General features: G+C 68.5%; 55 protein-coding genes (2 of these 55 cut by a window edge). 38 read left to right on the forward strand and 17 right to left on the reverse strand.

The genetic code is table 11. The features are described from left to right. From BN977_RS26270 to nrdF, 3 genes are all read left to right on the forward strand, one after another. Positions 1-365 carry the 3' portion of a TetR/AcrR family transcriptional regulator gene (locus BN977_RS26270; RefSeq protein WP_024451098.1) on the forward strand. Its footprint begins 391 nt before the window's first position, so 365 of the gene's 756 nt are visible here — the last part of the coding sequence; its start codon lies beyond the left edge, outside the window; its stop codon occupies positions 363-365. A gap of 80 nt (positions 366-445) precedes the next feature. Then, positions 446-1,918 (forward strand): flavin-containing monooxygenase, encoded by a 1,473-nt coding sequence (locus tag BN977_RS26275; RefSeq protein WP_036402678.1) that lies wholly within the window; start codon positions 446-448, stop codon positions 1,916-1,918. Between the two features lie 103 nt (positions 1,919-2,021). After that, complete coding sequence (nrdF, locus tag BN977_RS26280; RefSeq protein WP_036402680.1) at positions 2,022-2,996, forward strand: class 1b ribonucleoside-diphosphate reductase subunit beta; 975 nt, start codon at positions 2,022-2,024, stop codon at positions 2,994-2,996. 24 nt (positions 2,997-3,020) lie between these two features. On the opposite strand, the gene BN977_RS26285 is transcribed toward nrdF, so the two are convergent. Further along, a complete protein-coding gene (locus BN977_RS26285) occupies positions 3,021-3,911 on the reverse strand; it encodes a LysR family transcriptional regulator (protein ID WP_036402682.1) in 891 nt (296 codons plus the stop codon). Between the two features lie 102 nt (positions 3,912-4,013). On the opposite strand from BN977_RS26285, the gene BN977_RS26290 reads away from it, so the two are divergent. Continuing rightward, the gene (locus BN977_RS26290; RefSeq protein WP_036402684.1) at positions 4,014-4,754 is read left to right on the forward strand and encodes an SDR family oxidoreductase; all 741 of its coding nucleotides are present in this window, start codon (positions 4,014-4,016) and stop codon (positions 4,752-4,754) included. A gap of 32 nt (positions 4,755-4,786) precedes the next feature. Here the strand turns inward: BN977_RS26290 and BN977_RS32980 are convergent, their stop codons facing one another. From BN977_RS32980 to BN977_RS26305, 3 genes are all read right to left on the reverse strand, one after another. Further along, complete coding sequence (locus BN977_RS32980; protein WP_036402686.1) at positions 4,787-5,080, reverse strand: hypothetical protein; 294 nt, start codon at positions 5,078-5,080, stop codon at positions 4,787-4,789. A 69-nt stretch (positions 5,081-5,149) separates the two neighbouring features. Further along, positions 5,150-5,782 (reverse strand): SOUL family heme-binding protein, encoded by a 633-nt coding sequence (locus tag BN977_RS26300; RefSeq protein ID WP_036402688.1) that lies wholly within the window; start codon positions 5,780-5,782, stop codon positions 5,150-5,152. Positions 5,783-5,862: 80 nt separating this feature from the next. Further along, the gene (locus tag BN977_RS26305; protein ID WP_036402691.1) at positions 5,863-6,927 is read right to left on the reverse strand and encodes a DNA topoisomerase IB; all 1,065 of its coding nucleotides are present in this window, start codon (positions 6,925-6,927) and stop codon (positions 5,863-5,865) included. Between the two features lie 135 nt (positions 6,928-7,062). Between BN977_RS26305 and BN977_RS32715 the strand changes: the two genes are divergently transcribed. Both BN977_RS32715 and BN977_RS32720 read left to right on the forward strand, forming a co-directional pair. Next, a complete protein-coding gene (locus BN977_RS32715; RefSeq protein WP_131590218.1) occupies positions 7,063-7,275 on the forward strand; it encodes a hypothetical protein in 213 nt (70 codons plus the stop codon). Between the two features lie 68 nt (positions 7,276-7,343). Next, positions 7,344-7,523, forward strand: coding sequence for a hypothetical protein (locus BN977_RS32720; RefSeq protein WP_131590220.1), 180 nt, complete (start codon positions 7,344-7,346; stop codon positions 7,521-7,523). On the opposite strand, the gene BN977_RS26310 is transcribed toward BN977_RS32720, so the two are convergent. After that, complete coding sequence (locus tag BN977_RS26310) at positions 7,504-8,994, reverse strand: sensor histidine kinase (protein ID WP_234709670.1); 1,491 nt, start codon at positions 8,992-8,994, stop codon at positions 7,504-7,506. The genes BN977_RS32720 and BN977_RS26310 overlap by 20 nt on opposite strands. Before the next feature lie 85 nt (positions 8,995-9,079). Here BN977_RS26310 and BN977_RS26315 point away from each other — a divergent pair, with 85 nt between their 5' ends. Then, positions 9,080-9,436, forward strand: a complete 357-nt coding sequence (locus BN977_RS26315; protein WP_036402696.1) for a response regulator — start codon at positions 9,080-9,082, stop codon at positions 9,434-9,436. A 2-nt stretch (positions 9,437-9,438) separates the two neighbouring features. Here the strand turns inward: BN977_RS26315 and BN977_RS26320 are convergent, their stop codons facing one another. Further along, on the reverse strand, positions 9,439-10,083 hold the full coding sequence (locus BN977_RS26320; RefSeq protein WP_407661219.1) for a response regulator: 645 nt from the start codon (positions 10,081-10,083) through the stop codon (positions 9,439-9,441). A gap of 225 nt (positions 10,084-10,308) precedes the next feature. Here BN977_RS26320 and BN977_RS26325 point away from each other — a divergent pair, with 225 nt between their 5' ends. The 5 genes from BN977_RS26325 to BN977_RS26345 all read left to right on the forward strand — a co-directional run bounded on the left by BN977_RS26325 (position 10,309) and on the right by BN977_RS26345 (position 15,534). After that, positions 10,309-11,367, forward strand: a complete 1,059-nt coding sequence (locus BN977_RS26325; protein WP_036402699.1) for a cupin domain-containing protein — start codon at positions 10,309-10,311, stop codon at positions 11,365-11,367. Positions 11,368-11,426: 59 nt separating this feature from the next. Continuing rightward, complete coding sequence (locus BN977_RS26330) at positions 11,427-13,640, forward strand: xanthine dehydrogenase family protein molybdopterin-binding subunit (RefSeq protein WP_036402701.1); 2,214 nt, start codon at positions 11,427-11,429, stop codon at positions 13,638-13,640. Next, positions 13,637-14,155, forward strand: a complete 519-nt coding sequence (locus tag BN977_RS26335; RefSeq protein WP_036402703.1) for a (2Fe-2S)-binding protein — start codon at positions 13,637-13,639, stop codon at positions 14,153-14,155. The genes BN977_RS26330 and BN977_RS26335 overlap by 4 nt, the downstream gene beginning before the upstream one ends. Then, positions 14,152-15,141: an FAD binding domain-containing protein gene (locus BN977_RS26340; RefSeq protein ID WP_036402706.1), complete on the forward strand. Its 990-nt coding sequence runs from the start codon at positions 14,152-14,154 to the stop codon at positions 15,139-15,141. The genes BN977_RS26335 and BN977_RS26340 overlap by 4 nt, the downstream gene beginning before the upstream one ends. A 63-nt stretch (positions 15,142-15,204) precedes the next feature. Next, positions 15,205-15,534, forward strand: a complete 330-nt coding sequence (locus BN977_RS26345; protein ID WP_024451086.1) for a DUF3349 domain-containing protein — start codon at positions 15,205-15,207, stop codon at positions 15,532-15,534. Between the two features lie 58 nt (positions 15,535-15,592). Here the strand turns inward: BN977_RS26345 and BN977_RS26350 are convergent, their stop codons facing one another. From BN977_RS26350 to BN977_RS26360, 3 genes are all read right to left on the reverse strand, one after another. After that, positions 15,593-16,642, reverse strand: coding sequence for an NAD(P)-dependent alcohol dehydrogenase (locus tag BN977_RS26350; RefSeq protein WP_036402709.1), 1,050 nt, complete (start codon positions 16,640-16,642; stop codon positions 15,593-15,595). Between the two features lie 166 nt (positions 16,643-16,808). Further along, positions 16,809-17,081 (reverse strand): YciI family protein, encoded by a 273-nt coding sequence (locus BN977_RS26355; protein ID WP_036402711.1) that lies wholly within the window; start codon positions 17,079-17,081, stop codon positions 16,809-16,811. Positions 17,082-17,090: 9 nt separating this feature from the next. After that, entirely contained in the window at positions 17,091-17,798 is a 708-nt protein-coding gene (locus BN977_RS26360) for a TetR/AcrR family transcriptional regulator (RefSeq protein WP_036402713.1), read from the reverse strand. Positions 17,799-17,986: 188 nt separating this feature from the next. Here BN977_RS26360 and BN977_RS26365 point away from each other — a divergent pair, with 188 nt between their 5' ends. Genes BN977_RS26365 through BN977_RS26415 form a run of 11 tightly spaced genes read left to right on the forward strand, consistent with a single transcriptional unit; the run spans position 17,987 to position 29,563 of the window. Beyond that, the gene (locus BN977_RS26365; RefSeq protein ID WP_036402716.1) at positions 17,987-19,960 is read left to right on the forward strand and encodes a dipeptide ABC transporter ATP-binding protein; all 1,974 of its coding nucleotides are present in this window, start codon (positions 17,987-17,989) and stop codon (positions 19,958-19,960) included. Continuing rightward, positions 19,960-20,841 carry an ABC transporter permease gene (locus BN977_RS26370; RefSeq protein WP_024451081.1) on the forward strand — a complete coding sequence of 294 codons (882 nt, stop codon included), beginning with the start codon at positions 19,960-19,962 and terminating at the stop codon, positions 20,839-20,841. The genes BN977_RS26365 and BN977_RS26370 overlap by 1 nt, the downstream gene beginning before the upstream one ends. Before the next feature lie 2 nt (positions 20,842-20,843). Further along, positions 20,844-21,848, forward strand: a complete 1,005-nt coding sequence (locus BN977_RS26375) for an ABC transporter permease (RefSeq protein ID WP_036402718.1) — start codon at positions 20,844-20,846, stop codon at positions 21,846-21,848. Then, on the forward strand, positions 21,849-22,490 hold the full coding sequence (locus BN977_RS26380) for a cysteine hydrolase family protein (RefSeq protein WP_024451079.1): 642 nt from the start codon (positions 21,849-21,851) through the stop codon (positions 22,488-22,490). It begins immediately after the preceding gene. Continuing rightward, on the forward strand, positions 22,487-24,067 hold the full coding sequence (locus BN977_RS26385; RefSeq protein ID WP_036402720.1) for an ABC transporter substrate-binding protein: 1,581 nt from the start codon (positions 22,487-22,489) through the stop codon (positions 24,065-24,067). Before BN977_RS26380 ends, BN977_RS26385 begins: the two co-directional genes overlap by 4 nt. Beyond that, entirely contained in the window at positions 24,067-24,903 is an 837-nt protein-coding gene (locus BN977_RS26390; RefSeq protein ID WP_024451077.1) for an N-acyl homoserine lactonase family protein, read from the forward strand. The genes BN977_RS26385 and BN977_RS26390 overlap by 1 nt, the downstream gene beginning before the upstream one ends. Continuing rightward, positions 24,903-26,201, forward strand: coding sequence for an allantoinase AllB (gene allB, locus BN977_RS26395; protein ID WP_036402722.1), 1,299 nt, complete (start codon positions 24,903-24,905; stop codon positions 26,199-26,201). Before BN977_RS26390 ends, allB begins: the two co-directional genes overlap by 1 nt. Next, positions 26,198-27,010 (forward strand): aspartate/glutamate racemase family protein, encoded by an 813-nt coding sequence (locus BN977_RS26400; protein ID WP_084172685.1) that lies wholly within the window; start codon positions 26,198-26,200, stop codon positions 27,008-27,010. The genes allB and BN977_RS26400 overlap by 4 nt, the downstream gene beginning before the upstream one ends. Then, positions 27,007-28,017: an allantoicase gene (alc, locus tag BN977_RS26405; RefSeq protein ID WP_051561920.1), complete on the forward strand. Its 1,011-nt coding sequence runs from the start codon at positions 27,007-27,009 to the stop codon at positions 28,015-28,017. The genes BN977_RS26400 and alc overlap by 4 nt, the downstream gene beginning before the upstream one ends. Continuing rightward, positions 28,014-28,535, forward strand: coding sequence for a hypothetical protein (locus BN977_RS26410; RefSeq protein ID WP_036402728.1), 522 nt, complete (start codon positions 28,014-28,016; stop codon positions 28,533-28,535). Before alc ends, BN977_RS26410 begins: the two co-directional genes overlap by 4 nt. Next, complete coding sequence (locus tag BN977_RS26415; protein WP_036402731.1) at positions 28,532-29,563, forward strand: isopenicillin N synthase family dioxygenase; 1,032 nt, start codon at positions 28,532-28,534, stop codon at positions 29,561-29,563. Before BN977_RS26410 ends, BN977_RS26415 begins: the two co-directional genes overlap by 4 nt. Here BN977_RS26415 and BN977_RS26420 read toward each other — a convergent pair. Continuing rightward, a complete protein-coding gene (locus tag BN977_RS26420) occupies positions 29,560-30,633 on the reverse strand; it encodes an iron-siderophore ABC transporter substrate-binding protein (protein ID WP_084172686.1) in 1,074 nt (357 codons plus the stop codon). The genes BN977_RS26415 and BN977_RS26420 overlap by 4 nt on opposite strands. Before the next feature lie 136 nt (positions 30,634-30,769). On the opposite strand from BN977_RS26420, the gene ctaD reads away from it, so the two are divergent. The 3 genes from ctaD to BN977_RS26435 are packed head-to-tail and all read left to right on the forward strand — an operon-like array spanning position 30,770 to position 34,105. Continuing rightward, a complete protein-coding gene (gene ctaD / locus BN977_RS26425; RefSeq protein WP_036404501.1) occupies positions 30,770-32,515 on the forward strand; it encodes an aa3-type cytochrome oxidase subunit I in 1,746 nt (581 codons plus the stop codon). An 11-nt stretch (positions 32,516-32,526) separates the two neighbouring features. Then, entirely contained in the window at positions 32,527-33,759 is a 1,233-nt protein-coding gene (gene serB / locus BN977_RS26430; RefSeq protein WP_024450508.1) for a phosphoserine phosphatase SerB, read from the forward strand. A gap of 37 nt (positions 33,760-33,796) precedes the next feature. Next, positions 33,797-34,105 (forward strand): hypothetical protein, encoded by a 309-nt coding sequence (locus BN977_RS26435; RefSeq protein ID WP_024450507.1) that lies wholly within the window; start codon positions 33,797-33,799, stop codon positions 34,103-34,105. Positions 34,106-34,163: 58 nt separating this feature from the next. Here BN977_RS26435 and yczR read toward each other — a convergent pair whose 3' ends face one another. Continuing rightward, a complete protein-coding gene (gene yczR / locus BN977_RS26440) occupies positions 34,164-35,606 on the reverse strand; it encodes a MocR-like transcription factor YczR (RefSeq protein ID WP_036402735.1) in 1,443 nt (480 codons plus the stop codon). 206 nt (positions 35,607-35,812) lie between these two features. On the opposite strand from yczR, the gene yczE reads away from it, so the two are divergent. From yczE to BN977_RS26475, 7 genes are all read left to right on the forward strand, one after another. Beyond that, positions 35,813-36,499 carry a membrane protein YczE gene (yczE, locus tag BN977_RS26445; RefSeq protein WP_036402738.1) on the forward strand — a complete coding sequence of 229 codons (687 nt, stop codon included), beginning with the start codon at positions 35,813-35,815 and terminating at the stop codon, positions 36,497-36,499. Continuing rightward, on the forward strand, positions 36,460-37,299 hold the full coding sequence (locus tag BN977_RS26450; protein WP_024450504.1) for an ABC transporter ATP-binding protein: 840 nt from the start codon (positions 36,460-36,462) through the stop codon (positions 37,297-37,299). Before yczE ends, BN977_RS26450 begins: the two co-directional genes overlap by 40 nt. Positions 37,300-37,360: 61 nt before the next feature. Continuing rightward, the gene (locus BN977_RS26455) at positions 37,361-38,224 is read left to right on the forward strand and encodes an NUDIX hydrolase (protein ID WP_109790291.1); all 864 of its coding nucleotides are present in this window, start codon (positions 37,361-37,363) and stop codon (positions 38,222-38,224) included. Position 38,225: 1 nt separating this feature from the next. Then, the gene (locus BN977_RS26460; RefSeq protein ID WP_036402743.1) at positions 38,226-38,918 is read left to right on the forward strand and encodes an enoyl-CoA hydratase; all 693 of its coding nucleotides are present in this window, start codon (positions 38,226-38,228) and stop codon (positions 38,916-38,918) included. A 9-nt stretch (positions 38,919-38,927) separates the two neighbouring features. After that, positions 38,928-39,902 carry a class I SAM-dependent methyltransferase gene (locus BN977_RS26465; RefSeq protein ID WP_024450501.1) on the forward strand — a complete coding sequence of 325 codons (975 nt, stop codon included), beginning with the start codon at positions 38,928-38,930 and terminating at the stop codon, positions 39,900-39,902. Continuing rightward, positions 39,860-41,056 carry a THUMP-like domain-containing protein gene (locus BN977_RS26470; RefSeq protein WP_084172771.1) on the forward strand — a complete coding sequence of 399 codons (1,197 nt, stop codon included), beginning with the start codon at positions 39,860-39,862 and terminating at the stop codon, positions 41,054-41,056. The genes BN977_RS26465 and BN977_RS26470 overlap by 43 nt, the downstream gene beginning before the upstream one ends. A gap of 62 nt (positions 41,057-41,118) precedes the next feature. Beyond that, positions 41,119-41,805: an esterase gene (locus tag BN977_RS26475; RefSeq protein WP_024450499.1), complete on the forward strand. Its 687-nt coding sequence runs from the start codon at positions 41,119-41,121 to the stop codon at positions 41,803-41,805. Position 41,806: 1 nt separating this feature from the next. Here BN977_RS26475 and BN977_RS26480 read toward each other — a convergent pair whose 3' ends face one another. Beyond that, positions 41,807-43,123 carry a BamB-related PQQ repeat family beta-propellar protein gene (locus tag BN977_RS26480; protein WP_051561921.1) on the reverse strand — a complete coding sequence of 439 codons (1,317 nt, stop codon included), beginning with the start codon at positions 43,121-43,123 and terminating at the stop codon, positions 41,807-41,809. A gap of 47 nt (positions 43,124-43,170) precedes the next feature. On the opposite strand from BN977_RS26480, the gene BN977_RS26485 reads away from it, so the two are divergent. Next, positions 43,171-43,908 carry an acyltransferase gene (locus tag BN977_RS26485; RefSeq protein ID WP_036402745.1) on the forward strand — a complete coding sequence of 246 codons (738 nt, stop codon included), beginning with the start codon at positions 43,171-43,173 and terminating at the stop codon, positions 43,906-43,908. Here BN977_RS26485 and BN977_RS26490 read toward each other — a convergent pair. Next, positions 43,905-44,666: an ArsR/SmtB family transcription factor gene (locus BN977_RS26490; protein ID WP_036402748.1), complete on the reverse strand. Its 762-nt coding sequence runs from the start codon at positions 44,664-44,666 to the stop codon at positions 43,905-43,907. The two genes, BN977_RS26485 and BN977_RS26490, sit on opposite strands and share 4 nt — an antisense overlap. Next, complete coding sequence (locus BN977_RS26495; RefSeq protein WP_036402751.1) at positions 44,659-45,987, reverse strand: MFS transporter; 1,329 nt, start codon at positions 45,985-45,987, stop codon at positions 44,659-44,661. The genes BN977_RS26490 and BN977_RS26495 overlap by 8 nt, the downstream gene beginning before the upstream one ends. A gap of 480 nt (positions 45,988-46,467) precedes the next feature. On the opposite strand from BN977_RS26495, the gene BN977_RS31600 reads away from it, so the two are divergent. Then, positions 46,468-49,440, forward strand: coding sequence for an Eco57I restriction-modification methylase domain-containing protein (locus tag BN977_RS31600; protein ID WP_051561923.1), 2,973 nt, complete (start codon positions 46,468-46,470; stop codon positions 49,438-49,440). Between the two features lie 474 nt (positions 49,441-49,914). Here the strand turns inward: BN977_RS31600 and BN977_RS26505 are convergent, their stop codons facing one another. The 3 genes from BN977_RS26505 to BN977_RS26515 form a co-directional block, all read right to left on the reverse strand. Continuing rightward, on the reverse strand, positions 49,915-51,156 hold the full coding sequence (locus BN977_RS26505) for a glycosyltransferase family 4 protein (RefSeq protein ID WP_036402754.1): 1,242 nt from the start codon (positions 51,154-51,156) through the stop codon (positions 49,915-49,917). Between the two features lie 103 nt (positions 51,157-51,259). After that, the gene (locus tag BN977_RS26510; RefSeq protein WP_036402757.1) at positions 51,260-52,801 is read right to left on the reverse strand and encodes a 1,4-alpha-glucan branching protein domain-containing protein; all 1,542 of its coding nucleotides are present in this window, start codon (positions 52,799-52,801) and stop codon (positions 51,260-51,262) included. After that, positions 52,798-53,589 (reverse strand): class I SAM-dependent methyltransferase, encoded by a 792-nt coding sequence (locus BN977_RS26515; protein ID WP_036402759.1) that lies wholly within the window; start codon positions 53,587-53,589, stop codon positions 52,798-52,800. Before BN977_RS26515 ends, BN977_RS26510 begins: the two co-directional genes overlap by 4 nt. A 195-nt stretch (positions 53,590-53,784) precedes the next feature. Between BN977_RS26515 and BN977_RS26520 the strand changes: the two genes are divergently transcribed. The 3 genes from BN977_RS26520 to BN977_RS26530 form a co-directional block, all read left to right on the forward strand. After that, entirely contained in the window at positions 53,785-54,576 is a 792-nt protein-coding gene (locus tag BN977_RS26520; protein ID WP_024450491.1) for an electron transfer flavoprotein subunit beta/FixA family protein, read from the forward strand. A gap of 38 nt (positions 54,577-54,614) precedes the next feature. Next, complete coding sequence (locus BN977_RS26525) at positions 54,615-55,571, forward strand: electron transfer flavoprotein subunit alpha/FixB family protein (protein WP_036402762.1); 957 nt, start codon at positions 54,615-54,617, stop codon at positions 55,569-55,571. 107 nt (positions 55,572-55,678) lie between these two features. Next, positions 55,679-55,971: the 5' portion of an SDR family oxidoreductase gene (locus BN977_RS26530; RefSeq protein ID WP_036402765.1), read on the forward strand. Its footprint extends 430 nt past the window's final position; 293 of the gene's 723 nt are visible here — the first part of the coding sequence; the start codon lies at positions 55,679-55,681; its stop codon lies beyond the right edge, outside the window.

Raw genomic sequence — 55,971 nt, forward strand, 5'->3', positions numbered from 1 at the left:
TACTGCAGGGCCGGTTCGCCGACCAGTCGGCGGCGGCGATGACCACGGTCAATCGTGGTCGCGACATCACCCTGGCGATCGCCGACATGGTCAGCAGCGAGCTCAAGGACATGGACCTGGACCCCGCGGTCTTCGAATTGGCCGCGTTCGCGCTGTTCGGCACCGCCGCCTCGGCCACCGACTGGTGGCTCGGTGGCAGCGAGGACGGTGCCCGCCGGATGCCGATGGACCAGTTCGTCGCCCATATGACCACGATCATGATGGGTGCGGTGAACGGCACCGGCGAGTTGATGGGTGTGGCGATCGATCCGGATCAGCCGGTCAGCAAGGCGGTCAAGCGCCAACAGGTGGACCTGGGCGCCTGAGCTGCGGCTGTTGCCTTCGGGGGCGCACAGTCTGGATACTGGATATCCGGTACCGCCGTTCCCGGGAAAGGCCGTGAGCTATGTCCGCCGTCGTCACCCGCGCGTTGATCATCGGGTCCGGGTTCTCCGGCCTCGGGATGGGCATCGCGCTGAAGAAGCAGGGCTTCACCGACCGGGATTTCCTGATCCTGGAGAAGGCCGACGAGATCGGCGGCACCTGGCGGGACAACACCTACCCGGGCTGCGCGTGCGACATCCCGTCGCACATGTACTCCTTCTCCTTCGAGCCGAAGCCGGACTGGAGCCACATGTGGTCGTTCCAGCCGGAGATCTTCGACTACCTCAAGCACGTCACCGACAAGTACGGCCTGCGCCGCAACATCCGGTTCAACACCTTCGTCGACCGCGCGCACTGGGATGACCAGGATTCCCGCTGGCATGTGTTCGACAAATCCGGACAGGAGTTCGTCGCGCAGTTCCTGATCTCCGGGGCCGGCGGACTGCACATCCCGTCGATTCCCGATATCGAGGGCGCCGACACGTTCACCGGGGCGATGTTCCACTCGGCCCAGTGGGACCACGACGTAGACATCACCGGCAAGCGTGTGGCCGTGATCGGCACCGGAGCCAGCGCCATCCAGATCGTCCCGGCGATCATCGACCAGGTGGCCGGGCTCGACCTCTACCAGCGCACCCCGGCCTGGGTGATGCCGCGGCCGAACAACGCCTTCCCGCAATGGATGCGGCGGCTGTTCACCTACGTTCCGGGCGCCCGGGCGCTGATGCGCGCGGCCATCTACTGGATCCACGAGGGGGTCGGGTTCGCCATGACCCAGCAGCCGCGGCTGCTCAAGATCGGTGAACTGTTGGGCCGCTGGAACATCAACCGCAGCATCAAAGATCCCGAGCTGCGCCGCAAGCTCACCCCGAGCTACACCGCCGGCTGCAAGCGAATCCTGAACTCCGACACCTACTACGGCGCCATCGCGAACCCCAAGACGCAGGTGATCACCGAGGGGATCGCCAAGGTCACCCCGACCGGCATCGTCACCGGCGACGGCGCCGAGCATCCGGTCGACGTGATCGTGTGGGCCACCGGCTTCCACGTCACCGACTCCTACACCTACGTCGACATCAAGGGTGCCGGCGGTGAGGACCTGGTGGACCGCTGGACGCGGGAGGGCATCGCCGCCCACCGCGGTATCGCCGTGGCGGGTATGCCCAACCTGTTCTTCCTGCTCGGCCCCAACACGGCGCTGGGACACAACTCGGTGGTCTTCATGATCGAGTCGCAGATCCGCTACGTCGCGCAGGCCATCGCCGCCGCCGACGCCGCGGGCGCCAAGGCGCTGGCCCCGACGCGGCAGGCCCAGGACGAATTCAACGCGCAGCTGCAGCACGATCTGGCGGGCACGGTGTTCAGCACCGGAGGTTGCCACAGCTGGTACATGGACGCCCACGGTGTCAACCGGACCCTGTGGAGCGGTATGACCTGGCAGTACTGGCTGTCCACCCGGCATTTCCAGCCGGCCGAGTACGAGTTCACGGCCTGACCGACGCGACACGAAAACACAACTTGTGGGGCTCCGGCGTGTTGTCGGCCCCCAGTTGTAGTGTCGTGGCAGCCACTCACCACGCACCGAATTGGGGTTCCAGATGTCCGACGGAATTAAGCTGATCGACCGCGTCTCGGCCATCAACTGGAACCGCGTCCAGGACGAGAAGGACGCCGAGGTCTGGGACCGGCTGACCGGCAATTTCTGGTTGCCGGAGAAGGTACCGGTGTCCAACGACATCCCGTCCTGGGGCACCCTGACCGACGCCGAGAAGCAGCTCACCATGCGGGTGTTCACCGGCCTGACCCTGCTGGACACCATCCAGGGCACCGTCGGCGCCGTCAGCCTGATCCCCGATGCGCTGACCCCGCACGAGGAAGCCGTCTACACCAACATCGCGTTCATGGAGTCGGTGCACGCCAAGAGCTACAGCAACATCTTCTCCACGTTGTGCTCCACGGCCGAGATCGACGAGGCGTTCCGCTGGTCGGAGGAGAACCCGAACCTGCAGCGCAAGGCGCAGATCGTGATGGACTTCTACCGCGGTGACGACCCGCTCAAGCGCAAGGTGGCCTCCACCCTGCTGGAGAGCTTCCTGTTCTACTCCGGCTTCTACCTGCCGATGTACTGGTCGTCGCGGGCCAAGCTGACCAACACCGCCGACATGATCCGGCTGATCATCCGCGACGAGGCCGTGCACGGCTACTACATCGGCTACAAGTTCCAGCGCGGGCTGGCCCTGGTGGACGAGGCCAAGCGCCAGGAGCTCAAGGACTACACCTACGAACTGCTCTTCGAGCTGTACGACAACGAGACCGAGTACACCCAGGACCTCTACGACGCCGTCGGCCTGACCGAGGACGTCAAGAAATTCCTGCGCTACAACGCCAACAAGGCCCTGATGAACCTGGGTTATGAGGCGCTGTTCCCCAAGGACGAGACCGACGTGAACCCGGCGATCCTGTCCGCGCTGAGCCCCAACGCCGACGAGAACCACGACTTCTTCTCCGGCTCGGGCTCCAGCTATGTGATCGGCAAGGCCGTCAACACCGAGGACGAGGACTGGGACTTCTAGTCTTCCTACTCCGGGCGGTGGTCGTCAGCCGACGAGTAATGCCATTGCTGTGGAAATGAACTCGGAAACCAGCGGGTTCGTTTCACCGATCCGTGAGGCGACCACGACGCTGCTGGCGGGGAAGCCGTCCAGTGGCACCGTGGCAAGGTCCGGGCGCACCGAACTGCGGCGATCGCCGACCGGAAGAACCGCAACCGCCTGCCCACTTGCGACAAGTTCCAATCTGTCCTCGAAGCGTTCGACCACCGGGCCGGCGGGCATCGGCTCCGGACTCGTCGGCTGCCTGGATCCCGCCGGGAAGATCGCGCGCGTTCCGCCGTGTGAGCAGATGACCGATTGGCCTTGGGCGAAGTCGTCCAGGGATACCGATGTGCGCTGGGCCAGCGGGTGATCGGCGGCCATGACCAGCATGCGAGGCTCGTCGTACAGCGCAGTGACGCGGACGTTGTCGGTCGGGATGAACAGCGGCGCCCTGGCGACGAGCACATCGACATGTCCGTCGGTGACGAGCCCTTCTTCGTGGCATTCCAAAAAGCGGGTGACGATGTCCGCGTCGGGGTGCCGACGGCGTAATTCGCGGACGGCCGGTGTGACGACGAGGTCTTCGACGTATCCGATGATGACCTTGCCCCCGGGCGCGTAGGCGCGGGCGGTGAGCGCCGCTTGGCGGGCCGCCCGCAGAAGAGCCTGCGCCTCAGGAAGAAACGCCTTGCCGGCCTCGGTGAGCAGCGCACCCTGCGGCGTGCGGTCGAGCAGCCGGACGCCGAGTCGATGCTCCAGGCGCTGGATCTGCCTACTCAAGGATGGTTGTGCCAGATGTAATTCGGCCGCGGCCCGGGTGAAGTTCCGATGCTCGGCGACCGCGGTGAAATACCGGATGAGCCTCAGCTCCAGGTCCATGCCCAGATCGTTCACGCGACATCCAACCCGATGGTGAACAGCGGTATTCCGTTTCGGCATCGGCGGGTGCGGATCAGGTCTTGGACAGATGCTCCGGGCAGTCGAAGACTCGACGGCATGAGCAGATATGACGGCAAGAATGTGCTGATCACCGGTGGAAGCAGCGGCTTGGGACTGGCCGCCGCTCGCTATCTGGTCCGGCACGGCGCACGGGTCATGGTGACCGGGCGGAACCAGGGCACCCTCGACGTCGCCGCTCGTCAGCTGGGTGAGCGCGGGATCGCGGTGCAAAGCGATGCACGTTCACTCGCGGCCATCGACGAACTCGCCGACCGTGTCCGGGACGACTTCGGCACCCTCGATGCGTTGATCGTCAACGCGGGCGTGGGCAGTTTCGACTCGTTCTTTGCGGTCACCGAGCAGACGTTCGACGATGTCTTCGCGATCAACACCAAAGGGCCCTTCTTCACGGTGCAGAAGCTGGCACCACTGCTGGCCGACGGTGGTGGCGTCGTGCTCACGACCTCGATCGCGAACCAGACCGGCTGGGACGCGCTCAGCGTCTACTCGGCGAGCAAGGCGGCGTTGCGGTCGATGGCCCGCACGCTCAGCAGGGAATTACTGCCCAGGGGCATCCGCGTCAATGCGATCAGCCCCGGTTCCATCGACACCGGCAAGTTGGAGAAGGAAGTGCCGGAGAAGGCCGCGCAACTCAAAGCGCAATTCGAGGCGAGCAGCCCGATGCAGCGGTGGGGGCGCCCCGACGAGTTCGCTCCTGCTGTGGCGTTTCTGGCGTTCGACGCGACGTATGTCGCCGGCATCGAGCTCGTCGTCGACGGCGGTGAATCGCAACTTTGACGGCCCAAAGTCGGGGCCTTACGGGTAACCGGCTAGATGCACCACTGACCCAGGCAGATGGCACCCGGGGGCTGCCAGCCGCCGTTCCAGCCGGCCGGCCCCCAGGGGCCCTCGTTCGGGTTCCAGCCCCGCGGCGGCCCCCAGCCGTCGCCCGGCCGGCCCCAGCCGTGGTCGTGATCGCCCCAGCCGGGTCCGGGCGGGGGCGGACCCCAGGCCGGGACCGGGCCGGTGGCGGGTGCGGCCGCGGCCGTCCCCGCCCCGATGCCGACCGCTGCTGCCAATCCACCGGCGATCGCCATACCGGCGATCAGTTTGTGTGCGTTCATGTATGCCATGTTAGTTAGCGAATATAATTATCAGCTATGTGTGGCCTCTGAATCGGCACAGCCGTGCTGTCACTCCACGGGGATGGCCACCTCATTGCGGCGGCGGAAGGGCAGCGTCCACGGCGGGTCGAAAAACCACGCGGTGGGTTCGCCGGTGGCCTCGAACCCATACTGCCGCAGCACATCCCGCAACCTGGCCGTCTGCTCGGCGACCCGCCGGGCGTGGTAGCCGCCGCTGAAGCGCAGCACGGCATACGTCTCCGGAGGGACCGTCACCAATTCGACGCGCGGGTCGTCGGGTCTGGGCAGCGTGTCCATGGTCCACCGCGCGGGCATGAAGAAGCGGATGACCCACTCGTCGGCCTCGCGCCGTTGAGCGACCGGCGCCGTCATGGCGATCTTGGTCCCGCCGGACCGACCGGTCTGCACCGCCACGGGCGCGGTCATCGCGATGCTCCGGCCACCGTCGTTGCCGCCGAAGATGTAGGTGGCGAGGCGCCGGAATCCGGTGGATCGGGCCTGATCCTCTGACTGACCCACCACCCGCGTCTGGGCCGCGATCCGCTCCCGGTAGTAGCGCACCTGCACCCCTCGGGCCAGCTCCACCGCGTTGAACTTCGGCTCCTCCAACCCGATCCTGATCCCGGCCACGGATCCGACCGTCTCCACCACCTGCTTGGCGATGGCCTGCACACCCGGCATGCCTTGTCCTCTCCCCGTCGCGCGAGTGGTTCCTCGCGTCGTAAGGCATTCGGAGTGCACCGCGTGCCGGATGGCGACGCTCACGCCGCCGTCGGCATCGGCGCACCCTTGGGCCGCCGGGACGCGGCGTTGCCCTTGTCCACCTTCAGGATCAGATTGCGCGTGGCCTTCTCCAGAACCGCTTGTGCGGCAACGGAATCGTCGATCCTCGCCGCGCGGCGCACCGCCGTGCCGATGGTCAGGCCCTGCTCGTAGCCGGCGACCACCCGGGGATCGACATACGAACTGCGCGCGACGGCGGGCGTGTTGCCCAACGACTCGGCGACCTCTTTCATCACGGCCGCCTCGACGCGCTTGACCACGCGCTTGGAGACCGGGGGATCGGCGTCGGCGAACGCGGCCGCGGCCAGCACCGTCCCGTGCCAGGTCCGCAGGTCCTTGACACTGAACTCCGCGCCGACCAGCTCCTTGAACCGTGCGTTGAGGTCATCGGAGCGGATGTCGGCCCAGCCGGACGCGGCCCGGCACACCAGCAGCCGTCCGCTGCGGTCCCCGCGGCGCAACAACGCCTTGACGGCCCGGGCCACCTCGGGATCGGCCAACTCCAGGCGCCGCTGGACGCCACTCTTGGCCGGGTAGTCGAAGGACACCGCGTCACCGCGGACACTGACGTGCTCGCACAACAACGTTGCCAGACCGTACGATTCGTTCTCCTCGGCGTACTGCTCGCCGCCCGCGCGGAAGTACCCGTGGTCCAGCAGGTGCAGCGCCAGCGCCAGCACGCGGTCCCGACTCAGGCCCTTGCCGCCGAGATCGTCGGCGACCTTCGCGCGCCAGTCCGGCAGCCGGGTGGACATGTCCAGGACCCGGTCGAACTTCTCCTCGGCTCGTTCCTGATGCCACTGCGGGTGGTACAGGTACTGACGCCGGCCCGCCGCGTCGGTGCCGACGGCCTGGATGTGCCCGTTCGGGAACGGGCAGATCCACACCTTCTTCCAGGCCGGGGGAATCACCAGCGCCTTGATCCGGGCGATCGTCGGGTCGTCGTTCAGCAACGAACCATCCGGGCCGTAATAGGCGAATCCCTTTCCGCGCCGCTTCCGGCTGATCCCGGGAGCCGAGAGCGCACTCCGCCGTAGTCGCATGACGCCTTCCTCAGCCGGTGTTTTCGTGTTGCCGGGATTACCCCGGCGGGGTCGGCTCTACACCTGGCGGACAGCCGGTTTGCGCACGCCCCGAACGGGGCATCCTGACGCAGGTCAGGGCGAGGAGGGACGATCATGACAGCACCGGTGTTGGCAGGAAGCGATGTCACGGAAACCAATGTCGTCGACCTCGCCTCCCGACGGGCCCGGCACAATCTGCGCCGGATGACGGCGCCGAAACGCCGGCGCGTGTGGTCGGCCGGTGCGACGGGCGCGGAGGAGCCGTGCCGGGTGCTGCCGTTCCGGCGCCGGCCCACGCTTTCTCAGCAACTTCACGGCTTTCGTTGAAGGTCTTCCTCCATTGGGCGAGCAACCTCGAAGGTGACGGATGCACGACCCGCACAGGAGGGGACATCATGGCAGCGACCGCGATTGCCGAGACCAACGTCGTCGAGCTCGCGCCGCGACGCGCCCGGCAGAACATGCGCGCGCTCGTCGAGGCCAAGCGCAGGCACCCCTCCTACGTCGGTCCCACGCCGGCCCGGCGACCTCAGGAAGTGTGCCGCGTGCTGCCGTTCAGGCGCTCAGCGGGATAGCCGCGGTGACGGTGGTCCCGGCGCCCGCGGCACTGGACACCCCGAACTCGCCCGACAGCGCCCGCACCCGGTCACGCAAACCGACCAGACCCGATCCGCCACCCGCCACCGCGCCACCGACACCGTCATCGGTGACCGTCAGCCGTAACCCGGCCTCATCGGCGACGGCCGTGACGGTGATCACCTCCGCGTCGGCGTATTTGGCTGCGTTGGTGAGAGATTCGGCCACCACGTAGTAGGCGGCCACCTCGACGGACTCCGGTAGCCGCTCGTCGACGCGCAGGTCGAGTTCGACCGGCACCGGCGACCGGCGAGCCAGGGTCCGGATCGCCGGTGCCAGCCCGCCCTTGGACAGGATCGCCGGGTGCAGGCCGCGGGACAGTTCCTGCAGGTCCGCATACAGGCCGGCCAGCCCCTCGACGATGCCGGACAACTGGGTCCGCAGGGTGCCCTCGGCGGCCGCCTCGGCCGCCCGCAGCTGCAGGCTCAGTGCGACGATGCGCTGCTGGGCGCCGTCGTGCAGGTCACGTTCGAAGCCGCGCCGGGCCTGGTCGGCGGCCGCGACGATGCGGGCCCGCGACGCGGTCAGTTCGGCGCGGGTCTCGGCGTTGGCGATCGAGGTGGACACCAGGTCGGCGAAATCACAGATATGCGCCTCGGCGTGCTCGGCGGCCCCGTACGGCTTCGGCCAGGCGGCCACCAGCGCGCCGCGCGTCTCGCCGTCCACGATCACCGGCGCGCCGGCACCCGAACGCATGCCCAGCCCGGTGAGCATCGTCGCGACCTCACCGGTGGCCGCGCCGTAATCGTCGATGCGTGCCGGGGCGGCGGTGGCCCGGACCCGGGTCCCGACATTGTCGCCCGCCAGCGAATACCGTTGGCCGGCAGCGAAAGCCCGTGGGTCGCTGGTCGCCAGCACCACCGCGTGCTCGTCGGATTCGTAGCGCAGCAGCGTGACGTGCTGGGCCCCGAGGCTGTGCGCCAACTCCGAGACCGCGACGTCGTACACCTCGGCGATGGGCGCCCCGCGGGCCACCAGGGTGGCCACCCGCCGCAGCGCGGCCTGCGCAACGGCCAGGCCGGTCGCTTCGCGGCGCCGTTGCTCGGCTTCGGCGGTGCGCAGCCGCGCCTGTCCGACCAGCACATTGGTCACCAGCGCCAGGGTGAGGAACACCCCCACCGCCGGTGCCAGGCTGTCCCGGCCCTCCAGGTGGAAGTACGTGTAGACCAGCGCGCTGGCCACCGACGTCGCCACCGAGAGCCCGAACCCCCAACCGGCCGAGACCACCAGCACCCCGAGCAGGAACACCGCACCGAACGCGTCGTCGGGGGCCACCCGCTTGAGCGCCAGCACCACCAACGTCTCGGCGGCGATGAAGCCGGCCGCCACCACTACACCCCAGCCGAGGGGCCGGGCGGTGGGCCGCACGATGAGGGCCAGTGCACGACCGGACCACGAATGCCAGTTCACCCCGCAGATGTTATTGCGGAAGTTGACAGCGAACTTTCCGGCTAGCGGTAATGCCTCGGCCGCGTGGTGCTGTCAAGCTCGGAGTATGTCTGGTTCACCGGTTGTGCGGGCGCTGATCGTCGACGACAGCGCCGCGTTCCGGGATGCCGCGGCGACGATGCTGGCGCACGGCGGGATCACCGTCGTCGGCACGGCCACCGACGGCGCCGGTGCGGTGGACGCCAGCAGGGCGCTGCAACCCGATGTCGCGCTGGTGGACGTCGACCTCGGCGCCGACAACGGTTTCGACGTGGCCGAGCAGCTCACCGATGTGCCGGTGATCCTCATCTCGACCCACGACGAACAGGACTTCGCCGACCTGATCGCCGACAGCCCGGCCCGCGGATTCCTGCCCAAGTTCGCGCTGTCACCCGAGGCCATCCGCGGCCTGCTGCACGGCTGAGATCAGCGCGAGTCCAGGAACAGGATCACCGCGCGCACCCGCCGGTGATCGTCGCCGGTCTCCGGCAGGTCCAGTTTGGTCAGGATGCTGCGCACGTGTTTTTCCACCGTGCCCTCGGTCACCCAGAGTCGCCTGCCGATCCCCGCGTTGGACAGCCCCTCGGCCATCAGGGCCAGCACCTCACGTTCCCGTGAGCTCAGCGCGGACAGCGGATCGTTGCGTCGCCGCGCCGACACCAGCTCGGTGACCAGCGCCGGATCGATGACCGACGCGCCCGCGGCCACCCGGTTGAGGGTGTCGACGAAATCCTCCACATCGGTGACGCGGGTCTTGAGCAGGTACCCGATGGCGTGCCCGCCGGCGAGCAGCTCGGTGGCGTGCTCGACGTCGATATGCGCCGAGAGCACCACGATGCCGGTGTCCGGGAGCTCGGCGCGGATGGTGCGGGCGGCGTCCAGCCCTTCGGCGCTGTGGCTGGGTGGCATGCGGATGTCGGTGAGCACCAACTCGGGCCGTTGCGCCCGCACCACCTCGAGCAGGGTCGGCGCGTCACCGGCCTGCCCGACGACCTCGAATCCCGACCGTTGCAGCAGACTCGCCACGCCCTCCCGCAACAGCACGTCGTCCTCGGCGATGACAACTCGTATAGCCACCCGTATGCCCTTTCCGCCCAACCCCCAAGCCGCCCGTGCAGCCGCGACATTCTCGCATCCCATCGTCGTGCCGGTGCGGCATCGGGTCGATATGGGGGCTAGCCCTACCCGGCCGGTACCGGCAGCGTTCCTCCGGGATTGGCAGCCAGCAGCGCAGACATCGCCTCCGCGGTGGAGCAAGGTGAACACGTCGAACCAGTCCAGCCAGAGGAGATCGAAATGACTGCAGCAGTCACCCGTGGCACGCACACGTTGTCCCTGCTCGACGGCGAGATCGTCGAGGAAAACGACTTCGGCTCGATGCGCCGGGTCACCGCCGACAACCTGCCCATCCTGAACCGGTTGTCCATCAAGCGCGTGCTGCTCAACCCCGGCGCCATGCGCACCCCGCACTGGCACGCCAACGCCAACGAGCTGACCTACTGTGTGTCCGGAACCGCGCTGGTCTCGGTCCTGGACAACCACAGCAAGTTCGCCAACTTCATCGTCACGGCCGGCCAGATGTTCCACATCGACTCCGGGGCGCTGCACCACATCGAGAACATCGGCACCGACGTGGCCGAGTTCATCATCGCCTTCCGCAACGAACGTCCCGAAGACTTCGGGTTCGGCGCGACGTTCGGGGCCTTCACCGATGCGGTTCTGGGCAACACCTATGACCTGCCGGCCTCGGACCTGGCCAAGATCCGGCGCGACACCGGAAATCTCCCACTCCAAGACCACAAACTGGCCGCCCGCGTCGGTGACCCGGAGATCCCCGCATCGGCGTACTTCGAGGATCCGCACAAGTTCGACATCGAAGCCCAGGCACCGGGATTGAACTACGCCAGCGGCAACGCCAGGTTCGCCAGGGACCAGTTCTGGCCGGCGCTCAAGGACATCTCCATGTACTCGCTGCGGGTTGCCGAGGACGGGATGCGCGAACCACACTGGCATCCCGTCACTGCCGAGATGGGCTATGTCCAGCACGGCAACGCCCGGATGACTATCATGAATCCCGATGGCTCCCTTGATACCTGGACCATGACCACCGGTGACATGTACTTCATCCCGCGCGCCTACCCGCATCACATCGAGAACATCGGCACCGACGACTGGCACTTCCTGATTTTCTTCGACCAGCCGTTCCCCGCCGATATCGGCTACCGTGCCTCGGCGAGCGCCTACTCCCGCGAGGTGCTGGCCGCGGCCTTCAACACCCATATCGACGACCTGCCGAATTTCCCGTTCACCCCCGCCGATCCGCTGATCGTCGGCCGGCGTAATCCGCTGGACTGAAACCGATTCATGCTCAAGCCGATTCACCGAGAAGGGACCACGATCATGGGCTACCTGGCATGACGGCCGTCGGCAGGCCGGTCAACCGGGTCGAGGGACGCGCCAAGGTCACCGGGGCCACGCGGTACACCGCCGACACCCCGGTGGCCGGGGTGACCTACGCGGCATTGGTGCAGTCCGAGATTCCGCACGGTGTGGTGACCGAGGAATCGGTGGCGGCCGCCGCGGCAGCCGCCACCGCCGCGCCCGGTGTGCTGTACGTCCTGACCCCGCTGAACTGTCCACCGCTGCAGGTGCTGCCCGAGGATCTCACCTGGGACCTGCCGCTGGAGCGCCGGCCACCGCTGTCGGACCTGACGGTCCAGTACGTGGGCCAGCACTTGGCCGTGGTGGTCGCGGATTCGCCCGAGAACGCGGCGCAGGCGGCGGCCCTGATGCGGTTCGAATATCGCAGCGCACCAGCACAATTGACGGCCACCCAGGTGCTCGACGAGCCGGTGCCCGCCGACGAGCGGGGCGGTCTCATCCGGCACGGGGCCTACCACCCCGACCATTTCGTCAAACTCGCCGACGAGTTGCTGCAAGATCGGCGCGGGCCGGATACCGAACCGGCCGGGGTGCGGATCGCCGCCCGGTACACCACCGCGCGCAACACCCACTATCCGATCGAATTGTCGGCCACCATCGCCGAATGGACCGGTGACACCCTGACGGTGCACGACAGCACCCGGTGGATCACCGGTGAACGCCGGGCCCTGGCCGCCTATCTCGGGATCCCCGAAGAGCGCGTGCACATCGTCTCCGAGTTCGTCGGTGGCGCGTTCGGGTCCAAGAGCTTCCTGTGGATGCACGTGGTGTTGTGTGCCGTCGCGGCGCGCGCGGTGGGCCGTCCGGTGAAACTGGTGCTGACCCGCAATCAGATGTTCACCTCGACCGGTCACCGGCCGAGCACCGAACAACGGCTGGCGCTGGTCGCCGACACCGACGGTGCCCTGCTCAGTACCGAACAACACACCCTGACCGAGACCTCCACCGTCGCGCACTTCTGCGAACCGGTGGGCCTGTCCGCACGCTTCCTGTACGAGTCACCGCGACTGGCGGTTTCGCACACGGTGGCCCGGATCAACGCACCCACCCCGTGTTTCATGCGCGGTCCCGGCGAGGCGCCCGGCCTGTTCGCGCTCGAGGTCGCCATGGACGAACTGGCCGAACGGCTGCAGCTGGACCCGGTGGCGCTGCGGCTGGCCAACGACGCGCAGCTCGACCAGCCCAGCGGGCGCCCGTATTCGGGCAAGCATCTGGCCGAGTGTTACGAGCAGGGCGCGCGACGGTTCGGCTGGGCGGACCGATCGCCGGTACCCCGCTCGATGCGGCGGGGCGGTGTGCAGGTCGGCTGGGGCGTGGCCACCGCCACCTACCCGGGCCGCCGGATGCCGGCCGGTTGCCGGGTGGAAACCGACGCCGACGGCCGGGTCCGATTCGCCTCGGCCACCCACGAGATCGGCACCGGGGTGCGCACCGTGATGACACAGCTGGCCGCCGACGGCTGCGGATTGCCGCTCGAGCAGGTCAGTTTCAGCTCCGGTGACTCCAGCTTTCCCGACGCTCCCTACAGCGGCGCCTCGCAGACCACCGCCACGGTCGGCTCGGCCGTGCACGCGGCGGCGCGAGAATGGCGGCGCCGGCTGGCCGAGCACTGCCCCGACTACGACGGGGATCCCACGACACTGGCGGGCCTGCTGCGCCGCGGCGGCGCTGCGCTGCGCGCCGAGCTCAGCTTCACCGCGTCGGCCGGGGGAGCCGCCGAGACCGGCCCGTTGTCCCAATCCTTCGGTGCGCACTTCTGCGAGGTCGAGGTCGACGAGCAGATCGGCAGGGCCACCGTGACGCGCTGGACGGCGGTGCTGGACTGCGGGCGGGTACTCAACCCGAAACTGGCCACCAACCAGGTGATGGGCGGTATCACCTTCGGGATCGGAATGGCCCTGCTGGAGCAGGTGCCGCGCGACCCGAGCACCGCCCAACTGATCGGCGAGTATTACGTGCCGACCCATGCCGACCGACCGGAGTTCGACATCGCCTTCGTCGACGTCGCCGATTTCGGGTTGGACCCGATCGGGGTGCGCGGCATCGGCGAGATCGGCACCTGCGGGGTGCCCGCGGCCATCGCCAACGCCATTCACCACGCCACCGGAAAACGGTTGCGGGACTTGCCGATAACCCTGGAGAGCCTGATGGCACCCTTCTCACCCCGGTACGAGGAGCCGAGATGAAACTGACGGTGAACGGCACCGACACCGAGATCGACACCGATGTGCGCGCCACCCTGCTCGACGTGCTGCGCGAGCGAATGGGGCTCACCGGCACCAAGAAGGGCTGCGACCACGGCCTGTGCGGGGCCTGCACCGTGCACGTCGACGGCGAGCGGGTGCTCAGCTGCCTGACCCTGGCCGTGTCCATCGAGGGGGCCGAGGTCACCACGGTGGAGGGGCTGGCCGACGGTGACACGCTGACCCCGCTGCAACAGGCGTTCGTCGACCACGACGGATTCCAGTGCGGCTACTGCACTCCCGGGCAACTGTCCTCGGCGCACGCCCTGCTGCGCGAGCATGCCAGGGGCGACCTGTGCGCCAGTACCTTCGACGGGCCGCGCGCCGACGTGGTGGACGGGCCACCGTGCCTGTCCGGCAACGAGATCCGCGAACGCATGGCCGGCAACATCTGCCGCTGCGGCGCCTACGCCAACATCGTCGCCGCGATCGCCTCCGTCACCGAGGACCCATCGTGAAGACGTTCGAATTCCGGCACGCGGTCAGTGTTCCCGACGCGATCAGCGAAGCCGCCGCGGGCGCACGCTATTTCGCGGGCGGGACCAATCTGCTGGATCTGATGAAGACCGGGGTGGAGACCCCGGACGCGCTCATCGACATCCGTCGGATCGGGCTCGACGACATCACGGTCACGCCCGGTGGCGGCGTGCGCATCGGGGCCGGCGTGACCAACAGCGCGGTGGCCAACCACCGGCTCATCCGGACCCGCTATCCGGTGCTGTCCCAGGCCATCCTGTCCGGCGCCACCACGCAGATCCGCAACATGGCCACCGCGGGCGGCAACCTGGTGCAACGCACCCGGTGCCCGTACTTCATGGATCCCGCCTTCGCACAGTGCAACAAGCGGTCACCCGGGTCGGGCTGCGCGGCGGCGGCCGGCTTCAACCGGGAGCACGCGCTCTTCGGCGCCAGCGCGCACTGTGTGGCCGTGCACCCCTCCGATATGGCCGTCGCGCTGGCGATCCTGGACGCCACCGTGCAGTTGGACGGCCCGGCGGGGGAGCGCACCATCCCGATCGCGGAGTTCTTCGCGTTGCCCGGGGACCGGCCGGATCGGGACAACACGATGGCGCCGGGCGAGCTCATCACCGCAATCGAGCTGCCGCCGACGCCGTTCGCGGACACCAGCTGGTATCTCAAGGTGCGGGATCGGCACAGCTACGCATTCGCGCTGGTGTCGGTGGCCGCCGGCGTCCACCTGGACGACGGCGTGATCGCGTCGGCGGCCATCGCGCTCGGTGGGGTCGCGGCCAAACCCTGGCGGGTGCCGGCGGCCGAGGCGGCGCTGCGCGGTGAACGGCCGGGCACCGCGGTGTTCCGGCACGCCGCCGAACTGCTGTTAGCCGGCGCGGAGCCGTTGAGCCAGAACGCGTTCAAGGTCGACCTCGGCAAGCACAGCGTGGTTCGCGCCCTGCAACGTGCCTGCGGCGTGAACGACGGGTGAATGGCCGGCGAACTGTCTGACCCGGCAGTGGCGCCCACCGACCGAACCCGAGAAACTTGTCGCGTGACCACGTCGACCTCGCTCGTCGCCCGTATCCTGGACTGGCTGCGCGCCGGATACCCCGAGGGCGTGCCCGGTGCCGACCGGGTGCCGCTGCTGGCCCTGCTGCGCAACACCCCGCTGACCGAGGAGCAGGTCAAGGAGGTCGTCGCGAACATCACCGCAACCGGCTCGCCCGCGCTGGCCGACGGCGCAATCGGCCACGACGAGATCGAGGCGTTCATCGCCGAGGTCACCCACCACGACGCCGGTCCGGAGAACGTCCGGCGCGTCGCCGCCAAACTGGCGGCGGCCGGGTGGCCGTTGTCCGGGGTGGAAGAGCTCGACAACTGACGTGAAGCGCCGCCCGTGCCGCCCGGGGAAGAGGAGGGCCCGGGCGGCAGGGACGGCGTCAGATCGTGGACGCGTCGATGACGAAGCGGTAGCGCACGTCCGATGACAGCACCCGGTCGTAGGCCTCGTTGACGTAGGACGCCTCGATGACCTCGATCTCCGGGGTGACATCGTGCTCGGCGCAGAAGTCGAGCATCTCCTGGGTCTCGGGGATGCCGCCGATCATCGATCCCGCGATGCTGCGCCGCCCACCGGCCAGCGGGAACGCCGGCACCTCCAGCGGATGCTCGGGGATACCCAGCTCCACCAGCGTGCCGTCGACCTTGAGCAGGCCCAGGTAGTCGCCCATGCTGAGGTTGGCCGACACGGTGTTGAGGATCAGGTCGAACCGGCCGGCCAGCTTGGTGAAGGTGTCGGGGTCGGAGGTGGCGTAGTACTCGTCGGCGCCGAGTCGCAGACCATCCTCCATCTTCTTCAGCGACTGGCTGAGCACCGTGACGTGCGCGCCCATCGCATGGGCCAGCTTGACACCCATGTGGCCCAGGCCGCCCAGGCCGATGACGGCCACCTGCTTGCCCGGGCCCGCGTTCCAGTGCTTCAGCGGGGAGAACAGGGTGATGCCGGCGCACAGCAGCGGAGCGGCCTTGTCCAGCGGAATCGAGTCCGGGATGCGCAGCACGTAGTTCTCGTCGACGACGATCGCGGTGCTGTAGCCGCCGTAGGTCGGGCTGCCGTCGCGTTCGGTCGAGTTGTAGGTGCCGTGCATGCCGTACTCGCCGGTGCAGTACTGCTCCAGACCGGCCTTGCAGTTGTCGCACTCACGGCAGGAGTCGATGAAGCAGCCCACCCCGACGTGATCGCCGACCTTGTACTTGGTGACCTCGGACCCGACCTCGGTGACCACACCGGCGATCTCATGGCCCGGTACGACCGGGTAGCTGGGGGTGCCCCACTCGGCCTTCACGGTATGGATGTCGCTGTGACAGATGCCCGCGAACTTGATGTCGAAGGCGACGTCGTGCGGGCCGACGGCGCGGCGCTCGACGGTGGTCTTGGTCAGCGGGCTGGTGGCCGAGGTGGCGGCGTAGGCGGAAACGGTGGTCGTCATGATTTTCGTTCGGTCCTCTTCGTCGACTGCGTCTTCTGAGCGGGCAACACGCGCCTTCGCCAAAACGTTAGCGAAGGTAACTGTAATCAGGGCGCAACGCTGCACCGTCGCGTCAGTTCAACAGATACCGCGGCCCATGTAGTCCCGGCTACCCGTGTGAGCCAAGTTATAGACCTGGGGCGCGGAATCCGGCCGTGAAGCTCACCCGGTCATAGCGCGCCACGCCCGCCCGGGTGTACGGGTCCCCGGCGATGACGGCGTCGGCCTCCGCGGCCGACATGTCGCCGACCACGAGGACGGCGCCGCGGCCATCGGTGCGCCCGGCCAGCAGCACCCGTCCCGCGGCCACCTCCTCGGCCAGCCAGTCCAGGTGGGCGGGCCGGCTCCGGTCGACGATGTCGTCGGGCTGCAGGTAGGTCAGCGTCAGCACGTGGAACACCGCCAGAGATTATCGGGGCGCCGGTCCCGGGGCGGCAGCGCCCACGCGCTCACGGTGCCACTCGATCACCGCCGCGCTGCGCTCCCGCAGTCGCGGCGTCGCCGCGTCCACACTGCCCAGCACCCTCAGGCACGCGTCGGCGACGTGGACGGGCAGCTCGGCCCGGTCCGGGCCGTGCGGTTCCGACCACATGTTGACCAGCGACTCGACCAGCCGGAACGGCAGGTCGGCCGCCGCCGGATGTACCCCGGTGCACTCCAGCACCGCCCGGCTCGACGCCAGATAATGCAGCCGCAGCCGCTCCCGGTCGGACCAGAACGGTTCCAGCCGCGCATCCCGCAGTTCGGGTAGCAGGTAGAGCGCGCCCAGGTTCCAGCGCCCGTTGAGCAACTGGTCACCGTCGAAGCTGGCCAGCGCGTGCAGGTGCTCCGCGGCCGTCAACGCCGGGGCGGCGTCCACCAGCGCCGGGATGAATGCCAGGGTCGGGGTGACGGTCTGGCTCAGCAGGGCGCACAGGATGTCGTCCTTGGTGTCGAAGTAGTGATACAGCGACGCCTGCCGGATGCCGACCGATTCGGCGATGCTCCGGGTGGATGTGCCCGCGTATCCCAGCGTGGTGAACAATTCGCCTGCCGCATCGAGGATTTCGTCACGGGCCGTCATTCCGGGGCGTCGCTGCGTCTGCAGCCTGGGTCGGCCGGCGCGGGTGAGCGACATAGGTTTCATCGTGGCGCATCGGGGGTGTGAAAGGTATGCCGCCCCGTATCTGTCACATGACAGAAACGCGCGATACGCCTCGGTTACTTGCGACGCGCAATTGGTTACGCCAGCGACACCCATCGGGCATGCCGGCCGTGAAAACTGTCAACTGACAGGCCAGGCTGCGACAGATCGGGAGAATGCACATGGGCATCGTCGTTTCCGCGGTCGACGCGCCCTCCGGGGACAGCGCAGCGATCACCGCGGTATCGGCTCCCGAGCCCGTCGCGAGCATCGGCGATCTGCATGTGACGTTCCGCCGCGGCGGTCGCGACGTACACGCGCTGCGCGGTGTCACCCTCGGCATCGCACCCGGCGAGATCCTGGGCCTGGTGGGCGAATCCGGTTCGGGCAAGAGCGTCCTGGGGTTCGGCATGCTCGGGCTGTTGCCCGCGGGCACCCGCATCGACGGCACCATCTCGGTGGCGGGCTCGGACATGGTGCACGGTGACGCCAAGACCCTGCGCAAGGTGCGCCGCCTCGACCTGGGCGCGGTGTTCCAGGACCCGATGACCTCACTGAACCCCACCATGCGCATCGGCAGACAGGTCGCAGAGGCGGCCGGTAGCACCGAGGAAGCATTGAAACTGCTGACCGCGGTGGGCATCCCGGAGCCGGCGCGGCGCATGCGGTCCTATCCGCACGAACTGTCCGGCGGGCTGCGGCAGCGGGTGATGATCGCCATCGCCATCGCCGGCGACCCCGAACTCATCATCGCCGACGAGCCCACCACCGCACTCGACGTCACCGTCCAGGCACAGGTGCTGACCTTGTTGCAGGGACTGCGCGACCAGATCGGCTGCAGCATCGTCTTCATCACCCACGACCTCGGCGTGGCCGCGCAGATCTCGGATCGCATCGCGGTGCTGTACGCGGGCCGGATCGCCGAGATCGGGCCCACCGCCGAGGTACTCCAGACCCCCGCGCACCCCTACACCCGCGGGCTGCTGCGTTCCCGGCTGACCTTGCACACACAGCGCGGCAGGCCACTGGCCGCGCTGCCGGGCTCGGTGCCCAGCCCGCTGACACCGCTACCGGGGTGCGCGTTCGTGCCGCGCTGCGATCTGGCCACCGAGGACTGTACGAGAACACCGCCGGACCCGATCGCGGTGGCGCCGGGGCGGGTCAGCGCCTGCCTGCTGCCACCAGGTGCGGCCGAGACCGAAGCACAACCCGCGCCCGCGCCCGAGTCGACGGCCCCGAGCGCCGGCGAGACCGCCCCGTTGATCGAACTGACCGACATCACCAAGACTTTCGCGGTGGCCCGCCGCGGCAAGCTGCAGGCGCTGCGCGGGGTGACGCTCCGCGTCGGCCACGGTGAATCCGTGGCGCTGGTGGGGGAGAGCGGGTCGGGCAAATCGACGTTGCTGCGCGTCATCGCCGGGCTGGAGAAGCAGACCTCCGGCACCGTCACCTTGGCCGGTGGCCAACGGCCGCAGATGGTGTTCCAGGACGCCGGTGCCTCGCTGACCCCGTGGTTGTCGGTCGGTGAGCTGATCGCCGAACGGCTGCGCGGTACCAAGATGTCCCGGGCCCAGCGCCGCGATGCGGTCATCGAGGTGCTGGACCGCGTCGGGTTGCCCGCCGAGGTGGCCAAGTCGCGCGCCGGTCAGCTTTCCGGCGGTCAGCGCCAACGGGTTTCGCTGGCCCGGGCGACCGTGGTGCCCCCACCGGTGCTGTTGTGTGACGAGCCGACCAGCGCGCTGGACGTGTCGCTGGCCGCGTCCGTGCTCAACCTGATCGGTGACCTGCGCCGGAGTCTGGACATGTCGGTGGTGTTCGTGACGCACGACCTGTCGGTGGCCCGGGTGGTCGCCGACCGCATCGCGGTGATGTATCTGGGCCGCATCGTGGAGGTCGGCCCGGCCGAACAGGTCATCGGCGATCCGGTCCACCCCTACACCCGGGCACTCGTCGACTCCATCCCGGACCTGGGCCGCGAATCACGGGTGTTGCCAGGCGAACCCGCCAGTCCGTTGTCGCCGCCGCCGGGATGCGCGTTCCATCCGCGTTGCCCGATCGCCGTCGACGCCTGTGGCGGTGCCGAACTCGACGTGCGCCTGGAAGGTTCCCCGGGCAACCCGCACCAGGTCGCCTGCATCGAACGGAAGGTGCGCTGATGGTCAGCTCGACGGTGGACGCGATACCGGCCGCACCCGTCTTGGTCCGCAGCCGGAGATGGCGGCTGACACTGCCGCAGTCCCGCTCGGCGATCGTGAACTGGGCGGGCTTCAGCCTGGTGATCCTGGTGACGTTGATCGTCGTCGCGGTGCCGCTGCTGGCGCCGCACGACCCCCTCATGCCGGTCGGAATGCCGCTGCAGCCGCCGGGCGCCAACGGTTTCCTGCTCGGCACAGACAGCGTGGGACGCGACATCCTGTCCCGCGTGCTCTACGGCGCGCGGTCCAGCTGGTTCGCCGCACTGGCGGTGGTGGCGCTGGGACTGCTGATCGGTGGGCTGGTCGGGTTGATCGCCGGCGCCACCGGCGGCTGGCTCGACGCCACGCTGATGCGCATCACCGACGGCTTCCTGTCACTGCCCGCACCGGTGCTCGCCATCGCGGTGGTGGCCGCCCTCGGGCCCGGCTTCCTGCACACGCTGATCGCGGTGTCCATCGTCTGGTGGCCGTTCTACGCCCGGCTGGTGCGCGGCGAGGTGGCCCGGTTGGCCGCGCGCCCGCACGTCGAAGCGGCGAAACTGGCCGGGGTCAGTTGGTTCCGGCTCGCTGGGCGGCACCTGCTCCCGGGCGCGGTGCCCAATGCGTTGGTGGCAGCCAGCCTGGACATCGGCACGCTGATCCTCACCCTGGCCGCGTTGTCCTTCCTGGGGCTCGGGCAGGCTGCGCCGGCACCCGAGTTGGGCGCCGACTCGGCGCGCAACCTCAGCTACTTCCTGCAGCAGTGGTGGCTGCCGGTGATGCCCGGCCTCGGCGTGCTGGTGCTGGCGCTGATCGCCAACATCGCCGGTGACTGCCTGCGCAACCTGATGAAGACGAGATAGCCATGAAAACCTTCATAGCCTCCCGGCTGGGAGCAATGGTCGCCATCCTGGTCGCGTTGACCGCGGTGTTGTTCGTGCTGCAGAACATCTCCCCGCTGGACCCGGTCAAGGCGCAGTTGGGCGCACAGGCCTCGGCCCAGGCCGTCGCCGCCCGCCGCGAGGCACTGGGGCTGAACGACCCTGTGCTGGTGCAGTTCTGGCATTACCTGACCGGTGCGGTCACCGGTGATCTGGGTACCTCCTACCGGACCCGGCACGCGGTGCTGTCCGATCTCGGATCGTTCTTCCCGGCCACGCTCGAGCTGGCGATGTGCGGGCTGCTGATCGCGATCGTGCTCGCCGTGCTGCTGGCCTTCAGCACCACGCTGAAGTGGCGCGGTGCCGGGGTGCTGCGGGCGGTGTTGTTCACCGGGTCGTCGGCGCCGATGTTCCTGCTGGGCATCGTGGGGTTGATCGTCTTCTACCAGACCCTGGGCTGGGTGCCGGCCAACGGCCGTCTGGCCGTGGCGAATCCGCCCGACGGACCGACCGGCCTGCTCACCGTCGACGGGCTGCTGCACGCCCGCTTCGACGTGGTGGCCGACGCCGTGCACCATCTGATCCTGCCGGCTCTGGTGATCGCGATCGGCCCGGCCGTCGCCATCGGGCGGGTGCTGCGCAGCAGCCTGCTGGCCGATATCGACAGCGACTACGCCCGCACCGCCCGGGCCAAGGGCCTGTCCGAGACCCGGATCATGGCCCGGCACGTGCTGCGCAACTCCGTCGGCGCGGCCCTGTCGATGACGGGATTGCAAGTCGGACTGATGTTCTCGGGTGTGCTCGTGGTCGAGCAGGTGTTCGGCTGGCCCGGGATCGGGCAGTACATCGCGCAGAGCATCCCCGTCGCGGACTTCCCGGCCATCGCCGGCGTCACGCTGATGCTCGGTGCCCTCTACGTCGTCATCAACACGGCCGTGGACCTGCTCCAGGCCGCCGCAGATCCCCGTATCGCAGTTACAGGAGGTTAGGTGCCGAAACAGCCGCTCATCGTGGGCAATCCCGTGCTTGTCGTGGTCGACATGCAGGAGTCCGGCGACATGCCGGTCGAGGAGGTGGGCATCCCGCACATGGCCGGATACGCCGACCGGATCGCCAAGGCACGCCGACTGATCGCGGCTGCCCGCGCCGCGGCCATCCCGATCGTGTTCTTCCAGGAAGTGCACCGCGCCAACGGCATCGATTTCGGCCGTGAGCTCGACGGTGTCGAGGGACCGCACTGCATTGACGGGCGGCCCGGCACCCCGCTGCACCCGGAGTTGCTGCCCGACCTCGACGGGCCCAACCATGAATTCCACATCGTCAAGCGGCGCTATTCCGGTTTCATCGGCACCGAATTCGAGATCGTGTTGTCCGGCCTGAAGGCGGACACGCTGGTCCTGATCGGTGGCCTCACCGACGTCTGCGTGCACTACACGTTCGCCGATGCCCACCAGCGCGACTTTCACGTCCGCGTCGTCACCGACTGCGTCGGCGGGTCCTCCCAGTACCGCCACGACGCGGCGCTGGACGCCATGGAGTACCTGCAGACCGGCGCGATGCGCACCACCGAGGAAATCCTCGACGCTTTCCGTGAGCTCGCCCAACCCGTTCTCGAAGGAGCCGCCCGATGAAGAAACTCAGCATGCTTGTCGCGATCGGCGCGACGGCGGCCCTGACCCTGACCGCCTGCGGCGGATCGAATTCCGGTAGCAGCAGCACACCGAACGCCGCGCCCACCGACAAGGTGCTGCACCTGTCGTTCCTGCAGGACCCGGGCCAGCCGCCGGACCCCGACATCTACTACGCCGGCCAAGGCCTGCTGCTGACCACCAACACCTATGAGGGTCTGCTGCAGTACAAGGGCGGCACCGACAAGGCCGAACTGCAACCGCTGCTGGCCACCGAGTGGACGGCCTCACCGGACAACAAGGTGTTCACCTTCAAGCTGCGGGAGGGCGTGAAGTTCCACGACGGAACGCCGTTCACGTCGGCTGCGGTCAAGGCGTCCTTCGACCGGCGTGCGGCGGTCAACCAGGGTCCGGCCTACATGGTCTCCGACATCGATTCGGTGACCACGCAAGGCGATTACGGCGTCACCGTCACGCTCAAGGCGCCCAACTCGGCGTTCCTGGACTACCTGGCCTGCCCGTACGGGCCGCGGATGCTCAGCCCCGAGGGGCTGAAGAAGAACGGCGGCACCGACAACGCCCAGGGCTACCTCACCAATCACGACCTGGGTACCGGTCCGTACACGTTGACGGCCGCGGAGGTCGGCTCGAAGTATGAGCTGACCGCCTTCGGCGACTACTGGGGTGCGAAGCCGTATTTCGAGAAGGTCGAACTGCCGGTGATCACCGACGTGTCGGCCCAGCAGCTGCAGTTCAACAACGGGCAGTTGGCGGCGATCCTGCACGACCTGCCGTCCTCGGCAGTGCAGTCGTATCTGGACAACAAGTCGTTCGCGAACTACTCGCTGCCGACGATGATGTCGAACTTCGTCTACATCAATCCCAAGAAGGGCATGATGACCGACGCCAAGAACCGCAATGCGGTGATGCAGGCCATCGATGTCGACGAACTGGTGAAGCAGACCTACTTCGGCCGCGGCAAGAAGGCCGAGCAGATCTACCCGGCGAACATGATGGCCCCCCAGTTCGGCAAGCAGTCGGTGACCCATGATCCGTCCGTGCTGACCGGGCTGGCGGCGGGTTTGCCGGCCGACCAGAAGGCCGTGACGATCGGCTACGACTCGTCGAACCCGGACAACCAGCTGATCAGCAACCTGATCCAGACCCAGCTGGCAGCAGCAGGTTTGAGTGCCAAGGTGCAGGCCTACCCCACCTCGGAGATCTACGGCTGGATCGGCGGCGACGCACAGGCGGCACCGGAGATCATGACCTACCTCGGCTGGCCGGACGCCCCGTCGCCCTACACCTGGGGTCATATTTCCTGGGACGCCGACGGCGGACTGAACTTCTTCGGATGCTCGTCGCCGGCAATCAAGGATGCGCTGGCCAAGGGGCTGCCGAACGGCTCGGACGCCGACTTCTCCACAGCCGGTGAGGAAGCGGTCAAGACCGGTTGCTGGCTGAACGTCGCGAACGTCAACGACTTCATGGTGACGCAGCCGTGGCTCAAGGGCGTCGAGCAGGCGCACGTGGTGACCGATCCCAACACGCTGCGGCTGGCAGCGCTGTCGGTGGGCTGATGGCGACGCTGGTCCGCAAGAGCGGGGTGCGCCGGATCATCCTGCTGACCCTGGGCTGGGAGGAACTGCCGAAATCGGTGTCGGTGTACGGCGCACCGCCGGAGGAGCGGATGCGTGAACCCGTTCCCGGTGTGCTGCTGCAGACCGACGGCGGCTGGGTGCTGCTGGACACCGGATTCAACACCGCCCTGGTGCGGGACCCGGCGCTGTACCGGCGGTTCTTCCCGACCGTCGAGTACCGCCCGGTGCTGCCCGGCCCTGGTGAGCCGATCGAGCAGCGGCTCGCCGAGGTCGGGGTGGATTTCGATGCCATCCACACCGTCGCCGTCAGCCACCTGCACCATGACCACGCCGGCGGGCTGAAACTGTTCGCCGGCAAGGTCCCGGTGCACGCCCAGCGCCGCGAACTCGAGTACGGCCTGTCGAATCACCCTGAGCCCGAACGCAATGCGATCGTGCGGGTGGACTTCGACGACCCCAACATCGAGTGGCGCCTGGCTGATGGGGACGCCGAGATCGCGCCGGGGATCAGCGCGGTGCCCACCTACGGGCACACGCCGGGGCATCAGAGTTTCGTGGTGGAGCTCGACGAATCGGTGGGTGGTGACGGATTCGTCTTCGCCTTCGACGCCGCCGACCTGACCGAGAACATCGAGCACGAGCTACCCATCGGCGGGTTCATCGACGTCGACCCGCAGGACACCGTCGAACCGATCCGCAAGCTCAAACGTCTCGCCGCGGAGAAGGGGTACCAGCTGATCCCCGGTCACGACCCGCATGTCTGGCCGGAGCTGACCCAGCATTTCCACGACAGGTTCGGGCCGGTCGAATCGTGATGGACTGCGTCCTGCGCGCGGAGCAGGTGCTCCTCGACGGGCACCTGGTCCCGGCGTCGGTCGGCATCACCGGCGGCGTGATCACGTTCGTCGGCGCCGCCGACGCGAGTCACCCGGCCGCGCAGGACATCCGGCTGCCCGAGCGGGCGGTGCTCCTACCCGGATTCGTGGACACCCATGTCCACGTCGACGATCCCGGCACCGACTGGGAGGGGTTCGACACCGCCACCGCGGCCGCCGCCGCGGCCGGGATCACCACGCTGGTCGACATGCCGCTGGACTGCCGGCCGGTGACCACCAGTGTGGCGGCGCTTCAGGTGAAAAGGGCTGCGGCCGCGGGAAACTGTCACGTCGATGTCGGCTACTGGGGTGGTGTCGTCCCTGGCAACCTCGACGAGCTGGCCGCGCTGGACGGCGCCGGGGTGCGCGGGTTCAAGTGCTTCCTGGCCGATTCGGGCAACCCGGACTTCCCGCATCTGAGTACCGCCGGATTCCACGACGCCATGAGCCGTATCGCCGACCTGGGTTCGGTACTGCTGGTGCACGCCGAGAGCCATGCCGTCATCGCCGACAGCCCCCGCCCGAACGGGTGGGACTACCGGTCGTTTCTGGCCTCGCGTCCCGACGCCGCCGAACAGGACGCGGTGGGCCTGGTGATCGACACCGCGCGGGCGACCGGGGCCCGGGCACACATCGTGCACGTCTCCAGCGCCGCCGTGCTGCCGTCGCTGGCCGCCGCCAAGGCCGAGGGGTTGGCCGTCACCGCCGAAACCTGCCCGCACTACCTGACGTTCGATGCCGAGACCATTCCCGACGGTGGCACCGAGTTCGCCGTGTGCCCACCCATCCGCGCCGGGGCCAACCGCGAGAGCCTTTGGGCGGCACTGGCCGACGGCACCCTGGACCTGGTGGTGTCCGACCATTCGCCGTGCACCCCGCAGCACAAGGCGGCCGGGGACTTCGGGCGGGCGTTCGGCGGTATCAGCTCATTGCAGCTGGGGCCCCCGGCGGTGTGGACGCAGGCCGGCCGGCGCGGTGTCGGTCTGCCCGAGCTGAGCCGGTGGATGTCCGAACGCCCCGCGGCACTGGCCGGATACACCGACCGCGGCCGGATCGCGGTGGGGCTGCGCGCCGACCTGTGCGCCTTCGATCCCGACGCGCAGGGCACGGTGCGGGCCGTCGAGTTGCGGCACCGGCACCCGGTGAGCCCGTACGACGGGATGAGCCTGCGCGGTGCGGTGTTACAGACCTGGGTGGCCGGGGTGCCGGCCCTGGCCCGGATAGGGGAGCCGGTATGAGGATCCTGGTGCTCAACCCGAACACCTCGGCGGCCATGACCGCCGAGATCGCGGCCGCCGCCCGCGCCGCGGCCCGACCCGATGTCGAAATAGTATGCCGATCACCGTATTTCGGTGCCGAGGCGATCGACTCCGCCGCCGAGAGCTACCTGTCCGCGGTCGGGGTGATGGATGTCGTCGCCCGGCTGATGCGGGCGGGCGCCTTCGACTTCGACGCCGTGGTGCTGGCCGGCTTCGGCGAGCACGGCCGCGACGCGCTCGCTGAGATGCTGTCGGTTCCCGTCTTCGACATCGCCGAATGCGCCGCGCACGTCGCGCACCTCATCGGGCGGCGGTTCTCGGTGATCACCACCCTGGCCCGGTCCATCCCGCCGATCCAGGACCGGCTGCTGCTGGCCGGGCTGAACGCGCACTGCGCCTCGGTGCGCGCCTGCGGGCTGGGCACCGCCGAGGTGGATGCCGACCCGGCCAGCGCCGTGCAGGCGATCGTCGAGGAGGCGGCCCGCGCGATCAGCGAGGACGGCGCCGACGTCATCTGTTTGGGCTGTGCCGGCATGGCCGGGGTGACCGCGGCCATCTCCGCCAAGCTCGGGGTGCCCGCCGTCGACGGCGTGGCGGCCGCCGTCGCCCTGGCGCAGGCCGTCGTCGGGCTGGGGCTGTCCACCAGCAAGGCCGGGGTGTACGCGCCAGGGCCTGACAACCCGCGCAGCCACTGGCCCTTATCTCAAGCCATCGACTCTTCGCGCGAGCGCTCATCGGAAGCCATTGACTCTTCGCGCGAGCGCTCATCGGAAGCAATGGGCCTGTGACCGACGTCGATCTCGCCTCCCGCACCGTCGGCGGCGCCGTGGTGGCCGCCAGCGACGAGTCCTTCGGCTTCAAGGAACGGCTCGTCGACCCGTCCGAGCCGGCCTTCGTGCCCGGCACCTACGATCTGCGGGGCGAGGTGGTCGACGGCTGGGAGACCCGGCGCCACGCCGGACCGGACGGCGACTGGGCCATCATCCGGCTGGGCGCACCCGGCCGGTTGCACACCGTTGACGTGGACACCCGGTTCTTCTCCGGCAACCACCCAACCGCCTGCGCCGTCGACGCCTGCACACTGGACCGCACCCAGGACCCGGCAGGACCCGGGGTGGCGTGGACAACCGTGGTGGAAAGCACCGTGCTGAAAGCGGATTCGCACAATCTGCTGGCCGTGCGGGATCACCGGCGCTGGACCCATCTGCGGTTGCGGCTGCAGTCCGACGGCGGCGTCGCCCGGATGCGGGCCTACGGCGAGGTGGTGCCCGACCCGGCGCTGTGGAGCGATGTCACCGTCGAGGTGTCCGGACTGGAACAGGGCGGACGGGTGGAATGGTGCAGCGACAGTTTCTATTCCAGTGCGGGCGTGCTGGTCGCACCGAACCGGCCGCACAATATGGGCGACGGCTGGGAGACCCGCCGACGCCGCGATATCGGACCCGACACCCATGACGCGGTGATCATCTCGTTCGCTGTCCCCGCCGACCTGCGCCGCATCGAGATCGACACCTCCTACTTCGTGTTCAATGCCAGCGCCGAGGTGTCGGTGCTCGGCAGCCGCAGTCGGCCGGACCGCGAACACGGCTGGGGGAGGGTCGCTTTCGACGTTCCGGTGCTGCCGCGCACCCGGCTGATCGCCGATTCGCGTCAGGTCTTCCCCGTGGACGCGCGGGCGGTAGCCGCCCTGCGCGTGCAGGCCTACCCGGACGGTGGTATCGCCAGGGTCCGTGCCCTGGGTGTGCCGACCGAGGAGGGGCTGGCAATCCTGCGGCGCCGATGGGAGCGATCATGACCACCGTCGCCATGACCGACTGCGCCGGCCTGTGGCGGCGCACCCTGCTGATCGAGGCCGACGGCACCCGCGACGACACCCCCGGTGTGCTGTGGCTGCAGGGCCCGTCCGCCTATGTCGACTCGCGCGGCTTCGCCGGGCGGCTGTACCAGGAGGGTGACGTGTTCGCCTGGCACCGCGCCGTGGACGTGCAACCCCCGGGACCGTTCCCGGACGCCGGCCGGATGCACTGGGACGGCGAGGTGCTCGTCGAGACCGGGGTGCACGAGAACTACGTCGAGCACTGGGTGCGCGATCCGGTGGACCACACCCCGGCCGGGGCGCTGTTCCTGTCCGGCCCGGACGGTGCCCCCGCACTGCTGGTCCGCGCCGGTGCGGTGTTCGGCTGGGCCGACGGCACCGGGGTGATCACCGGCGTCGCCCGCCAGGAGCTCGGAATCAACTTGTCCGGAAACGAAATCCAGGCCAACGGTGTGCGCTGGACGGTACAGGGATCGGAAGGGAACGTGAATCTATGAGTGGCGTCACGTCATTCACGTCGGTGCCCGTCATCGACATCAGTGGACTGTACTCACCCGAGCGCGCCGAACAGGACCGCGTCGCCGGTGAGATCGGCCGGGCCGCAGCGGAGGTCGGGTTCTTCTACATCAGCGGCACCGGCATCGACGAATCGTTGTTCGACGACATGCTGGCCGCGGTCAAGGAGTTCTTCGCCCTACCGGTGGACGAGAAGATGCGCAGCTATATCGGTCTGTCGCGCTGCCACCGCGGCTATGTCCCCATCGGGGAGGAAGGGTTGGAGGGCACCGTCCCGGATCTGAAGGAGGCCTTCGACACCGCGCTGGACCTGCCCGCCGACGACCCGGACTACCTGGCCGGCAACCCGATGCTGGGACCCAACACCTGGCCGGACCTGCCCGGCTTCGCCGACGCGGTGACCGCCTATTATCAGGCGCTGCTGGCGGTGGGGCAGCGGCTGCTGTGGGCCTTCGCGGTCGCGCTCGGCGAGGATCCCGAGGTGTTCGCCCGGCACGCCACCAAGACCCCGAGCCAGCTGCGGCTGATCCACTATCCGTACAACCCGGATGCCCAGGACAGCATCGGCATCGGTGCGCACACCGACTACGAGTGCTTCACCCTGCTCAAGCCGACCGCGCCCGGGTTGGAGGTGCTCAACGGGGCCGGCGAGTGGATCGACGTCCCCCCGGTGCCGGGCGCCTTCGTCGTCAACATCGGTGACCTGCTCGAGCTGTGGACCAACGGCGCGTTCGTCGCCACCAGCCACCGGGTCCGCAAGGTCGCCGAGGAGCGGTACTCGTTCCCGCTGTTCTTCAACGTCGACTACCACACCGAGGTCAAACCGCTGCCGCAGTTCGACTCGCCGGAAGCCCAGAGCCGGCCCACCTTGCGCGCCGGGGAACACCTCTTCGCGCAGACCGCGCAGACGTTCGCCTACCTGCGCCGGCGTATCGAGGCCGGCGAACTGCAGCTGCCGGACGGCTCACTGGCGTTGGGTCAGTTCGGCCGAAAGCCGTTGCCGGCCTAGTTGATCGGGGCGTTCAGCCAGCGCAGGTCGTCGAGGATGCCGCGGGCGGCCACCACGCCGCCGCCGGTCTGCCACACCTCGTTGTTGACGATGAACACCCGGTTGTCCCGGTTGGCCGACAGTTTGCGCCAGGCCGGGCTGTCCAGCACCGCCGCGGCCCGGTCCTTGGCGGCGGGTGAGTCGAAGGACAGGTAGACGATGTCGCCGTCGGCGGCGGACAGGTCGCCGTCCGGGGCGAGCTCGAGATAGGGCTTGTCGGTGAAGCGTTGGGCCGCAGGGCGATCCACGCCGACCGCGCGCAGCACGCTGGCCGGGAAGTTGTCCGCGCCGTAGACGCGCACGGTGTCCTGGGTGAACTGCACCACCGATGCCTGGAAATGCGTGGCGTCGTTCTGCCGGCCGGTCTTGCGGGCGTCCTGGGTGAAGCCGTCGAGCAGCCGGTCGGCCGCCTCCGGGCGGCCGACCGCCGCCGCGACCGTGCGCAGGGTGTCCTGCCAGCCGGCCCCCGGCGCCCCGGTGAAAACCGTCGGGGCGGTCCGGGCCAGCGCGCCGAACTGCGACGGGGTCAGCGCCGCCGAACCGAGGATGAGGTCCGGCGCGGCCCGCCCGATGGCGTCGAGGTCCGGTGCGGTCGCATCGCCGACCCCGGGGGCGCCGTGGACCACACCGCCCAGATACGACGGTGCCGGCTGGGTGGCTCCGACGATCCGGCCCTGCAGGCCCAGGGCGCACAACGCGTCGAGCTGGTCGCCGGAGAGCGCCACGATGCGCTGCGGATCGCCGCTCACCTCGGTGGTCGCCGGCACCCCCGCGGCCGGCGCGTTACGCACGGCGCGCGCGGCCGGGTCGGCGGGTGCCGGGGCGGGGGCGCAGGACTCGTCGGGCCGGCGCTGATTGCCCAGCACGCCCGCGCTGGCGATACGGGTGGTGCTGGTGACGGGCGCGCCCGGCGCCGTGTTGGGGGTGGCGCCCTGCTGCGCGCCGCATCCGGTCAGCACGGTCAGGGTGAGCGCCGTGACAGCCGCGCCACTCGCGGCGACCTGGGCGATGCGGGCACAGGGAAACAGCACGTCGCCGACGGTAACATCCGGTCGCCGCGGCCGAATACGACAGTTTGTAGGACCCACGCCGCCGCGGGCGGCGATGGGGGATAAGATCACGAACGAACACTGCCGGGATGACCCGTCGATTTTTATGGAGGATCTGTTGGTAGCCGAAGCGCCCCCAATCGGAGAACTCGAGGCACGGCGTCCGTTCCCGCCCCGAATGGGCCCCAAGGGCAATCTGGTCTACAAGCTGATCACGACGACCGATCACAAGCTGATCGGCATCATGTACTGCGTCGTCTGCTTCATCTTCTTCTTCGTCGGCGGCCTGATGGCTCTGCTGATGCGCACCGAATTGGCGTTGCCCGGGCTGCAGTTCCTGTCCAACGAGCAGTTCAACCAGTTGTTCACCATGCACGGCACGGTGATGCTGCTGTTCTACGCCACCCCGATCGTGTTCGGCTTCGCCAACCTGGTGCTGCCGCTGCAGATCGGCGCCCCCGACGTCGCCTTCCCGCGGCTGAACGCCTTCTCGTTCTGGCTGTTCCTGTTCGGCGCGCTGATCGCCATCGCCGGCTTCATCACCCCCGGCGGTGCCGCCGACTTCGGCTGGACCGCGTACTCGCCGCTGACCGACGCGATCCACTCGCCCGGTGCCGGCGGTGACCTGTGGATCATGGGTCTGGCCGTCGGTGGTCTGGGCACCATCCTCGGTGGCGTCAACATGATCACCACCGTGGTGTGCATGCGCGCCCCCGGTATGACGATGTTCCGGATGCCGATCTTCACCTGGAACATCCTGGTGACCTCGATCCTGGTGCTGCTGGCCTTCCCGCTGCTGACCGCGGCGTTGTTCGGCCTGGCCGCCGACCGGCACCTGGGCGCGCACGTCTACGACCCGGCCAACGGCGGTGTGCTGTTGTGGCAGCACCTGTTCTGGTTCTTCGGCCACCCCGAGGTGTACATCATCGCGCTGCCGTTCTTCGGCATCGTGTCCGAGATCTTCCCGGTGTTCAGCCGCAAGCCGATCTTCGGTTACACCACCCTGATCTACGCGACGCTCGGCATCGCGGCCCTGTCGGTGGCGGTGTGGGCGCACCACATGTACGCCACCGGCGCGGTGCTGCTTCCGTTCTTCTCGTTCATGACGTTCCTCATCGCGGTGCCCACCGGGATCAAGTTCTTCAACTGGATCGGCACCATGTGGAAGGGCCAGTTGACCTTCGAGTCGCCCATGCTGTTCTCGGTCGGCTTCCTGATCACCTTCCTGCTCGGTGGCCTGTCCGGCGTGCTGCTGGCCAGCCCGCCGCTGGACTTCCACGTGACGGACTCCTACTTCGTCATCGCGCACTTCCACTACGTGCTCTTCGGCACCATCGTGTTCGCCACCTACGCGGGCATCTACTTCTGGTTCCCGAAGATGACGGGCCGCCTGCTCGACGAGCGCCTGGCCAAGCTGCACTTCTGGCTGACGTTCATCGGCTTCCACACCACCTTCCTGGTGCAGCACTGGCTCGGTGACGAGGGCATGCCGCGCCGCTACGCGGACTACCTGCCCACCGACGGGTTCACCACGCTCAACGTCATCTCCACGATCGGCGCGTTCATCCTGGGCATCTCGACGCTGCCGTTCGTGTGGAACGTGTTCAAGAGCTGGCGCTACGGCGAACCGGTCGTGGTGGACGACCCGTGGGGTTACGGCAACTCGCTGGAGTGGGCCACCTCGTGCCCGCCGCCACGGCACAACTTCACCGAGCTGCCCCGGATCCGGTCCGAGCGGCCGGCGTTCGAGCTGCACTACCCGCACATGGTCGAGCGGATGCGCGCCGAGGCGCACATCGGCCGCTCGCACGGCCCGAGTGACGGCGACGTGACGCGTCTCGACGACGAGCACGTCCGCACCTGACCCTGATCGGCGTGCCTCCGTCAAAGGTTTCGGTACTGATCACCGTCACCGGACTCGACCAGCCCGGCGTCACGTCGGCACTCTTCGAGGTGCTCTCACGGCACAACGTCGAGCTGCTCAACGTCGAACAGGTGGTGGTCCGGCGCCGGCTCACCCTCGGGGTGCTGATCTCGGCGCCCCCCGACGTGGCCGACGGCGTCGCGTTCGGTGACGACGTCCGGGCGGCCATCCACGGGGTCGGCCTGGACGTGACCATCGAACGCAGCGCCGACCTGCCGGTGATGCGCGAGCCGTCCACCCACACCATCGTCGTGCTGGGCCGGCCCGTCACCGCCGAAGCGTTCGGGGTGGTCGCCCGGGAAGCCGCCGCACTCGGGGTGAACATCGACACCATCCGCGGTGTCTCCGACTACCCGGTGACCGGGCTGGAATTGCGGGTCTCGGTGCCGCCCGGTGGCGTCTACGGGCAGCTGCAGGCGGCCATGGCCCGGGCGGCCGTCGAGCTGGGCATCGATATCGCGCTGGAGGACTACAGCCTGTCCCGGCGGGCGAAGCGGCTCATCGTGTTCGACGTCGACTCGACCCTGATCCAGGGCGAGGTCATCGAGATGCTGGCCGCGCGGGCCGGCGCCGAGGCCAAGGTCGCCGCCATCACCGAGGCCGCGATGCGCGGCGAGCTGGATTTCGAGGCGTCGCTGCGCGAGCGGGTCGCCACGCTGGCCGGGCTGCCCGCCGAGGTGGTCGACGAGGTGGCCGACGAGCTGGAGCTGACGCCGGGCGCCCGCACCACCATCCGCACCCTGCGCCGGCTGGGCTTCCACTGCGGTGTGGTGTCCGGCGGTTTCCGGAAGGTGATCGAGCCGCTGGCGCACGAGCTGATGCTGGACTACGTCGCCGCCAACGACCTGGAGATCGTCGACGGCAAGCTGACCGGCCGGGTGATCGGCCCCATCGTCGACCGGCCCGGGAAGGCCAAGGCGCTGCGCGACTTCGCGCAGCAGGCCGGCGTGCCGATGGAGCAGACGGTCGCCGTCGGTGACGGCGCGAACGATATCGACATGCTCACGGCGGCCGGGCTGGGTGTGGCGTTCAACGCCAAGCCGGCGCTGCGGGAGGTCGCCGACGCCTCACTGAGCCACCCGTACCTGGACACCGTGCTGTTCATCCTCGGGGTGACCCGGGGTGAGATCGAGGCCGCCGACGCGGTGGACGGCACCGTGCGCCGGGTCGATATCCCCGACTAGCAGCGCCGCGCACAGGTCTGGCCTCTACAGTGGTGGCATGGTGTTGCTGAGACGGACGGTTCTGGTGGGTGCCTGCGCGGCTGCGATCGCCGGCGGCGCGGTCGTGCTCGCCGCCCCGGCCTCGGCGGACTGCCCGTGGGGCACCCGGCCCAGTCATTTCCCCGGTGTCTGCGTGGCCGGCGCCGGCAAGGGCAGCAGCACCAGCGGCAACGCCGTCGTGCCCCCGCCGGACGCGGCACCGCCGCTGGTGCAGAACACGCCCGGCGGTCTGTCGTCTGTGGCGGGTATCCCGTGCACCCCGGAGAACGTCGGCAAGTGCATCGCCCTGCAGCAGAGCCAGGGCTAGCCGCACGCCGATCAAGCGGCGAGGAACGAGCGGCGTTGAGAAGTGCGGCAATCCTGACTCAGACCACGACCGCGTGGGATTCCGGTTCGGGCGCGCCGGTGATGGCCGCCCAGGCCCGCGCCATCAGGTCGACCGCTTCGTCCAGTTGCGGCTCGGGCAGCGCATAGGGCACCCGCACGAACCGTTCCAGGGTGCCGTCCACCCCGAACCGCGGACCGGCCGGCAGGTCCAGGCCCAACCGTGAGGCCGACGCCGACAGCGCCGTGCTCATCGGGGCCGGCAGCTTGACCCACAGCGACATCCCGTTGGGGCCCGACCCGGGCCGCCAGTCGGGTAGCCGGCGTTCCAGCAGGCTCAGCAGGTAGGCCCGGCGGCTGCGCAGCAGGGCCCGGCGTTCGGCCAGTACCGCGTCCCGTCCTTCGATGAGCCGTGCCGCCGTGAGCTGTTCGAGGATAGGGGTGCCCAGATCCACCGACGGCCGGATGGCCGCGATGGTGGCCAGGGTGTTGCGTTCGGCGCGGATCCAGCCGACCCGCAGGCCACCCCAGAACGATTTGGACATCGACCCGACCGTGAGCACCAGGTCGTGCCGCGGCACGCTGGTGGCCAGCGGCGCCGGGGGCGCCTGGTCGATCCACATGTCCATGATCGACTCGTCGATGACGGTGCGGGTCCGGGTTTCGGAGATGATGTGCCCCAACCGGATTCGCTCGTCCGGTGCCATGGTGAACCCGGTCGGATTGTGGTTGTCCGGGATCAGGTAGGCCAGGCTGGGGGAGAGCTGGCGCAACGCCGCGTGCACCGCGTCCAGTTCCCAGCCGTCGTCGGTGAGTGGGACCGGGACGGCGCGCGTCCCCGCGGTCGAAATGGCCGACAGCGCGCCGTGGTACGTCGGCTGCTCGACCAGCACGCGATCGCCCGGCTCGGTGAACGCGGCCAGGATCAGCCCGATCGCGTGCTGGGCGCCGCTGGTGATCATGATCTGGCCGGGGTCGGTGGGCAGTCCGCGGTCGCAGTACCGCTGGGCGACAGCGGTGCGCAGGGCGCACACGCCGGTCAGGTCGTGGCCGGGCTCACTGAGGTACGGGGTGATGTCGCGGGTGGCCGCGGCGAAGGCCTCCAGGACCGGGGCGCTCGGCGCCGACAGCGCGGCGGCGGCCAGGCTGACGGTGGCACCGGTGCTCGGCTCGGCGGCGATCTCGGGGCGGGGCGGCAACGCCGCGGTGCTGCGCGCCCCGCGGCGGGCCTGCAGGTAGCCGTCCTCGCGGAGTTGGGCGAAGGCCGCCGTGACCGTGGTGCGGGAGACCCGCAGGGCATCGGCCAGGGCCCGTTCACTGGGCAGCCGGGCGCCGACCGGGACCCGCCCGTCCACGATGAGCAGCCGGATGGCGTCGGCCAGTCCGGCGTAGGCCGGGCCGGTGGCGCTGGAGGTGCGCCAGTTACCCAACTCGCGGGCCAAAAGGTCCTCATCGAGTGATCTGGCAGCCATTTCTATCGACATTTGATGCCAGTATGGCCGAACTGGCTATTGATGGGCAAGCCAATCTGGTTCGAAACTGGCAACGTGAACAGAAACTGGCTATCCCGACTGGCATCGAAGTACCACCGCAGTGGCCCGTCGAACCGCGTGCGACCCGGCGGGGACCCCGATGCCCGGCGCGTTCGCAACGAACTGGACGCCATCCGCGCTCGCTTCCCCGACCACGCATGAGGCACCTCTCCAGGGCGGCGCTGCTGCTGTTCGGTCTCGTCGGGTACGGCCTGTCGATGGCCATGATGGTGCGCGCCGGCCTCGGGCTGGACCCGTGGGACGTGTTCCATCAGGGCCTCACCCGGCACACCCCCATGTCGATCGGAACCGCCACCGCGGTGGTCGGCGTGATCGTGCTGCTGGCCTGGATCCCGTTGCGCAACAAGCCCGGCATCGGCACGGTGGCCAACGTCATCGTCATCGCGGTGACCGTCGATGCCGGACTGGCCCTGCTGACCGCGCCGGAGTCGTTGCCCGCCCGCATCGCGCTGATGCTGGGTGCGGTCCTGCTCAACGCCGTCAGCACCGTGCTCTACATCGGTGCCGGGCTCGGCCCGGGCCCCCGGGACGGGCTGATGACCGGCCTGGTGACGCGCACCGGGCTCTCGGTGCGGCTGGTCCGCACCGCCATCGAGGCCACCGTGTTGGCCGCGGGGTGGCTGCTCGGCGGGACCGTCGGCGTCGGCACCGTGGTGTACGCCTTCGGGATCGGCCCGCTGGTCCAGCTGATCCTGCGGATCATGCCGCGCCGGCTGCTGTTCCACGACTTCGGCGCCCCGGGGCGCTCCCGGGCCGGCAAGGAGCCCGACACTACGATGGGCGAGTGCCAGACACCGAGCGTGAATCCGATCCAGACCTGCTGATCGATTTCGCCAGAGTCAGCCTGCGCCGCGGCGGCAAAACCCTGGTCGGGCCGCTCGATTGGGCCGTCGAACTCGACGAGCGCTGGGTGGTGATCGGGCCCAACGGGGCCGGCAAGACCTCGCTGCTGCGGATCGCCGCCGCCGTCGACCATCCGTCGTCGGGCACCGCGTTCGTGCTGGGGGAGCGGCTCGGCCGCACCGACATGGCCGAGCTGCGCAGCCGGGTCGGGTTGTCCAGTTCGGCGCTGAGCCAGCGGGTACCCGACGACGAGGTGGTGCGCGACCTGGTGGTCTCGGCCGGGTACGCGGTGCTGGGCCGGTGGCGCGAGAAATACGACGACGTCGACTACGAGCAGGCCGTCGACATGCTGGAGAGCGTCGGCGCCGAGCACCTGGCCGAGCGCACCTACGGCACGCTGTCCGAGGGTGAACGCAAGCGCGTGCTCATCGCGCGTTCGCTGATGACCGACCCCGAACTGCTGCTGCTCGACGAACCCGCCGCCGGGCTGGACCTGGGCGGCCGGGAGGAACTGGTGGCCCGGCTGGCCGACCTGGCCGCTGACCCGGATGCGCCGGCCATCGTGCTGGTCACCCACCACGTCGAGGAGATCCCGCCCGGCTTCAGCCACTGCCTGCTGCTGTCCGAGGGGGCGGTGGTCGCCTCCGGTCTGCTCACCGATGTGCTGACATCGGAGAACCTGTCCACCGCCTTCGGGCAGTCGATCGCCCTGGAGGTGGTCGACGGACGCTACTTCGCGCGGCGGGTGCGCAGCCGCGCGGCACACAGGAGGCGCGCATGAGCGAAGCTTGCGAGCGAATCATCGGCGCTGAATGTGCCGTCCGAGCCTGCGAGGCCGGCGCATGAGTACCCCCGGCGACCCGTTGATTCCCCGGCCGGCCTCGACGGTGATGCTGCTGCGTGATCAGGGCACCCCGGAGTCGCTGGAGATCTTCCTGATGCGCAGGCACTCCGCGATGGACTTCGTCGCGGGCGTGATGGTGTTCCCGGGCGGGGGTGTCGACGAGCGCGACTACAAAAACCCCCCGAGTCGCTCCGCTCCTGCCCCCGGGGACGGCCAGGACATCGCCTGGTACGGCCCCGCCCCGACGTGGTGGGCCGAGCGCCTCAACGTCGACGTCGACCTCGCCGAGGCGCTGGTGTGCGCCGCCGCCCGCGAGACGTTCGAAGAGTCCGGGGTGCTGTTCGCGGGTGCGGCCGACGACTCGGATGTCCTCGTGGACGACGCGTCGGTGTACCGGGAGCAGCGGGCGGCGCTGGCCAACAATTCGCTGTCCTTCGCGGACTTCCTGCGCACCGAGAAACTGGTGCTGCGGGCCGACCTGCTGCGGCCCTGGGCCAACTGGGTCACCCCGAAAGAGGAGCGCACCCGCCGCTACGACACCTACTTCTTCGTGGCCGCGCTGCCGGCCGGCCAGCGCGCCGACGGGGAGAACACCGAGAGCGACCGCGCGTTCTGGTCCACCCCGCAGGCCGCCCTGGACGAGTTCGCCGAGGGCCGCTCCTTCCTGCTGCCGCCCACCTGGTCGCAGCTGGATTCACTGAACGGGCGCACGGTGGCCGAGGTGCTGGCCACCGAGCGCAAGATCGTCGCGATGGAGCCCAGGCTGTCCGCGGACAAGGGCACCGGCGACTGGGACATCGAGTTCTTCGACGGCGCCCGGTACAACGCCGCGCGGAACCGGCGCGCACCCGAGGGGTACTGACGTGCGCGAGTTCATCACCCTGGTCGTCGACGACGGCATCGGCACCCTGGTGCTGTCCCGCCCGCCGGGCAACGCGCTGACCCGCCAGATGTGCCGGGAGATCGGCGAGGCGGCCGCCGAACTGGGCGCCCATCCCGGCGTCGGCGCGGTGATCCTGTACGGCGGCCACGAGGTGTTCTGCGCCGGTGACGACGTGCCCGAGCTGCGCCGGTTGCACGCCGGCGACGCCGAGAGCGTCACCCGGGCGTGCCGGGCCGCCGTCGACGCCGTCGCCGGTATCCCGAAACCCACCATCGCCGCGGTGACCGGATATGCGCTGGGGTCCGGGCTGGCGTTGGCGCTGGCCGCCGACTGGCGGGTGTCCGGTGACAACGTCAAGTTCGGCGCCACCGAGGTGCTCGCCGGGCTGTTGCCCGCGGCGGGCACGGCCGGCCTGGTCCGCGCGATCGGGGTGAGCCGGGCCAAGGACCTGGTGTTCAGCGGCCGGTTCGTCGGCGCCGAGGAGGCCCTGGAGATCGGCCTGATCGACCAGATGGTGGCCCCGGACGGGGTGTACGACGCCGCACTGGCCCGGGCCAGGCGATTTCTGGAGGCGCCCGCGCACGTGCTGGCCGGGGCGAAGGGAATGATCGACGGCGCTGGTGACGGGGTGCGCCACTACGTCGAGGTCTTCGGGACGGCGACCGGCAGTTAGGCTGCCCATATGACGAGCACGGACCACACTCCCGCCCCCAACCCGCACGCCACGGCCGAACAGGTCGAGGCCGCGCTGAAGGACACCAAGCTGGCCCAGGTGCTCTACCACGACTGGGAAGCCGAGACCTACGACGACAAGTGGTCCATCTCGTACGACCAGCGCTGCATCGACTACGCCCGCGGCCGGTTCGACGCCATCGTCCCCGACGAGGTACAGCGCGAACTGCCCTACGACCGGGCCCTGGAGCTGGGCTGCGGCACCGGCTTCTTCCTGCTCAACCTGATCCAGGCCGGGGTGGCCCGGCGCGGCTCGGTCACCGACCTGTCCCCGGGCATGGTGAAGGTCGCCACCCGCAACGGGCAGGGCCTGGGCCTGGACGTCGACGGTCGCGTCGCCGACGCCGAGGGCATCCCGTACGAGGACAACACCTTCGACCTGGTGGTGGGGCACGCGGTGTTGCACCACATCCCCGACGTGGAGCTGTCCCTGCGCGAGGTGGTGCGGGTGCTCAAGCCGGGCGGGCGCTTCGTCTTCGCCGGCGAGCCGACCAGTAAGGGCAATGTGTACGCCCGCAACCTGTCGACGCTGACCTGGCACCTGTCCACCAACATCACCAAGCTGCCCGGCCTGGAAGGCTGGCGCCGGCCGCAGGCCGAACTCGACGAGTCCTCGCGCGCCGCGGCGCTGGAGGCCGTGGTGGACCTGCACACCTTCGAGCCGTCGGATCTGGAGCGGATGGCCACCAACGCCGGAGCGGTCGAGGTCGCCACCGCCAGTGAGGAATTCACCGCCGCCATGCTGGGCTGGCCGATCCGCACCTTCGAGGCATCGGTGCCCCCCGGCAAATTGGGTTGGGGCTGGGCCAAATTCGCGTTCAACAGCTGGACGTCGCTGTCCTGGGTGGACTCCAACGTGTGGCGCCGGGTGGTGCCCAAGGGCTGGTTCTACAACGTGATGGTCACCGGGGTCAAGCCGTCGTAAGTTTCAGCTTGGGCGACGTCGCGTACCTGCGCGGCGACGAAGGCCGGGCGGCGCTGGCCGAGGTCGGTGACTACCGGCTGACCGAAGCCAGCCGGGTGGCCGATATCGCTTCGGCCCGAAGACGTTTCGGTGACCGCACCGCCGTGCTGGTGGAGACGGTGTTGCTGCGGCGCCGGGCTGCGGCCAAGTTCGCCGATCCGGCGCGCTGGTTGTTCACCGACGAGGCGTTGCAGCAGTGCACCGCGGAGCCGGTGGCCCGGCACCGGGCCGCTCGGCTGGCCCGCCGGCGCGTGCACGACGTGACCTGTTCGGTGGGCGCGGAGTTGGCCGCTCTGCGGGGCACCGCCGCCGTGCTGCTCGGCAGCGACCTGGACCCGGTGCGACTTGCCATGGCCCGCGGCAACGTCGCGGGGGTGGACCTGTGCCGTGCCGACGCCCTGGCACCGGTCACCCGCGACACCGTCGTGGTGGCCGACCCGGCCCGCCGCAGCGCGGGCCGGCGGCGGTTCGACCCGCGCGACTACACCCCGGCGCTGGACCTGCTGTTGGAGGTCTACCGCGGTCGCGACCTGGTGGTGAAATGCGCGCCAGGAATCGATTTCGGACAGCTCGCAGAGCTCGGCTTCCACGGTGAGATCGAGGTGTGCTCGCTGGGCGGTAGCGTGCGCGAGGCATGCCTGTGGTCGGCCGGGCTGGCCGCCGCCGGGCGCCGGGCCACCCTGCTGGACCGTGGCGAGCAGATCACCGACACCGATCCCGACGACTGCCCGGTGGCACCGGCCGGCCGCTGGATCGTCGACCCCGATGGGGCCGTGGTGCGCGCCGGACTGGTACGCCAGTACGGGACGAGGCACGGGCTGTGGCAACTGGACCCCGATATCGCGTACCTGTCCGGCGACGAATTGCCGGACGGGGTGCGGGGTTTCGAGGTGCTCGCCGAGATCGGATTCGACGAGAAGCGGTTGCGCCGGGAACTGAGCGCGCGCGACGCCGGGACGGTCGAGATCCTGGTGCGCGGCGTGGATGTCGACCCGGACGTGTTGCGGCGGCGCCTCAAACCGCGGGGCGCCGAGCGGCTCAGCGTGGTGATCGCCCGGATCGGCACCGGCGCGGCAAGCCGTGCGGTGGCGTTCATTTGTCGGCCGTCGCGATGACGCCAGAGGTAATCTGGCGGCGGCGGCGCCCGTGCCGTCCCGGATCCGGAGGATGTCACCCGATGCGTGTTGTTTCGCTGGCCGTTTCTCTTGTGCTGCTGGGGTCCGCAGGCACGGGAGTGGCCTCGGCCGCCCCGCCCAAATGCTCCGATGTGGGCGGCAACCCGGGGCCCGATTCGACCTGCGTGGTGCAGGCCACCGATCCGGCTTACACCCTCAACATCACGTTCCCGACCGATTTCCCGAACCAGAGCGCCGTCTTCGACTACGTCAAGCAGACCCGGGACGGGTTCCTGAACGTCGCACGCACGCCGGACTCCCGCGGCATGCCCTACGAGTTGGACACCACCACAACCCAGTACAACTCGTCGGTGCCGCCCCGGGGCACGCAGTCGGTGGTCTTCACCACCTACCAGAACGTGGGCGGTGCGCACCCGCAGACCTTCTACAAGGCCTTCAACTGGGACCAGGCCTTGGGCAAGCCGATCACCTTCGAGAACTTGTTCCGCGCGGGCACCGACCCGTTGCCGGCGATCTTCCCGGTGGTGCAGGCCGAACTGGCCAAGCAGTCCGGTCTGGTCAATCCGGTGGCACCCGCGGCGGGTCTGGACCCGGCCAACTACCAGAACTTCGCGATCACCAACGACGCGATCATCTTCTTCTTCAGCCAGGGTGAGCTGTTGCCGGAAGCGGCCGGGGCCGTGCAGGTGTCAGTGCCGCGCGGGCCGATCGACCCGATGATCGCCTGAGTCAGGCGGGGGCGAAGCCGTAGACCTGGCCGTCGCTGGTCGCGGCGACCACGCGGCGATCGTGGCCGATCGACACGCCCACCGGCCACCCGGTGGCCTCGGGCAGCTCGTAATGGTTCAGCGTGTGGCCGTCGCTGGGGTCGAAGGCCAACAGCGCCAAGCCGTTCGCGCCGTCGCGGGTCACCGTGTACGCCGTCCGCGCACCGGCCTGACTCGACGTCGACAGCGGCTCGGTGTCGTCACGGGTCCAGGCGATCTTGCCGCTGTCCCCGCCGTCGCTGATACCCACCAGTTTGGCGCCCGGTCCGCCGCCGGCGACGATCACGCCCTGCGGCGACACCGACGGCGGGGTCTGGGGCTGGAAGTCCAGTGCCACCGACCATTTCGGTGTGCCGTCGGCGGTGTTGATGGCCCACAGTTTGCGGTCGCGGCCGTTGACGTAGGCGGTGCGGCCGTCGGCCGAGAGCACCGGGGCGGCGAGCGGGCCGCCGCCCACCGCGGTGCTGGTCCATTCGCGGGTCAGCATCGGTGTCTGGTTCGGCTTGTAGCGCAGGCCGATCAGTGCCGGGGCGGGTGCCTGCGGCTCCCACAGGGTGGCCACCACGATGCCGGTGTCCGCGGAGAAGGCGGGGGCCGCCGCCACCGGGCAGCCGCGCCGGGCCGGCGCGCAATCCTGCAGGCCGCGTTGGGCATCGGTCGGGTCGACGCCCGCCACCAGATCCATCGGGGTGCCGATCACGGTGCCGCGGTGCGCGTCGAACACCAGCACCTGACCGAGATGGGTGAGCACCAGCAGTTGGCCGGGGTCCAGTAGCCGTGGCGTGCTGGGCATCCCGATGACGGGCTGGCGCCAGCGGATCCACTGGGTCGGCGGGAACGACATGACGGCGCCGGGCTGGCCGATGTACAGGTTGTCGAAGCCGTCGATCAGGGGGCTGGACATGCCGCCGCCCTGCCACAGCCGGGTGCACCAGCGCTGCCTGCCGTTGTTGTCGCTCTCCCACAGCATCAGGGAGCAGCCGTCGGCGGTCTGGGCGTTGGCGGCCAGGTACCCGCCGGCGCCCAGGGCGACCTGCGCGCCGAGCTCACCTTTGACCGACCGGCTCCACTCCAGCTTCAGGGTGTTCGCCCCGTCGACCGGGCTGTAACTGCTATTGGCGGCGTCGGCGTACTGGGCCGACCAGCCCTGGGCGGGATGGGCCTCCACCCAGGAGTCGGTGTTGCCGCAGGAAGTCACGGTCAGCGCCGCGACACCCAGCACAGCAGCGAACCGGCGTATCGCCGTAGTGGGAGCAGGCAACGTCGTGGAAGCAGGCATCGAGTCCCGAGACTATCCGGTGCCGCCCTCGCGTAGGCTGACCGGCCATGACGACGATGTGGGGCGCGCCCCTTCACAAGAGGTGGCGCGGTTCTCGACTGCGTGATCCGCGTCAGGCGCGATTCTTGACCGCCGACTCGCTGCGCTGGGTGCTGGCCAACAAGGCGTACACCCCGTGGTACCTGGTGCGGTACTGGCGGCTGCTGAAATTCAAGCTGGCCAACCCGCACATCATCACCCGCGGCATGGTGTTCCTGGGCAAGGGCGTGGAGATCCAGGCGACCCCGGAGCTGTCCACCATGGAGATCGGCCGGTGGGTGCACATCGGGGACAAGAACACCATCCGCTGTCACGAGGGTTCGCTGCGCATCGGCGACAAGGTGGTGTTGGGCCGCGACAACGTGATCAACACCTACCTGGACATCGAGCTGGGGGACTCGGTGCTGATGGCCGACTGGTGCTACGTCTGCGACTTCGACCACAAGATGGACAGCCTGGAACTACCGATCAAGGACCAGGGCATCGTCAAGAGCCCGTTGCGGATCGGGCCGGACACCTGGGTCGCGGCGAAGGTGACCATCCTGCGCGGGACGTCGATCGGGCGCGGGTGTGTGCTCGGCGCGCACGCCGTGGTCAAGGGGGAGATCCCGGACTACTCCATCGCCGTCGGCGCCCCCGCCAAGGTGGTCAAGAACCGCAAGGTGGCGTGGGACGCGTCGGCCGCCGACCGCGCCGAACTGGCGGCGGCACTGGCCGACATCGAGCGGAAGAAAGCCGCGCGCTAGGCCCAGTCGATCCCGAAGTGCTCGGCCAGCGCCGCCCGGCCGCGGTCGGTGACGAGCACCGCGCGCCCGGTGTGCACCCGCTTGATCCACGCCGCCGCCACGAAGCGGTCCAGCAGCGCGCGGCCGAGCGCTCCGGACAGGTGATGGCGCTGCTCGGTCCAGTCGACGCAGTAGCCGATGAATGTGCGTGCACCGGTTGGTATTTCGACGCCGATATCGGCGAGGAAAACCCGCCCGTCTCGGCTCAGTTGGTAATCGATGTCATGGCCTGGCCGGCTCAACCCGTCGCGGTGGTCGCGGTGCGGCCGGTAGTGGCCGTCGCCGCCGGTGAGCATGTCGCGCTCCAGCAGGCTGCCCATCACGGCGACGCCGAGGCGGCCGGCGAGATGGTCGTAACAGGTGCGGGCGGACCGTAATCGGGCGGCGCGGGTGCCCTCGCGCAGGGAACGCACCGGTTGGGCGGGTGCGAGCCGGCCCAGCTGTTCCAGCAGCGCACCGACCTGCGGGCCGGCCAGCCGGTAGTACCGGTGCCTGCCCTGGGTGTGCACCGTGAGCAGGCCCGCCTCGGTCAGCTTGGCCAGATGCCCGCTGGCGGTGGAGCGGGCGATACCGGCCTCGGTGGCGAGCACGCTGGCGGGCAGCGCCCGGCCGTCGTCGAGCGCCAGCAACACCTTGCATCGGGCCGGATCGGCCAGCAGGGCGGCGACGCTGGCGATATCGGCGTCGCCGTGGGCGGGTAGTTCGGCGACGTCACGCATGGCATACCTCCTTGGCGCGCACCCGGTAAGCGAGGATCGCACCGGACAATTCGACGATGCCACCGACCACCAGCGCCGCGCGAACACCGGCCGTGGCCAGCACGGTCCCGACCACCGCGATGCCCATGGTGACACCGATCAGCCGGGCCAGGTTCGCCAGGCCAGAGGCCAGCCCCGACCGCCGAACCGGCACGGCGGACAGCACCATGGTGACCGCGGGGCCGGTGTTGAACGCCAGCCCGGCGCCGACCAGCACGAAGGTCGCGGCCAGCAGGAGGAGGTGGGCGTCGGGTCCGACGGCGGCGTAGGCCAGAATGCCGGCCCCCATCAGGGTCAGGCCGACGATCATGGGTGGGCGCGGGCCGGTGCGGCGGGCGACGCGGCTGACCGCCGGGATCAGCGCCAGGTAGGTCAGCGGCAGCGGGAGGAACCACAGTGCGGTGGCCAGTGCGCTGGCGCCGCGCTGCTGCTGGAAGGCCAGGCTGTTCAGCCACATCAAGGAGTAGACCCCGAACGTCATGGCGAACGTGGCGCCGAGGCCGACGGCCAGTTGCCGGTTGCGGGCCAGGTCGGCCGGAATTGTCGGTTCCGGTGCGCGGCGCTGCCACCACACGAACGCCGCGCCGGCGACCACGACGACCGCGCTCAGCGCGGTGGTGTTCAGGGTGCCGAGTGAGCGGCCCTCCACCAACACCAGGGTCAGGGTGGCTAGCGACACCATGGCCAGCAACTGGCCCGGCACATCGGATCGGCGGGCGTCCGGATCGCGGGACTCGGGCAAGTACCGGTACGACATGGCGAGCGCGGCCAGGCAGACGGGCACGTTGAGCCAGAAGATGGCGCGCCAACCCAGGGTGTCGGTCAGCACGCCGCCGAGCACCGGGCCCAGCGCCGCGCTGCTCGCGGCCACCATCGCCCAGGCGCTGGTGGCCTTGGCGCGTCCCGCGGCGTCGGGGAACGCTGCCGCGGCGATCGCCAGCCCCTGCGGCAGCATGATCCCGGCGGCGATGCCCTGCACCGCCCGGGCGGTCAGCAGGGTCCCGAGGTGCGGGGCGACCGCGCAGCCGAGCGAGGCCGCGGCGAACAGCGTCAGACCGATGCGCAGCACCGTGCGGCGGCCGAACCGGTCGCCCGCGGCGCCCGCGGTCAGCAGTACCGCGGCGAACGCGACGTTGTAGGCGTCGGCCGCCCACTGGGCGGCAGACACCCCGCCGCCGAACTCGGTGCGGATGGCCGGTAACGCGAGGTTGACGGCGTTGCTGTCGATCAGCCCGACGAACAGGCCGAGGTAGGCGGCGATGAGCGTGGGGATGGTGCGCATGGCTCGACGCTATGGCCGGGATGATTCGGTGCCCGCCGAATCATCCCCGTCGCTTAGGTGAGCTAGGTATCTGGCCGGATTGGCTGGTGTGGCTAGTGAAAAGGCTTGGCGGCGAAGTTTGGTTGCACTGCGCCGAGGTCTAACACTGGTTCGGCGAATTCGGCAAGATGCCCGTCGACCCCGTGAGCGTCCCCACGGCCGACGAGCCCTGGTGCGGCGAGTTCGACGAGTGCAAGTGCGAAGGCCGCGACTGCCCAGCGCGGCGGTGTCGCCTGGCCCAAACATACTGGACGCCTCCGCGGCCCATGACGAGCGCGCGGTGGCCACCATTTTTCGCAGGGCCGCCTTCGTGCTGAAGAGGCACGCCAACGCGAGCGTCGGTCGCGCCGAATGTCAGCAGTGCGCCGTAACCTCAACGTCGATCGGTAAACCGCTGTGTTGCGGCAGTGATCGACGTGCGTTGATGTCGGAGGAGCAACTATGGCCGAAGCGCCCAAAGAGATCTGGGACCTTGTTGAGAGGTACGAGCGGGAACGTCGGGCGTTCGAATCAGGCTCATACGGAGAAGCAGACACACGCAAAGAATTCATCGAACCACTCTTCGCGGCACTTGGCTGGGACGTCGTCAACCGCCGACAGTACTCCGAAGCCTACAAAGACGTGGTCAACGAATACAGCTTGAAGATCGGCGGCTCACACAAAGCGCCGGACTACGCGTTCCGCGTCGGCGGAAACCGAGTCTTTTTCGTCGAGGCCAAGAAGCCCAGTATCGATATTTCGAGGGATTCCCCGTCCGCGTATCAACTTCGCCGGTATGGGTGGACGGCGAAGCTGGCGATCAGTGTCCTTACGAACTTCAGGCATCTGGCGATCTACGACTGCACGCAGCAGCCATCGGACAACGACCGCGCTTCGGCCGCGCGGACCCTGCTCGTGCCTTGGAAAGACCTCATCGAGCGTTGGACAGAGGTCGAGGATCTTCTTAGCAACAAAGCGGTGAATCAAGGCTCTCTACAGCGGTACTTCGACCAGGCCAGTCGGCGGCGCGGCACGTCAGAGGTCGACGGAATTTTTCTGCTTCAAATGGAGCAGTGGCGCATCGCCCTGGCGCGCAACATCGCAAAGCTGAATCCGACAGTATCGGTCAACGAACTGAACGAAGCGGTCCAACAAACTCTCGACCGGATCGTCTTCCTGCGAATCGCAGAGGACCGTGGCATCGAGCCCTACGGTGACCTAAAGGACGCATCGACCAGTAGCGGCGTGTACGCCCGCTTGCTCGATATATTCACCGCAGCAGATACGCGTTACAACTCGGGCCTATTTCATTTTAAGGCCGAGCGGGATCGGTCTTCATCCCCAGACAGGCTAACGCCCGGCTTGACCATCGAGGATGATGTCTTAAAAGACATCATCGGCTCAATGTATTACCCGACAAGCCCTTACGAATTTTCGGTTATGCCAGCTGACATTCTTGGGCAGGTATACGAACAATTCCTCGGCAAGGTCATTCGACTTACTGACAAGCGTGCGGTCGTCGTCGAAGAAAAACCAGAAATCCGCCACGCTGGAGGTGTTTACTACACACCTACATACATAGTTGAGCACATAGTGGAAAAAACACTAGGCCCGCTGCTGGAAGGCAAGACGATTCGCGCAGCGCGGAATATCCGTGTCCTTGATCCTGCATGCGGTTCAGGGTCCTTCCTGCTCGGGGCATTCGAGTACCTGATCCGGTGGTTCACCAAAGCGCATTCGGAGTCCGGCTCCGCCTCCAGTCGACAGGTGCTGTTCAAGGATGCGAATGGCGAATTGCGGCTTACGTTAGAAGAGCGGAAGCGAATACTGACTTCGAACCTCTTTGGTTTGGACATAGATCGGCAGGCGGTCGAGGTCACCAAACTTTCGTTGATGCTTCGTGTGTTGGAGGGCGAAACCAGCGAGACGATCAACAGCCAGCTGAAAATGTTCGCTGTCGAGCGCGCGCTACCCGATCTGGATAAGAACATCTTGTGCGGCAACAGCTTGGTTGACAGCTCAGTGATTTCCGTCGTCGAACTGACGCCCGAAGAAGAGTACGACCTCAATCCTTTCGACTGGGCGGTTGGTTTTCCAGAGGCGATGGCTGCGAAGGGCTTCCATGCTGTCATCGGCAACCCGCCATATGACGTAATCGAAAAGGACCGTGGCGAAGCGTCGTGGCCGCACGACAAGTTGCGCGAGTACATTCCCAGCCGCACGGACTACGAAGCCGCCCTCGGCGGGAAACTGAACCTTTACCGGTTCTTCCTGGTTCAGTCCAGCGAGCTCGTCCGCCCAGACGGCTACATGGGGATGATCGTTCCCATGGGACTTGCCGCCGACATAAGTACCCGTAACACGCGGAAGCATCTATTCACGTACTTGCGTAACCCTACGCTCGACTGCTTCCCACAGAAGGACAATCCTTACAGGCGGATCTTTAGGGACGCAAAGTTATCAACGATGGTGGTCGCGGGCCAGAAGAGTGGCGGCAAGCTCACTGCGCAGAACCAGATAACCACCCGCGTTTTTCCCGGCAATGACCTGAAGGACGAGTCAATCGACAATGTACTGAGCTTCGGCGACCTCCAACTTCTGAACTCTGCGAACGCGCCGGTTCCCTTGCTTGCAGCAGACGAATGGGAGATTTGTCGCGCCATTCACAGCCAGCCCCATGTTCGACGACTTAGCGACCTCGGCACGTCATACGTCGTTACCCGCGGAGAGATCAACCAGACGACCTACGGTCGGTACATCGTAGGTGCGGAAGAGAAGGAAGGGTACGAGCCGCTACTCAAAGGAGTGGAGGTCGGGACCTTCGAATTGCGGGACACACTAAGCCAAGGCCAGCGAGAGATGTTGAACGCCAAGGCGCTTCGCAAGAGGTATCCAGGCAAGACGGCACCGTTGGCGCCTCGGATCGCTACTCAGCGAATTACCGGGGTCGACGAGCGCCAGCGATTAGTCTGCGCTGTCGTGTCATCACAGATGTGGTTTGCGGATTCGACGAACTCAATCGTGGCAGCTGAGGGCGCTCCGTTGCCGCTTGAGTACTTGGTGGCTCTGCTGAACTCAGACTTGATGCAATGGCGTTTCCGGTTAACGAGCAGCAACAATAATGTGGCATCAAATGAGCTTCTGGATCTTCCGATTGCGGTGCACGATCCAACGTCCCCGACCGAACACCAGTTGATTGAGAAAGTGATGAAGTCGGGCAACCGCATTGCTGCGCTCAAGGCGCAGGCCAGAGCCGAAAAGACGTCTAGCGGCGCTCAGCGGATCGGTCGAATGCTGGAGTCAGCCTGGGTGTCGCTCGACGACGCGGTCTACGACCTTTACGGGTTGTCAAAGCGGCAGCGCAATCTTATAGAACGGAGACTCGGCGCTGCGCCGTTAGTGGCTCAGCTAACCGATGGAGACGGGGACATGTGAAACGGGGCTTCGTGATGATCACCGCAGAAGGCGTGTCGCAGTCGCGATGACAAATTGTTGGTGCTGCAGCCCTGCTTGAGGGCTGAAACGCGGTTCTTGCTACGCCATTAATTGTCTCTCATAAGATCGCTGACATCACCTGCTCAAGACATTCCACACCGGCTGGAGCGACTTTCAACTACCCGACGGAGCCGGTTGTCTGGGCGACGCCGACCGGCAACACGTACATCACCACGCCAGACGGCGCGCACTGGTTCCCGGCGCTGGGCACCCCGACGGGAACACCGACGCTCGGCCGCGCGGATCCGGCTGCCGGAGTGAGCAAAAGATGCCTACCCGTCGACGCACGCGCGCGCAGGAGCGGGCCCAGCGGATCGAGGCCGAGCGTGCGGCCAATCTGGCGCGCATCGACGAATGGAATGAGTGGTTACGTCGAGAACAAGCCAAAGAACAAGGGGTACCGCACTTTTGGCCTCAGCGGTCGGGGAGCGCGTGCTCGACGATCGGCCGGCGCGGAAGCGGATTGCGCTCACCGCGTTTGGCGGCCAGGTACACCTGGGCGGTCTCGGCGGCGACGGTGTGCCAGTCGAAGTCGTGGTTGAGGCGCTCGCGGGCGGCGATGGCGCGGCGCTGCGCGGCGGCCGGGTCGTCCAGCACGGTGCGCACGGCGGCGGCAAGCTGGGCCACGTTGTGCGGCGGGAAGGACACGCCGGTCTCACCGTTGATGACGGCCTCGCCCAGGCCGCCGGCGGTCGAGGTGACCAGGGGAGTGCCGGTGGCGGCGGCCTCCAGCGCGACGATGCCGAACGGCTCGTAGTGGCTGGGCAGCACGGCGGCGTCCACGGTGTGCAGCATCTGCACCAGCTCGGCATGGTCGAGGCGTCCGACGAACTCGATCGCCTTGACCACCTTGTGTTTGCGGGCCTGCTCGGCCAGCCAGTCGCGCTGCGTGCCGTCGCCGGCGATGGTCAGCGTGGTACCGGGATGGGTGCGCCGGATCCGGGGCAGCGCGGCGATGGCGTCCTGCACACCCTTCTCGTACTCCAACCGGCCCAGATACAGCAGCCGGGGCGGCCCGCCGTGCGCGACGCGCTTCGCGAACGGCCATGCCGCCGCGTCGATTCCGTTGCGGATCACCCGGGTCTCGGCCAGCCCCGGGCCGAACAGTTCGGTGATCTCCTCGCCCATCGACGCCGAACAGGTGATGAGGAAATCGGATTCGCGTACCAGCCAGGACTCCACGGCGTGCACCTGGCGGCTGATCGGGCCCGACACCCAACCGGAATGCCGTCCGGCCTCGGTCGCGTGAATGGTGGAAACCAAAGGGGCATCGAAAAATTCGGCCAGTGCGATGGCTGGGTGAGCCACCAGCCAGTCGTGCGCGTGCACGATGTCCGGGCGCCAGGGCCGCCCGGTGCGGGTGCGGATACTCAGCCCGGCGCGGGTCATCGCATGACCCATCGCCAGCACCCAGGCCATCATGTCGGTGCCGAAATCGAACTCGTGCGGATCCTCGGCGGCGGCGACGATGCGCACCCCCTCGCTCACCTCGTCGGTGGACGGATGGGTACTGGGGTCGGTGCCCGTGGGCCGCCGGGACAGCACCACCACCTCGTGGCCGGCCTCGGCCAGGGCAGTGGCCAGGTGATGCACGTGCCGGCCCAGGCCGCCGACCACCACGGGCGGGTACTCCCACGACACCATCAGGATCTTCATGCCAGCGCACCTTCGGCCAGTGGTGAGCGTGCGCAAAATGTACGGTGTGCGCGGCGTGTCGGTGTCCAAACACGCACGCTCGCGGGAAAAACGCGCCCTCTGCTCATCGCGGCAGCCTCCTGGCATCGAGGGCGCCGAACAACCCGTCGGCGCGGTTCCAGTCCTCCGCCAGCCGCTGCGCGTGATCGCGGCGCCCGGCCGCCAGTGCCGCCGCGATCTCGCGGGTCGCGTGCGCATGCAGATGGGCGCGGTAGCGGGCGTACTCGGCCGCCGAATCCTTGCTCACCATGAAAGGCCAGTCACTGGAAACGGTCAACAGGGTCTCGCGCAGGATCTGGTCGGCCACCCGGTCACGGGTGTGCGGCGCGTCGGTCGCATCCAGCGCCTTGTCCACCGCCGTCAGCGCGGTGTCCACCACCTCACTGTTGAGCTGGACGATATCGCTGACCGCCGGCCCATTCCACACCTGCCAGTTCTTGCCGGAACCCCAAGAGCTGGGTGGCAATTCGACGGCGCTGCCGACGAAACCGGCCTCGATGGCATCCGACAGGGTGCCGACCCGGATGCCCGCGGCGGGCAGTGCCCGCAACAACCGTTCCAGCCACAGCGGGCCCTCATGCCACCAGTGACCGAACAGTTCGGTGTCGAACGCCGCCACCACGTGGGCCGGGCGCCCGGTCCGCTCGCCCTCCTCGATCAGCCGGCGGCGCACCACCTCGACGAAATCGGCCACATGGGCGTCCACCGCGCGGTCGGCCCGCTGCGGGTCGTACGGGGCCTTCTCCGCCGAGGGCACGTTGCGGCCGGTGACCCGGGCCGGTTTGAGCCCGGTCACGTGGTCGTAGGTGTGGAAGTCGCGGTAGGCCGCGTGCCCCGGATAGCCGGATTTCGGTGACCACACCCGGTAGCTGACCTGTAGGTCGCGCCCGAACGCGATGACGTTCGACTCGCCGACCGGGCGGCCGACGGCGGTGTCACCGTGCAGCGAGGGCCCGTCGACCATGAAATGGCTGACACCGGCTGCGGCATAACCGGTTTCCATGCCCGGCGCGTACGCGCACTCGGGCGCCCAGATGCCCGTCGGGGTGTGCGCGAACCGGTGCGCGGCATCGGCCAGGCCCTCGCGCAGCGCGAATTCGCGTAACCGCGGATGCAGCAGCGGCTGGAACGGGTGGGCCAACGGCCCGCCGAGCAGTTCGATGGTGCCGCCGTCGATGAGTCCGCGCAGCAGCGGGCTGGCGCCGTGGCACCACAGCGAGCCGAACTCGTCGAGCGCCCGCTCGGCCGCGTCGAATTCGTGAATGCCGAACGCGCGCATGGCCTCTGGAGCGGCGAACGCGGTGCCGGACCCGACCGTGGTGGCTTCCAGCGCGCGCAGCTGCCAGTTGGCCAGCCAGTGCCGCATCCCGGCCAGGCAGTACGGGTCGTCGAGCTGCGCGGTCACCACCGGAGTCATGCCCAGGGTGACCAGGTGCCCGCGGCCCTCGGCGGCCAGCGTGCGCAGCACCCGCAACAGTGGCAGATAGGACGCCGCCCAGGACTGGTAGAGCCATTCCTCGCCGACCGGCCAACGGCCGTGGTGGGCCAGCCACGGCAGATGCGTGTGCAGGACCAGGGTGAACAGGCCCGGTACCGGCTCGCTCATGGCCGGATCGCGATCGCCACGAGGTCCAGGCTGTCATCGATGGCACGGTTGTCCCGGCCGTCTTCGACCAGGTCGAAGTCGTCGGTGCTGACCGCGGCGACATCGGCCAGCAGCTCGTCCGACCACGGCGCGTCGGCGACCGCGCGGGCGATCTGGGCGTCGATGATGGAACCGCCGTGCCGGGCGTCCATCGCGGCCAGGCCCGCGCCGTGATAGACGCCGAGCATCGCCTCCATCGCGAAGCCACCGTCGGTCAACAGTTCGGTCAGCTCGGCGGCGTTCAGTTCCCGGGTGTGGAACGGGTTGAGCGGGGTGTCCCGGCCGGGGGAGAAGGTGATCCGGTTCGGCGTCGACATCATCAACAGCCCGCCGGGCCGCAGCACCCGGAAACACTCGCCGACGAACTGGGCCTGATCCCACAGGTGCTCGATGACCTGGAAGTTCACCACGACGTCGACCGACGCGTCGGCAAGGGGAAGGTCGGCCAGATTCCCCAAGTGCATCTGCACGCGCGGATAGCGCGCCCGGATGTGGGCCACCGCGGACTCGTCGTAATCCACGCCGATGACCCGGCGGGCCACGCCGGCGATCAGATCGGCGCCGTAACCCTCGCCGGGCCCGGCCTCCAGGACGTCGCGATCTGCGCAGCGCTCGGCCAGTCGCTGGTACACCACCTCGTGGCGGCGGAACCAGTAGTTCTCCTCGGCGAGGCCGGGAATGGTGCGTTCACCGGTCAGCGGCAGCGAAGGCTGCGCGCCCGGGTTGTCGACCGAACCGAATGTGCTCATTGGAAGGCAGGCTAACCCGTGATGAGGTGTTCGCGAACGGTGCCCGGTGACCGTGAGGTCTTGATGAGCGGTTTGAGCGGTTATGGTGTCCTTGCGTGCCGCAAAAGTTACCGACGGGTAACCTGGTGGCCGTTGCGTAATTCGTGATATGCCCAGGCCGGCTGACGGCCTCATCGAGGAGGACGAACCACAGTCATGACGAACATCGTGGTCCTGATCAAGCAGGTCCCTGACACCTGGTCGGAGCGCAAGCTCACCGACGGCGACTTCACTCTCGACCGGGAAGCGGCCGACGCCGTTCTGGACGAGATCAACGAGCGCGCGGTCGAGGAAGCGCTGCTGATCAAGGAGCGCGAGGGCGGCGACAGCACCGTGACCGTGCTGACCGCCGGTCCCGAGCGTGCGACCGAAGCCATCCGCAAGGCCCTGTCCATGGGTGCCGACAAGGCGGTCCACCTCAAGGACGACGGCCTGCACGGTTCCGATGTCATCCAGACCGGCTGGGCCCTGGCCCGCGCGCTGGGCACCATCGAGGGCACCGAGCTGGTCATCGCAGGCAACGAGGCCACCGACGGTGTCGGCGGCGCGGTTCCGGCCGTCATCGCCGAATACCTGGGCCTGCCGCAGCTGACCCACGTGCGCAAGCTGAACGTCGAGGGCGGCAAGGTCACCGCCGAGCGTGAGACCGACGAGGGCGTGTTCGGCCTGGAGGCCACCCTGCCCGCCGTGGTCAGCGTGAACGAGAAGATCAACGAGCCGCGCTTCCCGTCCTTCAAGGGCATCATGGCCGCCAAGAAGAAGGAAGTCACCGTCCTGACTCTGGCCGAGATCGGCGTCGAGGCCGACGAGGTCGGCGTGGCCAACGCCGGCACCAAGGTGCTGTCGTCCACCCCGAAGCCGCCGAAGACCGCCGGCGAGAAGATCACCGACGAAGGCGAAGGCGGCACCAAGGTCGCCGAGTACCTGGTCGCCCAGAAGCTGATCTAGTCGCCCGATCCCTCAGACACTCACTTAAGGACACATTCATGGCTGAAGTACTTGTGCTCGTCGAGCACGCCGATGGTGCGCTGAAGAAGGTCAGCACCGAGCTCATCACCGCCGCCCGCGTCCTGGGCGAGCCGTCCGCCGTCGTGGTGGCCGGCCCCGGCACCGCCGCCGGCCTGACCGACGGCCTGAAGGCCGCCGGTGCGGCCAAGATCTACGTCGCCGAGTCGGCCGACGTGGACAACTTCCTGGTCACCCCGAAGGTCGACGTGCTGGCCGCGCTGGCCGAGTCGGCCGCGCCGGCCGGTGTGGTGATCGCCGCCACCGCCGAGGGCAAAGAGGTCGCCGGCCGGTTGGCCGCGCGCCTGGGGTCAGGTCTGCTCGTCGACATCGTCGAGCTCAAGGAAGGCGCCATCGGCGTGCACAGCATCTTCGGTGGCGCGTACACCGTCGAGGCGCAGCCCACCGGTGAGCTGCCGGTGATCACCATCCGCCCCGGTGCCGTCGAGGCTGCCCCGGCCGACGGTGCCGGCGAGGTCGTCAACGTCGAGGTTCCGGCCCAGGCCGAGAATGCGACCAAGATCACTTCCCGCGAGCCGGTCGTCGCCGGTGACCGCCCGGAGCTCACCGAGGCCAGCGTCGTGGTCGCCGGTGGCCGCGGTGTGGGCAGTGCGGACAGCTTCAAGGTGGTCGAGGACCTGGCCGACGCGCTCGGTGGCGCCGTCGGTGCCTCCCGCGCCGCGGTGGACTCGGGCTACTACCCGGGCCAGTTCCAGGTCGGCCAGACCGGTAAGACCGTGTCGCCGCAGCTGTACATCGCGCTGGGCATCTCCGGTGCCATCCAGCACCGGGCCGGTATGCAGACGTCCAAGACCATCATCGCGGTCAACAAGGACGAAGAGGCGCCGATCTTCGAGATCGCCGACCTGGGCATCGTGGGCGACCTGTTCAAGGTGACCCCGCAGCTCACCGACGCCGTCAAGGCCCGCAAGGGCTGATCGCTTCGCGAGGAAGCCCCCGGACGCCATGTCCGGGGGCTTCTTCGTACCCAGGACTACGGGTTTTCAAGGGTTCCCTCCCGGGCCCCGGGCGGCAGGCTGGGGCCATGAACATCTCAGTTATCGGGGCCACCGGCCTGATCGGCTCGAAGGTGGTCGCCCTGCTGGAGCGCGACGGACACCATGTCGTCGCCGCGTCCCGCGCGTCGGGTGCCGACGTGCTCACCGGAGACGGCCTCACCGACGCGCTGGCGGGCGCCGACGTGCTGGTCGACGTCGTCAATTCACCGTCGTTCGACGACGGGCCGGTGCTGGATTTCTTCACCCGCTCCTCGGCCAACCTGGTGGCCGCCGCCAAGGCGGCCGGTGTCCGGCACTACGTCGCGCTGTCCATCGTCGG

The organism is Mycolicibacterium cosmeticum (genome assembly GCF_000613185.1).
Classification (GTDB): Bacteria; Actinomycetota; Actinomycetes; order Mycobacteriales; family Mycobacteriaceae; genus Mycobacterium; species Mycobacterium cosmeticum.

What these genes read in the sequence shown, in the direction of transcription:
- BN977_RS26400 (WP_084172685.1), top strand. Translation starts at nt 26,198, where the DNA reads ATGAGGATCCTGGTGCTCAACCCGAACACCTCGGCGGCCATGACCGCC.
- nrdF (WP_036402680.1), top strand. Translation starts at nt 2,022, where the DNA reads ATGTCCGACGGAATTAAGCTGATCGACCGCGTCTCGGCCATCAACTGG.
- BN977_RS26300 (WP_036402688.1), bottom strand. Translation starts at nt 5,782, where the DNA reads ATGCCGGGTGTGCAGGCCATCGCCAAGCAGGTGGTGGAGACGGTCGGA.
- BN977_RS26365 (WP_036402716.1), top strand. Translation starts at nt 17,987, where the DNA reads ATGGGCATCGTCGTTTCCGCGGTCGACGCGCCCTCCGGGGACAGCGCA.
- BN977_RS26435 (WP_024450507.1), top strand. Translation starts at nt 33,797, where the DNA reads ATGGTGTTGCTGAGACGGACGGTTCTGGTGGGTGCCTGCGCGGCTGCG.
- BN977_RS26485 (WP_036402745.1), top strand. Translation starts at nt 43,171, where the DNA reads ATGACGACGATGTGGGGCGCGCCCCTTCACAAGAGGTGGCGCGGTTCT.
- BN977_RS31600 (WP_051561923.1), top strand. Translation starts at nt 46,468, where the DNA reads ATGGCCGAAGCGCCCAAAGAGATCTGGGACCTTGTTGAGAGGTACGAG.
- BN977_RS26480 (WP_051561921.1), bottom strand. Translation starts at nt 43,123, where the DNA reads ATGCCTGCTTCCACGACGTTGCCTGCTCCCACTACGGCGATACGCCGG.
- BN977_RS26475 (WP_024450499.1), top strand. Translation starts at nt 41,119, where the DNA reads ATGCGTGTTGTTTCGCTGGCCGTTTCTCTTGTGCTGCTGGGGTCCGCA.
- BN977_RS26305 (WP_036402691.1), bottom strand. Translation starts at nt 6,927, where the DNA reads ATGCGACTACGGCGGAGTGCGCTCTCGGCTCCCGGGATCAGCCGGAAG.
- BN977_RS26510 (WP_036402757.1), bottom strand. Translation starts at nt 52,801, where the DNA reads ATGAGCGAGCCGGTACCGGGCCTGTTCACCCTGGTCCTGCACACGCAT.
- BN977_RS26275 (WP_036402678.1), top strand. Translation starts at nt 446, where the DNA reads ATGTCCGCCGTCGTCACCCGCGCGTTGATCATCGGGTCCGGGTTCTCC.
- BN977_RS26465 (WP_024450501.1), top strand. Translation starts at nt 38,928, where the DNA reads ATGACGAGCACGGACCACACTCCCGCCCCCAACCCGCACGCCACGGCC.
- BN977_RS26495 (WP_036402751.1), bottom strand. Translation starts at nt 45,987, where the DNA reads ATGCGCACCATCCCCACGCTCATCGCCGCCTACCTCGGCCTGTTCGTC.
- BN977_RS26375 (WP_036402718.1), top strand. Translation starts at nt 20,844, where the DNA reads ATGAAAACCTTCATAGCCTCCCGGCTGGGAGCAATGGTCGCCATCCTG.
- BN977_RS26520 (WP_024450491.1), top strand. Translation starts at nt 53,785, where the DNA reads ATGACGAACATCGTGGTCCTGATCAAGCAGGTCCCTGACACCTGGTCG.
- BN977_RS26390 (WP_024451077.1), top strand. Translation starts at nt 24,067, where the DNA reads ATGGCGACGCTGGTCCGCAAGAGCGGGGTGCGCCGGATCATCCTGCTG.
- yczE (WP_036402738.1), top strand. Translation starts at nt 35,813, where the DNA reads ATGAGGCACCTCTCCAGGGCGGCGCTGCTGCTGTTCGGTCTCGTCGGG.
- BN977_RS26385 (WP_036402720.1), top strand. Translation starts at nt 22,487, where the DNA reads ATGAAGAAACTCAGCATGCTTGTCGCGATCGGCGCGACGGCGGCCCTG.
- BN977_RS26330 (WP_036402701.1), top strand. Translation starts at nt 11,427, where the DNA reads ATGACGGCCGTCGGCAGGCCGGTCAACCGGGTCGAGGGACGCGCCAAG.
- yczR (WP_036402735.1), bottom strand. Translation starts at nt 35,606, where the DNA reads ATGTCGATAGAAATGGCTGCCAGATCACTCGATGAGGACCTTTTGGCC.
- BN977_RS32720 (WP_131590220.1), top strand. Translation starts at nt 7,344, where the DNA reads ATGGCAGCGACCGCGATTGCCGAGACCAACGTCGTCGAGCTCGCGCCG.
- BN977_RS26490 (WP_036402748.1), bottom strand. Translation starts at nt 44,666, where the DNA reads ATGCGTGACGTCGCCGAACTACCCGCCCACGGCGACGCCGATATCGCC.
- BN977_RS26515 (WP_036402759.1), bottom strand. Translation starts at nt 53,589, where the DNA reads ATGAGCACATTCGGTTCGGTCGACAACCCGGGCGCGCAGCCTTCGCTG.
- BN977_RS26415 (WP_036402731.1), top strand. Translation starts at nt 28,532, where the DNA reads ATGAGTGGCGTCACGTCATTCACGTCGGTGCCCGTCATCGACATCAGT.
- BN977_RS26325 (WP_036402699.1), top strand. Translation starts at nt 10,309, where the DNA reads ATGACTGCAGCAGTCACCCGTGGCACGCACACGTTGTCCCTGCTCGAC.
- BN977_RS26360 (WP_036402713.1), bottom strand. Translation starts at nt 17,798, where the DNA reads ATGTCGCTCACCCGCGCCGGCCGACCCAGGCTGCAGACGCAGCGACGC.
- BN977_RS32715 (WP_131590218.1), top strand. Translation starts at nt 7,063, where the DNA reads ATGACAGCACCGGTGTTGGCAGGAAGCGATGTCACGGAAACCAATGTC.
- BN977_RS26370 (WP_024451081.1), top strand. Translation starts at nt 19,960, where the DNA reads ATGGTCAGCTCGACGGTGGACGCGATACCGGCCGCACCCGTCTTGGTC.
- BN977_RS26335 (WP_036402703.1), top strand. Translation starts at nt 13,637, where the DNA reads ATGAAACTGACGGTGAACGGCACCGACACCGAGATCGACACCGATGTG.
- BN977_RS26290 (WP_036402684.1), top strand. Translation starts at nt 4,014, where the DNA reads ATGAGCAGATATGACGGCAAGAATGTGCTGATCACCGGTGGAAGCAGC.
- BN977_RS32980 (WP_036402686.1), bottom strand. Translation starts at nt 5,080, where the DNA reads ATGAACGCACACAAACTGATCGCCGGTATGGCGATCGCCGGTGGATTG.
- BN977_RS26350 (WP_036402709.1), bottom strand. Translation starts at nt 16,642, where the DNA reads ATGACGACCACCGTTTCCGCCTACGCCGCCACCTCGGCCACCAGCCCG.
- allB (WP_036402722.1), top strand. Translation starts at nt 24,903, where the DNA reads ATGGACTGCGTCCTGCGCGCGGAGCAGGTGCTCCTCGACGGGCACCTG.
- BN977_RS26315 (WP_036402696.1), top strand. Translation starts at nt 9,080, where the DNA reads ATGTCTGGTTCACCGGTTGTGCGGGCGCTGATCGTCGACGACAGCGCC.
- BN977_RS26525 (WP_036402762.1), top strand. Translation starts at nt 54,615, where the DNA reads ATGGCTGAAGTACTTGTGCTCGTCGAGCACGCCGATGGTGCGCTGAAG.
- BN977_RS26410 (WP_036402728.1), top strand. Translation starts at nt 28,014, where the DNA reads ATGACCACCGTCGCCATGACCGACTGCGCCGGCCTGTGGCGGCGCACC.
- BN977_RS26505 (WP_036402754.1), bottom strand. Translation starts at nt 51,156, where the DNA reads ATGAAGATCCTGATGGTGTCGTGGGAGTACCCGCCCGTGGTGGTCGGC.
- BN977_RS26455 (WP_109790291.1), top strand. Translation starts at nt 37,361, where the DNA reads ATGAGTACCCCCGGCGACCCGTTGATTCCCCGGCCGGCCTCGACGGTG.